The organism is Pseudomonas putida, from assembly GCA_041071465.1.
Classification (GTDB): domain Bacteria; phylum Pseudomonadota; class Gammaproteobacteria; order Pseudomonadales; family Pseudomonadaceae; genus Aquipseudomonas; species Aquipseudomonas putida_P.
The window spans coordinates 2,814,047-2,867,500 of sequence record CP163498.1 but is presented as its reverse complement, the minus strand read 5'-3'; the positions used below and the strand labels follow the sequence as shown (position 1 = coordinate 2,867,500).

The 53,454-nt window shown below is 63.3% G+C and carries 37 protein-coding genes, 1 rRNA gene and 8 pseudogenes (2 of these 46 only partly in view); 28 read left to right on the top strand and 18 right to left on the bottom strand.

Annotated features, from left to right (window positions below):
* The 3 genes and pseudogenes from AB5975_13270 to AB5975_13260 form a co-directional block, all read right to left on the bottom strand.
* Positions 1–710 (bottom strand): 16S ribosomal RNA (locus AB5975_13270) (it extends 827 nt beyond the left edge of the window).
* 560 nt (positions 711–1,270) lie between these two features.
* Positions 1,271–2,763: pseudogene (locus AB5975_13265) on the bottom strand (CoA-acylating methylmalonate-semialdehyde dehydrogenase).
* Between the two features lie 73 nt (positions 2,764–2,836).
* Positions 2,837–4,183 carry an aspartate aminotransferase family protein gene (locus AB5975_13260; GenBank protein XDR22678.1) on the bottom strand — a complete coding sequence of 449 codons (1,347 nt, stop codon included), beginning with the start codon at positions 4,181–4,183 and terminating at the stop codon, positions 2,837–2,839.
* 118 nt (positions 4,184–4,301) lie between these two features.
* On the opposite strand from AB5975_13260, the gene AB5975_13255 reads away from it, so the two are divergent.
* The 5 genes from AB5975_13255 to AB5975_13235 all read left to right on the top strand — a co-directional run bounded on the left by AB5975_13255 (position 4,302) and on the right by AB5975_13235 (position 8,657).
* Positions 4,302–5,219, top strand: a complete 918-nt coding sequence (locus AB5975_13255; GenBank protein XDR22677.1) for a LysR family transcriptional regulator — start codon at positions 4,302–4,304, stop codon at positions 5,217–5,219.
* A 90-nt stretch (positions 5,220–5,309) separates the two neighbouring features.
* Positions 5,310–5,972, top strand: a complete 663-nt coding sequence (locus tag AB5975_13250) for a TetR/AcrR family transcriptional regulator (GenBank protein XDR22676.1) — start codon at positions 5,310–5,312, stop codon at positions 5,970–5,972.
* Positions 5,973–5,981: 9 nt separating this feature from the next.
* Positions 5,982–6,566 carry a YigZ family protein gene (locus AB5975_13245; protein ID XDR22675.1) on the top strand — a complete coding sequence of 195 codons (585 nt, stop codon included), beginning with the start codon at positions 5,982–5,984 and terminating at the stop codon, positions 6,564–6,566.
* 370 nt (positions 6,567–6,936) lie between these two features.
* The gene (locus AB5975_13240; protein XDR22674.1) at positions 6,937–7,623 is read left to right on the top strand and encodes an SDR family oxidoreductase; all 687 of its coding nucleotides are present in this window, start codon (positions 6,937–6,939) and stop codon (positions 7,621–7,623) included.
* An 86-nt stretch (positions 7,624–7,709) separates the two neighbouring features.
* On the top strand, positions 7,710–8,657 hold the full coding sequence (locus AB5975_13235; protein ID XDR22673.1) for an adenosine deaminase: 948 nt from the start codon (positions 7,710–7,712) through the stop codon (positions 8,655–8,657).
* Positions 8,658–8,677: 20 nt separating this feature from the next.
* On the opposite strand, the gene AB5975_13230 is transcribed toward AB5975_13235, so the two are convergent.
* Positions 8,678–9,391: a transcriptional regulator gene (locus tag AB5975_13230; GenBank protein XDR22672.1), complete on the bottom strand. Its 714-nt coding sequence runs from the start codon at positions 9,389–9,391 to the stop codon at positions 8,678–8,680.
* Between the two features lie 487 nt (positions 9,392–9,878).
* On the opposite strand from AB5975_13230, the gene AB5975_13225 reads away from it, so the two are divergent.
* A complete protein-coding gene (locus AB5975_13225) occupies positions 9,879–10,076 on the top strand; it encodes a hypothetical protein (GenBank protein XDR22671.1) in 198 nt (65 codons plus the stop codon).
* Here the strand turns inward: AB5975_13225 and AB5975_13220 are convergent.
* Both AB5975_13220 and AB5975_13215 read right to left on the bottom strand, forming a co-directional pair.
* A complete protein-coding gene (locus AB5975_13220; protein ID XDR22670.1) occupies positions 10,027–11,208 on the bottom strand; it encodes a multidrug effflux MFS transporter in 1,182 nt (393 codons plus the stop codon). The two genes, AB5975_13225 and AB5975_13220, sit on opposite strands and share 50 nt — an antisense overlap.
* A 108-nt stretch (positions 11,209–11,316) precedes the next feature.
* Positions 11,317–11,514 (bottom strand): heavy-metal-associated domain-containing protein, encoded by a 198-nt coding sequence (locus AB5975_13215; protein XDR22669.1) that lies wholly within the window; start codon positions 11,512–11,514, stop codon positions 11,317–11,319.
* A gap of 143 nt (positions 11,515–11,657) precedes the next feature.
* On the opposite strand from AB5975_13215, the gene AB5975_13210 reads away from it, so the two are divergent.
* The 4 genes and pseudogenes from AB5975_13210 to AB5975_13195 all read left to right on the top strand — a co-directional run bounded on the left by AB5975_13210 (position 11,658) and on the right by AB5975_13195 (position 17,017).
* Complete coding sequence (locus tag AB5975_13210; GenBank protein ID XDR22668.1) at positions 11,658–12,044, top strand: hypothetical protein; 387 nt, start codon at positions 11,658–11,660, stop codon at positions 12,042–12,044.
* 52 nt (positions 12,045–12,096) lie between these two features.
* Positions 12,097–14,498: pseudogene (locus tag AB5975_13205) on the top strand (heavy metal translocating P-type ATPase).
* Positions 14,495–14,905 carry a Cu(I)-responsive transcriptional regulator gene (gene cueR, locus AB5975_13200; protein ID XDR22667.1) on the top strand — a complete coding sequence of 137 codons (411 nt, stop codon included), beginning with the start codon at positions 14,495–14,497 and terminating at the stop codon, positions 14,903–14,905. The pseudogene AB5975_13205 and the gene cueR overlap by 4 nt, the downstream one beginning before the upstream one ends.
* Before the next feature lie 168 nt (positions 14,906–15,073).
* Positions 15,074–17,017 carry a methyl-accepting chemotaxis protein gene (locus tag AB5975_13195; protein XDR22666.1) on the top strand — a complete coding sequence of 648 codons (1,944 nt, stop codon included), beginning with the start codon at positions 15,074–15,076 and terminating at the stop codon, positions 17,015–17,017.
* Here the strand turns inward: AB5975_13195 and AB5975_13190 are convergent.
* The 3 genes and pseudogenes from AB5975_13190 to AB5975_13180 all read right to left on the bottom strand — a co-directional run bounded on the left by AB5975_13190 (position 16,998) and on the right by AB5975_13180 (position 19,206).
* Positions 16,998–17,045: pseudogene (locus AB5975_13190) on the bottom strand (hypothetical protein). The gene AB5975_13195 and the pseudogene AB5975_13190 sit on opposite strands and share 20 nt — an antisense overlap.
* 37 nt (positions 17,046–17,082) lie before the next feature.
* Positions 17,083–17,862: a helix-turn-helix transcriptional regulator gene (locus AB5975_13185; protein ID XDR22665.1), complete on the bottom strand. Its 780-nt coding sequence runs from the start codon at positions 17,860–17,862 to the stop codon at positions 17,083–17,085.
* Between the two features lie 66 nt (positions 17,863–17,928).
* Positions 17,929–19,206: an acetyl-CoA C-acetyltransferase gene (locus tag AB5975_13180; GenBank protein ID XDR22664.1), complete on the bottom strand. Its 1,278-nt coding sequence runs from the start codon at positions 19,204–19,206 to the stop codon at positions 17,929–17,931.
* A gap of 117 nt (positions 19,207–19,323) precedes the next feature.
* Here AB5975_13180 and AB5975_13175 point away from each other — a divergent pair.
* From AB5975_13175 to AB5975_13140, 8 genes and pseudogenes are all read left to right on the top strand, one after another.
* Positions 19,324–20,673, top strand: a pseudogene (locus AB5975_13175) (3-oxoacyl-ACP reductase).
* A gap of 2 nt (positions 20,674–20,675) precedes the next feature.
* Positions 20,676–21,527, top strand: a complete 852-nt coding sequence (locus AB5975_13170; GenBank protein XDR22663.1) for a MaoC family dehydratase — start codon at positions 20,676–20,678, stop codon at positions 21,525–21,527.
* Positions 21,528–21,585: 58 nt separating this feature from the next.
* Entirely contained in the window at positions 21,586–21,891 is a 306-nt protein-coding gene (locus AB5975_13165) for a MazG-like family protein (GenBank protein ID XDR22662.1), read from the top strand.
* Positions 21,888–22,637: a methyltransferase domain-containing protein gene (locus tag AB5975_13160; protein XDR22661.1), complete on the top strand. Its 750-nt coding sequence runs from the start codon at positions 21,888–21,890 to the stop codon at positions 22,635–22,637. Before AB5975_13165 ends, AB5975_13160 begins: the two co-directional genes overlap by 4 nt.
* Before the next feature lie 22 nt (positions 22,638–22,659).
* Positions 22,660–23,295: a DUF4136 domain-containing protein gene (locus AB5975_13155; protein ID XDR22660.1), complete on the top strand. Its 636-nt coding sequence runs from the start codon at positions 22,660–22,662 to the stop codon at positions 23,293–23,295.
* A gap of 19 nt (positions 23,296–23,314) precedes the next feature.
* Positions 23,315–23,883 (top strand): annotated as a pseudogene (locus AB5975_13150) (DUF4136 domain-containing protein).
* A 213-nt stretch (positions 23,884–24,096) separates the two neighbouring features.
* A complete protein-coding gene (locus AB5975_13145; GenBank protein XDR22659.1) occupies positions 24,097–24,567 on the top strand; it encodes a prepilin peptidase in 471 nt (156 codons plus the stop codon).
* 119 nt (positions 24,568–24,686) lie between these two features.
* The gene (locus tag AB5975_13140; protein XDR22658.1) at positions 24,687–25,463 is read left to right on the top strand and encodes a response regulator transcription factor; all 777 of its coding nucleotides are present in this window, start codon (positions 24,687–24,689) and stop codon (positions 25,461–25,463) included.
* A gap of 39 nt (positions 25,464–25,502) precedes the next feature.
* Here AB5975_13140 and AB5975_13135 read toward each other — a convergent pair whose 3' ends face one another.
* Complete coding sequence (locus AB5975_13135; GenBank protein ID XDR22657.1) at positions 25,503–27,167, bottom strand: ShlB/FhaC/HecB family hemolysin secretion/activation protein; 1,665 nt, start codon at positions 27,165–27,167, stop codon at positions 25,503–25,505.
* Between the two features lie 92 nt (positions 27,168–27,259).
* Positions 27,260–29,614 carry a peptidoglycan glycosyltransferase PbpC gene (gene pbpC / locus AB5975_13130; GenBank protein ID XDR22656.1) on the bottom strand — a complete coding sequence of 785 codons (2,355 nt, stop codon included), beginning with the start codon at positions 29,612–29,614 and terminating at the stop codon, positions 27,260–27,262.
* A gap of 77 nt (positions 29,615–29,691) precedes the next feature.
* On the opposite strand from pbpC, the gene AB5975_13125 reads away from it, so the two are divergent.
* Entirely contained in the window at positions 29,692–29,985 is a 294-nt protein-coding gene (locus AB5975_13125; GenBank protein XDR22655.1) for a hypothetical protein, read from the top strand.
* Between the two features lie 164 nt (positions 29,986–30,149).
* Here AB5975_13125 and AB5975_13120 read toward each other — a convergent pair.
* Positions 30,150–35,047: pseudogene (locus AB5975_13120) on the bottom strand (alpha-2-macroglobulin).
* Between the two features lie 178 nt (positions 35,048–35,225).
* On the opposite strand from AB5975_13120, the pseudogene AB5975_13115 reads away from it, so the two are divergent.
* Positions 35,226–36,562: pseudogene (locus AB5975_13115) on the top strand (MATE family efflux transporter).
* Between the two features lie 88 nt (positions 36,563–36,650).
* Here AB5975_13115 and AB5975_13110 read toward each other — a convergent pair.
* The 5 genes and pseudogenes from AB5975_13110 to AB5975_13090 form a co-directional block, all read right to left on the bottom strand.
* Positions 36,651–37,106 (bottom strand): transposase, encoded by a 456-nt coding sequence (locus AB5975_13110; GenBank protein ID XDR22654.1) that lies wholly within the window; start codon positions 37,104–37,106, stop codon positions 36,651–36,653.
* A gap of 211 nt (positions 37,107–37,317) precedes the next feature.
* Positions 37,318–39,231, bottom strand: coding sequence for an arginine decarboxylase (speA, locus tag AB5975_13105; GenBank protein XDR22653.1), 1,914 nt, complete (start codon positions 39,229–39,231; stop codon positions 37,318–37,320).
* A gap of 151 nt (positions 39,232–39,382) precedes the next feature.
* The gene (locus tag AB5975_13100; protein XDR22652.1) at positions 39,383–39,754 is read right to left on the bottom strand and encodes a translation initiation factor Sui1; all 372 of its coding nucleotides are present in this window, start codon (positions 39,752–39,754) and stop codon (positions 39,383–39,385) included.
* Positions 39,755–40,081: 327 nt separating this feature from the next.
* A pseudogene (locus AB5975_13095) lies at positions 40,082–40,617 on the bottom strand (NUDIX hydrolase).
* 2 nt (positions 40,618–40,619) lie between these two features.
* Positions 40,620–41,687 carry a DUF2333 family protein gene (locus AB5975_13090; protein ID XDR22651.1) on the bottom strand — a complete coding sequence of 356 codons (1,068 nt, stop codon included), beginning with the start codon at positions 41,685–41,687 and terminating at the stop codon, positions 40,620–40,622.
* Positions 41,688–41,935: 248 nt separating this feature from the next.
* On the opposite strand from AB5975_13090, the gene AB5975_13085 reads away from it, so the two are divergent.
* The 6 genes from AB5975_13085 (at position 41,936) to accC (ending at position 50,063) form a co-directional block, all read left to right on the top strand.
* Complete coding sequence (locus AB5975_13085) at positions 41,936–43,294, top strand: diguanylate cyclase (GenBank protein ID XDR22650.1); 1,359 nt, start codon at positions 41,936–41,938, stop codon at positions 43,292–43,294.
* Positions 43,295–43,418: 124 nt separating this feature from the next.
* Complete coding sequence (locus AB5975_13080) at positions 43,419–45,380, top strand: methyl-accepting chemotaxis protein (GenBank protein XDR22649.1); 1,962 nt, start codon at positions 43,419–43,421, stop codon at positions 45,378–45,380.
* A 341-nt stretch (positions 45,381–45,721) separates the two neighbouring features.
* Entirely contained in the window at positions 45,722–47,494 is a 1,773-nt protein-coding gene (locus AB5975_13075) for a protein-disulfide reductase DsbD (GenBank protein XDR22648.1), read from the top strand.
* Positions 47,495–47,673: 179 nt separating this feature from the next.
* A complete protein-coding gene (aroQ, locus tag AB5975_13070) occupies positions 47,674–48,129 on the top strand; it encodes a type II 3-dehydroquinate dehydratase (protein XDR22647.1) in 456 nt (151 codons plus the stop codon).
* Positions 48,130–48,228: 99 nt separating this feature from the next.
* A complete protein-coding gene (accB, locus tag AB5975_13065; protein XDR22646.1) occupies positions 48,229–48,690 on the top strand; it encodes an acetyl-CoA carboxylase biotin carboxyl carrier protein in 462 nt (153 codons plus the stop codon).
* A gap of 17 nt (positions 48,691–48,707) precedes the next feature.
* Positions 48,708–50,063, top strand: a complete 1,356-nt coding sequence (gene accC, locus AB5975_13060) for an acetyl-CoA carboxylase biotin carboxylase subunit (protein XDR22645.1) — start codon at positions 48,708–48,710, stop codon at positions 50,061–50,063.
* An 89-nt stretch (positions 50,064–50,152) separates the two neighbouring features.
* Here the strand turns inward: accC and AB5975_13055 are convergent, their stop codons facing one another.
* The gene (locus AB5975_13055; protein XDR22644.1) at positions 50,153–52,006 is read right to left on the bottom strand and encodes a sigma-54-dependent Fis family transcriptional regulator; all 1,854 of its coding nucleotides are present in this window, start codon (positions 52,004–52,006) and stop codon (positions 50,153–50,155) included.
* A 283-nt stretch (positions 52,007–52,289) separates the two neighbouring features.
* Here AB5975_13055 and AB5975_13050 point away from each other — a divergent pair, with 283 nt between their 5' ends.
* Complete coding sequence (locus tag AB5975_13050; GenBank protein ID XDR22643.1) at positions 52,290–53,345, top strand: ATP-NAD kinase family protein; 1,056 nt, start codon at positions 52,290–52,292, stop codon at positions 53,343–53,345.
* A gap of 22 nt (positions 53,346–53,367) precedes the next feature.
* Positions 53,368–53,454, top strand: the 5' end (the start) of a protein-coding gene (locus tag AB5975_13045) for a thiamine pyrophosphate-dependent dehydrogenase E1 component subunit alpha (protein ID XDR22642.1). The gene runs 891 nt beyond the window's last position; only the first 87 of its 978 coding nucleotides appear in the window; its start codon is at positions 53,368–53,370; its stop codon lies beyond the right edge, outside the window.

Here is a 53,454-nt window from a genome sequence, read left to right as displayed (position 1 = left end):
TTCCTTCCTATATCTACGCATTTCACCGCTACACAGGAAATTCCACCACCCTCTACCGTACTCTAGCTTGCCAGTTTTGGATGCAGTTCCCAGGTTGAGCCCGGGGCTTTCACATCCAACTTAACAAACCACCTACGCGCGCTTTACGCCCAGTAATTCCGATTAACGCTTGCACCCTCTGTATTACCGCGGCTGCTGGCACAGAGTTAGCCGGTGCTTATTCTGTCGGTAACGTCAAAACAGCAAGGTATTAGCTTACTGCCCTTCCTCCCAACTTAAAGTGCTTTACAATCCGAAGACCTTCTTCACACACGCGGCATGGCTGGATCAGGCTTTCGCCCATTGTCCAATATTCCCCACTGCTGCCTCCCGTAGGAGTCTGGACCGTGTCTCAGTTCCAGTGTGACTGATCATCCTCTCAGACCAGTTACGGATCGTCGCCTTGGTGAGCCATTACCCCACCAACTAGCTAATCCGACCTAGGCTCATCTGATAGCGCAAGGCCCGAAGGTCCCCTGCTTTCTCCCGTAGGACGTATGCGGTATTAGCGTTCCTTTCGAAACGTTGTCCCCCACTACCAGGCAGATTCCTAGGCATTACTCACCCGTCCGCCGCTGAATCAAGGAGCAAGCTCCCGTCATCCGCTCGACTTGCATGTGTTAGGCCTGCCGCCAGCGTTCAATCTGAGCCATGATCAAACTCTTCAGTTCAATACTGCTTGGGTTTTTAAGAAACCCTAAACTTGGCTCAGCAATCTCAAATGACTATGTGATTTCTCGCATGGCCACTTGTGATGCTGATAATCTTTTTGACTATCAGTCCGTACTCACAAGCACCCACACGAATTGCTTGATTCAATTTGTTAAAGAGCGTTTGGTTAAGAGCTTTTCGTCCCAACCGAGGCGCGCATTCTACGCTTTCCTCAGAGCCTGTCAAGCGTTTATTTTGAAGTTTTTTGCGAGAAACTCGTTTAGCTTCAAACACTTGGCTCGCTGCGATCTCTCGTAGCGGGAGGCGAATCATACAGCACCAAGAAGCGCTGTCAACCACCATTTCAACCGCTTGCGATCATTTGATCGTAGCCCCTCCAGCACCACCTTAACTACTTAACTCATTGAATCTCAAGGAGTTTGTCGTTCCGATGTCGCTGGAAGTGGGGCGCATTATAAGGGGATTCGAAACCCCGTCAACCTTTAATTTCAATAAACCTTCATATCGCTGAAAAACAAAGCGGGGAGGCCTACCGGCCTCCCCGCTTTAGTCACCGGCCTTAAAGGCTAGGGAATGCAAACTGCGACGCTTCATGGCTGGCACGCTGCGGCCAACGCTGGGTAATCGCCTTGCGACGCGTATAGAAGCGCACCCCGTCAGGGCCATAGGCATGCAGGTCACCGAACAGCGAACGCTTCCAGCCACCAAAGCTGTGATAAGCCACCGGCACCGGCAGCGGCACGTTCACACCCACCATGCCCACTTCGATCTCGTCGCAGAACAGGCGCGCCGCTTCACCGTCACGGGTGAAGATGCAGGTACCGTTGCCATACTCGTGATCATTGATCAGTTGCATGGCCTGCTCCAGGCTGTTCACACGCACCACGCACAGCACCGGGCCGAAGATCTCTTCTTTATAGATGCGCATCTGCGGGTCACCTTGTCGAACAAAGTACCCCCCACGAAGTAGCCATCTTCATTACCGGCCACACGCAAGCCACGGCCATCCACCACCAGCTTGGCACCAGCAGCAACCCCGTCATCGATGTAACCCACTACCTTGTCACGGGCAGCAGCAGTCACCAGCGGGCCCATGTCCAGGCCGCACGAGGTGCCGGCACCAATCTTCAGCGCCTTGATCTGCGGTTCCAGCTTGGCAATCAGGGCATCGGCTACCTGGTCGCCCACGCACACCGCAACCGAAATAGCCATGCAACGCTCGCCACACGAACCGTAGGCCGCGCCCATCAGTGCGCTTACAGCATTGTCCAGGTCGGCATCCGGCATCAGCACGGCGTGGTTCTTCGCGCCACCCAAGGCTTGCACGCGCTTGCCACGCTTGGTGCCTTCGGCATAGATGTACTCGGCGATCGGGGTTGAACCAACGAAGCTCAGCGCTTTTACTTCTGGCGCTTCGATTAGCGCATCCACCGCTTCCTTGTCACCGTGCACCACGTTGAGGATGCCCTTCGGCAGGCCGGCTTCCAGCAGCAGTTGGGCAATGTACAAGGTCGAGCTTGGGTCACGCTCGGAAGGTTTGAGGATGAACGCGTTACCGCAAGCAATGGCCAGCGGGTACATCCACAGAGGCACCATGGCCGGGAAGTTGAACGGGGTAATGCCAGCAACCACACCCAGCGGCTGGAAGTCGGACCAGGCATCGATATTCGGGCCGACGTTGCGGCTGTACTCGCCCTTCAAAACCTCTGGCGCTGCACAGGCGAACTCGACGTTCTCGATGCCGCGCTTCAGCTCGCCAGCTGCGTCTTCCAGGGTCTTGCCATGCTCTTCGCTGATCATCTGCGAAATCTTGGCTTCGTTCTGCTCCAGCAATTGCTTGAAGCGGAACATCACCTGGGCGCGCTTGGCCGGCGGGGTGTTGCGCCAGGCCGGGAAGGCCGCCTTGGCGGAGTCGATCGCTTCCTGCACGGTCGCGCGGCTGGCCAGCTCGACCTTGCGAACAGCCTGGCCGGTGGACGGGTTGAAGACATCAGCGGTGCGTTCTCCCTTGGAAACCAGCTCGCCATGGATCAGGTGCTGAACAATGCTCATGCAAAACTCCAGATAAAGAAGGTAGAGACAGGCGCGCGATACCTGCACGCGCCTGACATCGAAATCGGAAAGATCAGTCGATCAGGTTCAGGTTTTCGCCGACGGCGTCGAACAGGCGATCCAGTTCTTGCGGCGTGGTGTTGAACGTTGGGCCGAACTGCAGAGTGTCGCCCCCGAAGCGTACATAGAAGCCTGCCTTCCACAACTTCATCGCCACTTCGTATGGGCGAACGATGGCATCACCGTCACGGGCGGCGATCTGGATGGCGCCGGCCAAGCCGTAGTTACGGATATCGATGACGTTCTTGGTGCCCTTTACGCCGTGCAGCAACTTCTCGAAGTGCGGCGCCAGCTCGGCAGCGGACTGCACCAGGTTTTCTTTCTGCAGCAGGTCCAGCGCGGCGATACCGGCGGCACAGGCTACCGGGTGCGCCGAGTAGGTGTAGCCGTGCGGGAATTCCACGGCATATTCCGGCGTCGGCTGGTCCATGAAGGTCTGGTAGATCTCGCTGCTGGCGATTACCGCGCCCATCGGGATGGCGCCGTTGGTCACCTGTTTGGCGATGCACATCAGGTCCGGGGTAACGCCGAAGGCTTCCGAGCCGGTCATCGCGCCCATGCGGCCGAAGCCGGTGATCACTTCGTCGAAGATCAGCAGGATGTTGTGCTGGGTGCAGATTTCACGCAGGCGTTTCAGGTAACCCTTCGGCGGTGGCAGCACACCGGCCGAACCTGCCAGCGGCTCGACAATGACCGCAGCAATGTTGGAGGCATCGTGCAGTTCGATCAGCTTGAGCATTTCGTCAGCCAGGGCAATACCGCCCTCTTCTGGCATGCCTTTGGAGAAGGCGTTCACCGGCAACACGGTGTGAGGCAGGTGATCGACGTCCAGCAGTTGGCCAAACATCTTGCGGTTGCCGTTGACACCCCCCAGGCTGGTACCGGCGATGTTCACCCCGTGGTAGCCACGAGCACGGCCGATGATCTTGGTCTTGGTCGCCTGGCCTTTCAGGCGCCAGTAGGCACGTACCATCTTCAGCGCGGTGTCAGCGCATTCGGAACCGGAGTTGGTATAGAAGACATGATTCAGATTGCCCGGCACCAGCTCGGCGATCTTTTCCGCCAGCTGGAACGACAGCGGGTGGCCAAACTGAAACGCGGGGGAATAGTCCAGCGTACCCAGCTGGCGAGTCACCGCTTCGGTGATTTCCTTGCGGGTGTGCCCGGCGCCGCAGGTCCACAGGCCAGACAGGGCGTCAAAGATCTTGCGCCCCTGGTCATCGACCAGGTAGTTGCCTTCGGCCGCCACGATCAGGCGTGGGTCGCGCTGGAAATTGCGGTTGGCGGTGTAGGGCATCCAGTGGGCATCCAGCTTGAGCTGGCTGGCGATACCGGCAGGGGCGGTTTCGGGCATGTTCATCGGCGGTTCCTCGAAAGACGATTAGGCAACGATGGATGTTGTTGCAGCTAAATTGGCACGGCGATAAAGTCGGAAAAAGCCTACATTTCTAATCTTCAGACAGGTCGTGACTAAACTAATGAGCCGACGCCCCGATCCACTCGCTCAAGTCAGCGATTTCGACATCCGCTTGCTGAAGATCTACCGCAGCGTCGTCGAGTGCGGTGGCTTCTCAGCCGCCGAAAACGTACTGGGCATTGGCCGCTCGGCCATCAGCCAGCAGATGAACGACCTCGAACAACGCCTCGGCCTGCGTCTGTGCCAGCGTGGTCGCGCCGGTTTCTCGCTGACCGAGGAAGGCCGCGAGGTCTACCACTCGGCACTGCAGCTGCTCAGTGCTCTGGAGAGCTTCCGCACCGAGGTCAACGGCCTGCACCAGCATTTGCGTGGCGAACTGAACATTGGCCTGACCGACAACCTGGTGACGCTGCCACATATGCGCATCACCCATGCCCTGGCCGAGCTCAAGGATCGTGGCCCGGATGTACGCATCCAGATCCGCATGATCGCCCCCAGCCAGGTCGAGCACGGCGTGCTCGACGGCAGCCTGCACGTGGGCGTAGTGCCGCAGACCAGCCCGTTGTCGGGCTTGGAGTACCAGCCGTTGTACAGCGAACGCTCGCTGCTGTACTGCGCGGTTGGCCATCCGTTGTTCTATGCCGATGACCAGCAAATCGACGACGAGCGCCTCAATAGCCAGGAAGCCATCACCCCCACCTTCCGCCTGCCTGCCGAAATTCAGGCGCATTACCAGGCGCTGAATTGCACGGCCAGCGCTTCGGACCGCGAGGGCATGGCGTTTCTGATCCTGACCGGGCGCTACATCGGCTACCTGCCCGACCACTACGCCACGTTCTGGGTACAACAGGGCCGTTTGCGTGCGCTCAAGCCCCGGCAGCGCTTCTACGACCTGAGCCTGAGCTGGGTTACCCGCAAAGGCCGGCGCCCCAACCTGGTGCTGGAAAGCTTCCTCGAAAGCCTGGCTGCGACACGTTGATGCCAGTCTGTGCCGCAAACGCTTGTCACTTCGGCACAGGCAGGTAATCTTGTCCGACAGCCGCAGCCATTGCCCCGTACGGAATCGTCCATGACCCTAGAAGTCCCTGCGCATCGCCTCTCCGCCTCGGGCAAGCCCGCAGGCCGCATCCGCCAGAAGAACGAACAGGCCATTATCCAGGCCGCCGAAGACGAATTCGCCCGCCATGGTTTCAAGGGCACCAGCATGAACACCATCGCGCTCAAGGCAGGGTTGCCCAAGGCCAACCTGCACTACTACTTCACCAACAAGCTGGGCCTGTACATTGCCGTGCTCAGCAACATCATCGAGTTGTGGGACAGCACGTTCAACGCCTTGAGCGTCGAGGATGACCCCGGCGAAGCCCTGAGCCAGTACATCCGCACCAAGATGGAGTTCTCTCGGCGCAACCCGCAAGCCTCGCGGATTTTCGCCATGGAAGTGATCAGCGGTGGCACCTGCCTGACCGAATACTTCAGTGCCGACTACCGCGAATGGTTCCGCGGCCGGGCTGCAGTGTTCCAGGCCTGGATCGAAGCCGGCAAGATGGACCCTGTCGACCCGGTGCACCTGATCTTCCTGCTCTGGGGCAGCACCCAGCATTACGCCGACTTCGCCACCCAGATCTGCCAGGTGACCGGCCGCAGCCGCCTGACCAAGCAGGACATGGAAGACGCGAGCAACAACCTTATCCACATCATTCTGAAGGGCTGCGGCATCAAGCCGGCTGCCTGACTACTTTTTATGCCTTCTACCCTGCTCGACCTCTGCGAGTACCGCGAGGAAATCCGCAAAAGCCGCTTCATCACCCTCGCCGGGCCAATCAGCAGTGCCGCCGAAGCGATGAGTTTCATCGAACGCCACAGCGACCTTGCCGCCACCCACAACTGCTGGGCCTGGAAACTCGGCGCGCAGTACCGCAGCAGCGATGACGGCGAGCCCGGCGGGACCGCAGGGCGGCCGATCCTGGCGGCCATCGAAGCGCAGGATTGCGACCAGGTGGTGGTTCTGGTGATCCGCTGGTACGGCGGTATCCAGCTGGGTACAGGCGGACTGGCAAGGGCCTATGGCGGCGGCGCCAACAAGTGCCTGCAACAAGCACCCAAACGCCTGCTGGTACAGCGCAGCGAATTCACCTGCAGCTGCAGTTTCAGCGAACTTGCGCTGGTGAAGCTGCGCCTGGCAGAGGTTGACGGCCTGGTCCTGGATGAACAGTTCACCGCCAATGGCGTGGATCTGTTGATTGCCCTGGGTGACGCCCACCTGGCGCCATTGCAGCAGCAACTGGCCGATCTGAGCCGCGGGCGCATTTTGCTCGAAGCGCGCTGAACATTGCCCACAACACCTGTGGGCCTGCCTGTGGATAACCTTGGGGCACTCATTTGCAGCCAGCTATTTTCAAGGCCTGCAGCGTTTTGATCATAAATTGATCACTATTTGATGACAGCCGCAAATTGCTGAAAGCGCTCGAGTTATCCTCAATGCAAGGCCTGGCGGGCCAGCGCGCGAAAGCCTCAGCTTGCACACAATAACTGTGGACCAGCCTGTGGATAACCCGTGCGCTAACAGGCCAGGCGCCCGGCCAGGCAAGGCCCAGGCATAGTTGATCGTTTTTTATACAGCCATAGGCAGGCAGCGACTGCCGCTGTGCATTATCCTCAATACCTTTCTTTGCCACCGACCAACGGAGCGCGCTCACATGGCTAACGCAAAAAACGCACTTATCATCGGCGCCTCGCGGGGGCTTGGCCTGGGCCTGGTACAACGCCTGCACGAAGACGGCTGGAACATAACCGCCACCGTCCGCAACCCGCAGCAGCCAGGTGCCCTGGCGGACGTGCCCGGCGTGCACATCGAGCAGCTGGAGATGAACGACACTGCCCAGCTCGACGGCCTGAAGCTACGCCTTCAAGGCCAGGCATTCGACCTGGTGTTCATCAACGCAGGTGTCATGGGCCCGTTGCCGCAAGACTTGGAGACGGTACAGACCAAAGACATCGGCGACCTGTTCATGACCAACGCCGTGGCGCCGATCCGCGTGGCACGCCGGCTGGTAGGCCAGGTACGCGAGGGCAGCGGTGTTCTGGCGTTCATGAGCTCTATTCTGGGCAGCGTGACCATACCCGACGGCGGTGAAATCTGCCTGTACAAAGCCAGCAAGGCAGCACTGAACTCGATGATCAACAGCTTTGTTGTCGAGCAGCAGCGCCCCGACCTGTGCGTACTGGCCATGCACCCGGGCTGGGTGAAAACCGACATGGGCGGCGAAAACGCCGAAATCGATGTGCTCACCAGCACCCGTGGCATGCTCGAACAGATCAAGGCGCAAAGTGGCAACGGCGGCCTGCACTTCATCAACTACAAAGGCGAACCCTTGGTCTGGTGATTCACCCGGTCGCGGGCCGGCCGGGCGCATTGCCTGGCCGGTGCCTGTAGAATGGCGGCAACCGTACCTGATTGAGACCCCTTTTTATGTATGACTGGTTGAACGCCCTGCCCAAGGCCGAGCTGCACCTGCACCTGGAGGGCTCGCTGGAGCCCGAGCTGCTGTTCGCCCTGGCCGAGCGCAACAAGATCGCCCTGCCCTGGAACGATGTGGAAACCTTGCGCGGCGCCTACGCCTTCAACAACCTGCAAGAGTTCCTCGACCTGTATTACCAGGGCGCCGATGTGCTGCGTACCGAGCAGGACTTCTACGACCTGACCTGGGCCTACCTGCAACGCTGCAAGGCTCAGAACGTGGTTCACACCGAACCGTTCTTCGACCCGCAGACCCACACTGACCGCGGTATCGCCTTCGAAGTGGTGCTCAACGGTATCAGCCAGGCGCTCAAGGACGGCCGCGAGCAGTTGGGCATCAGCAGTGGCCTGATCCTCAGCTTCCTGCGCCACCTCAGCGAGGATGAGGCGCACAAGACCCTCGACCAGGCCTTGCCGTTCCGCGATGCGTTCATTGCCGTAGGCCTGGACAGCTCGGAGATGGGCCACCCGCCACGCAAGTTCCAGCGTGTGTTCGACCGCGCCCGCAGCGAAGGCTTCGTCGCCGTTGCCCATGCGGGAGAAGAAGGCCCGCCCGAGTACATTTGGGAAGCCCTCGACCTGCTGAAGATCAAGCGTATCGACCATGGCGTGCGCGCCATCGAGGACGAGCGCCTGATGCAGCGCATCATCGAAGAACAGATCCCGCTCACCGTGTGCCCGCTGTCCAACACAAAGCTGTGCGTGTTCGATCACATGAGCCAGCACAACATCCTGGACATGCTCGAGCGTGGCGTGAAAGTCACCGTCAACTCGGACGACCCGGCCTACTTCGGCGGCTATGTCACGGAAAACTTCCACGCCCTGCACACCCACCTGGGCATGACCGAAGACCAAGCCCGTCGCCTGGCGCAGAACAGCCTTGACGCACGTTTGATCTGAGTCGCATGACGACGTTGCGCTCAACCGACCTGCAACGTCGCCACGCGGGCAATGCGATTGATCTGCTGGACGCCCAGCGCCGAAATATGCAAAGCCCGCGTGTCCTCGGCCTCACGTATCCAGCCAGATTGCAAAAACAACCTGAACAAGGCCTGGCCCAGCACGCCCCCAAGGTGCGGGCCCTGGTCATCCCACTCGGTGCAGCGGCAGATCACGCAACCTCGTTGCTGGTGTGGCGCCAGAGCATCGATGTAGACCCCGACCAACGCCAACTGCGCCCGCCCCTCGTCACTGACCATCAACTGTCGACCGCAGCCGTCCAGCCAGCCGGCCACCACCAGGCGATCATACAACTCACTGGCCAACGCCCCGCCCAGGTGGTCGCCACATCGGCGTGCCCGGCGCATCGACATGGGCAGCGATGATACCGGCGCCTTGGCACGCTCTCCCCGTACGCTTTCCAGCTGTACGCTGGCCAAGGCCTCAACCGCCGCCCCGACCTGAGGGGTTGCCAGGCAGAAGTAGCGTTTACGGCCCCTGGCTTCATGCTTGAGCAAACCGGCCGACGACAGCAACGAGAGGTGCGCGCAGGCCGACGACGAAGTCAGGCCGGTCATTATCGCGAGTTCATTGGCCAACCGTGGCGTGCCATCGATCAATGCCCACAACATGGCACTGCGCTTGGGGTCGGCCATCAGGCTGGCGATTTGGCTGATACTGCTGGCTGCGTTCATGTCCCTGTAACTCCCTGCAAGTTCACTGTGTGGATGCGATTGCCAACCCTGGCAGGGAAGCGCGTCTCGCTGGCACTGGCCTGGTTCGCCAGTATAAGCCGCAGAAAATACCGTTCAGACGACCACGCGCCGACCTACCCAAGGCGAAAACCATTGGGTATGCCTACCCTTGGCACTCAGCGAGGCAGCTTTGGAAAACGGCTCGAACCCAGCCAAACAAGGCCCAGGTACACCCATACAGAAGCACTGAAACATTCTGATAAAAATAGGCTTGCAGCAATTTCAGATACGGCCCACAGCAACCTTCAACAATTAGCGCGCAACAAAGCGAAAGTTCTGGGGAATTGCAGGCTTTGCGCCCAAAGCAGGAAACACTGTCTGGAAAATGTACGCACTTACCGTCAGTCAGGACGCTGAAGCAGTGCCATGGCAGGCTGGTGGGCCAGCGCTACACTTGAGCGGCTCCCCTTCCTGGAGGTATGCCGCGATGAAAATTGTCGTAAGTGCGTCGAGCCGAAACCCCGCCTGCCCCTGGCAAGTCCAGCTCGATCAGCATGTGGTCAGTTTCCGTAGCGAGGCCGAGGCGCGCGCCTTCGTCGCTACGCTGGAAACCCGTCTGCAGGCACCTCACCCGCTCATGCGGGAGCCTTGGCCTGCAAACGTCGGGTCAACAGCGCGACACTGACCACAAGCGCCCCGCACAGGCTGATCACCATTGCCATCGGCACTGCACTGCCATCATGCAGCAGCCCGACCAGCGCCGCCGCACCTGCGGCAACGCTGAACTGCACGCAGCCCATCAGTGCCGAGGCACTGCCGGCCCGCGCACCCTGCCCGCTCATGGCGCAGGCGGAAGCATTGGGAATGATGCAACCAAGGCTGGCGATACAGATGAACAGCGGTATCAGCAGCGGCCACAACTGCGCGGGTCGCAATGCCGCCACGCCCAGCAGCACCAGGCCCGCAACCAGGTACAGCCAAACCGCGCGGGCCAGCAGGAAGGCTGGCCCGCGCCTGGCCAGCAAGCGGGCGTTCACCTGTGCCACCAGAATAAAGCCCGCAGCATTGGTACCGAACAACCAGCCGTAATGCTCGGCGGGCACCCCATACAGCTTGATGAATACGAAGGGCGAACCGGCGATATAGGCAAACATGCCGGCAATAGCGATACCGCCGGTCAACGCATGGCCGAGGAAAGCCCGGTCAGCGAGCAAACGCAGGTACTGGCGCAAGGCGCCAGACAGCGGCTGGCGGGGTATATGCTCAGGCAGGCTTTCAGGCAGGCCCAGGCTGACCGCCAGCAGGCAGCCGGCACTGAACAGGCTCAGCGCGAGGAAAATCGACTGCCAGCCGGCCAGGTTCACCAGCACCCCACCCAGCATCGGTGCCAGGATCGGCGCCAGGCCCATGACCAGCATCAGCTGCGAGAACACTTTCGCTGAGGCTACCGGGTCGCACTTGTCGCTGACGATGGCCCGCGACAGCACCATGCCGGCACAACCGCCCAGTGCCTGGACGAAACGCGCCAGTACCAACGTGTCGAGGTTGGGGGCATAGGCACAAGCCAGTGACGCCAGGGTGAACAGGGTCACGCCGAACATCAACGGTAGGCGTCGGCCAAAGCGGTCGGCAACTGGCCCATAGGCCAACTGGCCGATGGACAGGCCGAGGAAGTAGGCAGCCAACGTGGCCTGGACGTGTTTTTCATCGGTAGCGAACGCTTGCGCCATGGCCGGGAAGGCGGGCAGGTAGAAGTCGATCGCCAAAGGCCCAAACGCACTGAGTGCGCCCAGGATGAGCACCATTCGCAGGTTCATCAGGAATCCATAGCAGGCTAAGCAAGTGCGTGATTCTACCTGCTGTGGACCCCATCAGTCTGAAAACATTTGCAACACAGTGCCCCTGTGGAGGGCACTGCCAAGTCTTCAGGCAAGTTCGGCCTGATAACCTTCATCCCGAATGGCAGTGAGGATCTGCTCCTGCGCCAGCTCACTCTGCACCCGTACCTGTTTCGCCGCCAGGTCGATCTCGACCTTGGCCGCCGCATCCTGCTCCTGCACCGCGCGGGTCACGGCTTTCACGCAATGGCCGCAGGTCATGCCTTGTACATTGAACACTTGCATGGGTTACCTCCTTCAGGTTTTCCACGAGTCTCAAGCTTGCCATCAGGGCAAGGTCAAGCCCCGCCTGCAACAGCCGGGGTGGAAATCCGCGCCCGCGTCGGCCAAGCTGCGCCTTTGACGATCAAGCAAGCAGGAGATTTTTCATGTTCAGGGCAGCATTGGGCGTCGTCGGGCTACTGGGCGCGCTGGCTGTGGTGCCACCGGCCAGCGCCGAGGGCAACTCGGCCTACAGCGTACTGATCATTTCCCGGGAGCGGCTGGAGGTAGCTACCAGCTGCGAAATCGGCGTGTACCTCAACGACCAGCTTTCCGGACGCGTATTTCAGGAGCAGTCCACCTCGTTCAACCTGCCGCCGGGCCCTGTGGATGTGCGCCTGCGCCTGCTACCTGGGCAAATGCCGGGTTGCGCCGCAGGCATCGAAGACCAGCGCAGCACGCGTTTGAACCTGCAGGCGGGCCAGATCAACAAATACCGCATCGCCATGGGGCAATATGGGCTGGAGTTGAAGCGAGCCGATCTGGGCTATTGACCTTGCCCGCGTGGCAAGGTTGATGCTGGAGGCCAGTCCAAGGAGGAGAGCCATGCCCGCATCCACCACTTACGACCTGCCGATCACCGGCATGACCTGTGCCAGCTGTGCTGGCCGGGTCGAACGCGCCCTGCGCAAGGTCACAGGCGCTGAACAGGTCAGCGTAAACCTCACCACTGAAAAAGCCCGGGTTCTGGCCCCGGCCGACAGCCTGCCGGCGTTGGTCGACGCCGTGCGCGAAGCCGGTTACGGCGTGCCCACCCGCACCCTCGAACTGCAGATCGGCGGCATGACCTGCGCCAGCTGTGTCGGCCGTGTAGAGCGCGCCCTCGGCAAATTGCCCGGCGTCGAGCAGGTCAGCGTGAACCTGGCCAGCGAACGCGCGCACCTCGAAGTGCTCACAGCCCTCGATGACAACCTGCTGATCGACGCCGTACAAAAGGCCGGCTACAGCGCCAGCCTGCCGCAATCTGCCAGGGACGAGCAAAGCGCTGCCCAGCACCGCCTGCGCAACGAGCGCCTGGCGGTCGGCGCAGCCTTGCTGTTGGCCCTGCCGCTGGTATTGCCAATGCTGGTACAACCGTTCGGCCTGCACTGGATGCTGCCTGCCTGGGCGCAATTCCTGCTGGCCACGCCGGTGCAATTCATTCTTGGGGCACGCTTCTACGTAGCCGCCTGGAAGGCCGTGCGCGCCGGTGCCGGCAACATGGACCTGCTGGTGGCCCTGGGTACCAGTGCCGGCTATGGCCTTAGCCTGTACCAATGGGCGCAGGCCCCCGCCGGCATGGCCCCGCACCTGTACTTCGAAGCCTCCGCCGTGGTGATTGCCCTGGTATTGCTGGGCAAGTACCTGGAAAGCCGCGCCAAGCGCCAAACCGCCAGCGCCATCCGCGCCCTCGAAGCCTTGCGCCCGGAACGCGCCGTGCGCGTGGTCGATGGCCAGGAGGAGGACGTGGCAATCGCCCAGTTGCGCCTGGGCGACCTGGTCCTGGTAAAGCCCGGCGAGCGTTTCCCGGTCGATGGCGTGGTCGAAGATGGCAGCAGCCACGCCGATGAGGCCCTGATCAGCGGCGAGAGCCTGCCAGTGCCCAAGCAACCCGGCGACAGCGTCACCGGTGGCGCTATCAACGGCGAAGGCCGGTTGCTGGTCCGTACCCAGGCACTGGGCACCGAGACCGTGCTGGCACGCATCATCCGCCTGGTGGAAGACGCCCAGGCCGCCAAAGCGCCAATCCAGAAGCTGGTCGACCGGGTCAGCCAGGTATTCGTCCCGGCTGTACTGGTGCTGGCGCTGATCACCCTGATCGGCTGGTGGCTGGCCGGTGCACCACTGGAAACCGCGCTGATCAACGCCGTTGCCGTGCTGGTCATCGCCTGCCCCGCGCCCTCGGCCTGGCCACGCCCGCAGCGATCATGGCCGGCACCGGGGTCGCCGCCCGCCATGGCATCTTGATCAAGGATGCCGAAGCCCTGGAGCGGGCCCATGCGGTCAACCGCGTGGTCTTCGACAAGACCGGCACCCTTACCTCCGGCAGCCCGCGGGTGGTTCACAGTCAGGCACAGGACGGCAGCAGTGCCGAGCTGCACCGCCTGGCCGGCGCCCTGCAGCGCGGCAGTGAACACCCGCTGGCCAAGGCGGTACTGCAGGCGTGCGCCGAACAGGGGCTGGACGTGCCCGAGGTTGCCGACAGCCAATCGCTGACCGGGCGCGGCATTGCCGGGCGTGTCGAGGGCCGTGAGCTGGCGCTGGGCAACCGCCGCCTGCTAGACGAGAGCGCTCTGCAGCCTGGTGAGCTGGCCTCCAAGGCCCAGGCCTGGGAAGCCGAAGGGCGCACCCTGTCATGGCTGATCGAACGCGGCAGGCAACCGCGCGTGCTGGGCCTGTTCGCCTTTGGTGACAGCCTCAAGCCCGGCGCCGCGCAAGCCATCGACACCCTGCATGCACAGCACATCAGCAGCCACCTGCTGACCGGTGACAACCGTGGCAGCGCCAAGGTGGTGGCCGATGCCCTGGGCATCGACGATGTGCATGCCGAAGTGCTGCCGGCCGATAAGGCCGCGACGGTGACGGCACTCAAGCGCGACGGTGTGGTTGCCATGGTCGGCGATGGCATCAACGATGCACCCGCGCTGGCCGCTGCCGACATCGGCATCGCCATGGGTGGCGGCACCGACGTGGCCATGCAGGCCGCCGGCATCACCCTGATGCGTGGCGACCCGCGCCTGGTGCCCGCCGCGCTGGAAATCAGCCGCAAGACCTACGCGAAGATCCGCCAGAACCTGTTCTGGGCTTTCATCTACAACTTGATCGGCATCCCGCTGGCCGCGCTGGGTTACCTCAACCCGGTACTGGCCGGTGCCGCCATGGCCCTGTCCAGCGTCAGCGTGGTCAGTAACGCGCTGTGGCTCAAGGCGTGGAAACCCACCAGTAGCAGCACCCAGGAGGCGCCATGAACATCGGCCAGGCCGCCCGCCGCAGCGGGCTCAGCACCAAGATGATCCGTTACTACGAGTCCATCGGCCTGCTCAAACCAGCCACACGCAGCGATAGCGGCTACCGCTTGTACCAGGCGCAAGACCTGCACAGCCTGGCCTTCATCAAGCGCTCCCGCGACCTGGGCTTTTCCCTTGAGGAGGTCGGCAAGCTGCTGACCCTGTGGCAAGACCGCCAGCGTGCCAGTGCCGACGTGAAGGCACTGGCGATACAGCACATCGATGAACTGAACCGGCGCATCGAGGAGCTGGTGAGCCTGCGCGATACCCTTGGCGAGCTGGTGTCGCACTGCCAAGGGGATGACCGCCCGGACTGCCCGATCCTCAAGGACCTGGCCAATGGCGCTACCGGCAACTGCTGTCACTGAGCGATCAAAAGCGTTTGGTATGCCAAAAGCGTCCAAACGCGACCGAATAGTCACCAAACACGACTTTGTCCAATAAATACAGGGGTTCTGGCTTCATAAAACCCGGATGCTGCCGATGCACTGGCTACCTGCCTCGTGGGTCGACAATAAAAAATTCCGGGAGCGTCGATGAGCATCAAACAGAAACTGACCTGGGCATTCGCGGTCATCGCCGGCTTGCCCATCGTCCTAGTGGCCACTCTGGTGGTCCTCAACCTGCGTGGCGAAGCCCGCGATGGATTCCTCGACGGTAGCAGCCGGGAAATCCGCCAGGTCAGCAACGCGATGAACATCTTCTTCCAGGGCATCAACCAGAACGTCGAGTACCTGGCTTCCCAGCCAATGGTCGCTGCCACGGGCAGCGAGCTGAACAAGTACATGAGCGCCACCCCGTCCTACGAACTGGGCGAACAGGCCAGCAAGCTCCTCGAGTTCATGACCCGCCTGGCCAACTCGCACCCCGCTTATGCCTACCTGTCCTACGGCGTGAATGACGGCGGCTACACGGGCTGGCCGGCCGGGCAGAAGTTCGTCAACTACGACCCACGCACCCGCCCCTGGTACCAACTGGCCATGGCCAACCCAGGCAAGACCGTGCGCACCGGCGCTTACTACTGGGCCGCCGACGACGCGGTGCTGGTCAGCACCGTGCGCGCCGTGGCCAACCAGCTGGGCAACCCCGGCGGCGTGGTCAACATCGATGTTTCCCTCAAGGGCCTGACCGAGATCGTCAAGCAGATCAAGCTGGGCGAAAGTGGCTACCTGATGCTGGTGGAAAGCAACGGCAACGTGATGGTCGACCCGCGCGATGCAGGCCACAACTTCAAGCAACTGGCGAGTTTTGGCGACGGTTACGCCGAGCTGGCCAAGGCCGGCAAAGGCCTGGTCGAGGTCGAGCTCAATGGCGTGCGCTACATGGCCAACGTCTACCCCGACGAGCAACTGGGCTGGACCTTCATCGGCCTGATCGAACAAAGCGAGGTGATGCAGACCACCACCCGCCTGACCTGGCTGATCGGCGTCATCGCCGTGGTGCTGGCCGTGCTGTTCGCCGTGGTCGGTGCGGCCTTCGCCAAACTGATCGTGCGCCCGATCAACAGTGTCACCAATGGCCTGGAAGACATTGCCCAAGGTGAAGGCGACCTGACCCGCAACCTGGAAATCCGCGGCCGCGACGAAACCGCGCAATTGGCCAGCTGGTTCAACCAATTCCTCGGCGCCATTCGCAGCCTGATCCAGCACATCGGCGCTGCCGCCAGCAAGATCCTCAGCACCTCCAGCAGCTCGACCCGCGTCTCCAGCGACATGGCCGAGGCCGCCGGCCGTCAGCGCGAAGCCGTGGACATGGTGTCCACTGCCTTCCACGAGATGGTCGCCACCGCCAACGAAGTAGCGCGGTCTTGCAGCCAGGCGGCGCAGTCGGCCGACAGCGGCCAGCAGCAAGCCCGCGAAGGCCAGCAACAGATCGATGCCGCGGTAAGCAGCGTGGACCGCCTGAGCCACGAGATCGAGCAGTCGGCGCAGTCGATCCAGCAATTGGAGCGTGACAGCAACGCCATCCAGTCGATCCTCGGCACCATCCGCTCCATTGCCGAACAGACCAACCTGCTGGCCCTGAACGCGGCCATCGAAGCAGCTCGTGCCGGTGAGCAGGGACGTGGCTTTGCCGTGGTGGCCGACGAAGTGCGGGCCCTGGCCAAGCGCACTGCCGACTCCACCGCCGAAATCGACGGTTTGCTGGGCAACCTGGCCAGCCGCACTGCCGAAGTGGCCGAACAGATGCATGCCAGCCTGGAAGTTTCGCAGCAGTCGGTGAGCCGTATCGGCCTGGCCCGCGACAGCTTCGGGCAGATCCGTGAGTCGGTGGACGTGATCCGCGACATGAACACGCAGATCGCCACGGCGGCCGAAGAACAGCACCAGGTGGCCGAGGACATCAACCGCCACATCAGCCAGATTCACGGCGATGCGCAACTGGTGGCCGAACTGGCCCAGGCGGCGCGTCAGGACTCCGAGAGCCTGGCCGGGCTGTCCAATGAACTGGACACGCTGGTGCGCAGGTTCCGCACCTGATGCATTGCCTGTGCCGGCCTCTTCGCAGCTAATGCCGCGAAGAGGCCGGCAAAGGCAACCGAGCACTAAAGTTTCAGCTCCCCCGGGGTCGCCCCAAACAACTGCTTGAACGCCGCAATATAGGCCGATGTGGAGTCATACCCACACCCCAGCGCCGCCTCGGTCACATTCTCCCCCGCCTCCAGTAGCGCCAGCGAAGACAGCAACCGCATGCGCTGCCGCCAATTGCGAAAGCTCAACCCGGTCTCCCGCTGGAACAGCCGCATCAGCGTCTTCTCCGAACACCCCAGCTCGCGCGCCCATTGCTGCAAGGTCTGCGGCTGGTCCGGCGCGGCGATCAAGCCATTGCACAGCGCCAGCAAGCCAGGGTGGCGTGGCAAGGGCAGTGAAAAACCAACTTCCGGCAACGTGCGCAACTGGTCGAGCAGCACCGCCACCAAGCGCGCCTCGGCACTGTCACCCTCCGGGTAATCCGCCGGCAACAGGCAAAACTGCTTGATCAGTTCGCGTGCCAGTGGTGTCACCTCAAGCACCCGGCATTGCTCAGGCGCCCATGGGCAGGCATCGCGGCGCACATACAGGCTGCGCATCTCGGCTTGCATCGAAGTGACCACTTCATGCTCGGCATCGGCAGGGATCCACACCCCCCACTGTGGCGGGGCAAAGTAGCTGCCGTCGCGCGTGTACACACCGAGTACGCCGCTGATCGCGTAGGAAAACTGCACCCAGTCGTGCTGGTGGCGGGTGGTCCAGGAACCGGCACCAAGGCTTTCGGCACGGGCGTAGAGGGGCCTGGGCAGGTGGTCCAGCACCGGAATAGCGCGGGGATGACCGATAATCGGCATGGCGGTTTCTTGTAGTTCTGACCAGACAAGCCTAACAGCTGGCATCGTCTCGATGTTCAACCTGTGTCATCGCTCGACGATTACCGTCACCCCCTGCCCACCTGCCGCACAGATCGAAATCAGCCCACGCCCCTTCCCCGCCGTCGCCAGCAGCTTGGCCAGGTTGGCCAATATCCGCCCCCCGGTCGCCGCAAATGGATGCCCGGCCGCCAGCGAACTGCCCTTGACGTTGAGCTTGCTGCGGTCGATCGCCCCAAGCGGCGCCTCCAGCCCCAACCGCTCGCAGCAAAAATCGATATCCTCCCAGGCCTTCAGCGTGCACAGCACCTGGGCAGCAAAGGCTTCGTGGATTTCGTAGTAATCGAAGTCCTGCAGTGCCAGGCCATTGCGCGCCAGCAAGCGTGGCACCGCGTACACCGGCGCCATCAATAACCCTTCGCGGCCCGTGACGAAATCTACCGCTGCGGTTTCCCCATCGACCAAATAGGCGAGCACCGGCAACCCTTGCTGCTGCGCCCACGCCTCGCTGCCTAACAGCACCAGCGAAGCACCATCGGTCAACGGCGTGGAGTTACCCGCCGTCAGGGTGCCTTGCCCACTGCGGTCAAAGGCAGGTTTAAGCCTGGCCAACTGCTCAAGGCCAAGGTCCGGGCGCAGGTTGTTGTCCCGAGTCAGCGAGAGAAACGGCGTTAGCAGGTCGTCCTGCCAACCCTCGGCATAGGCCGCAGCCAGCTTCTGATGACTGAGCAGCGCCAGCTCGTCCTGCTCGGCGCGACCAATGCGCCAGGCTTGGGCCATGCGCTCGCAATGCTCGCCCATCGACAACCCCGTGCGCGGTTCGCCATTGCGCGGTAACTCGGGCTTCAGGTGATGAGGCCGCAGTTTCAAGAAGGGCTTGAGCCGCTCGCCCAGGCTCTTGCCACGGTTGGCCTGCAGCAGGATATGGCGCAGGCCTTCGTTGACGGCAATCGGTGCATCGGAGGTGGTATCCACACCGCCGGCAATACCGCAGTCGATCTGCCCCAGGGCAATCTTGTTGGCCACCAGCAGCGCCGCCTCCAGCCCGGTGCCGCAGGCTTGCTGGATGTCATAGGCTGGTGTCTGCGGGGACAGGCGCGACCCCAGCACACATTCGCGGGTCAGGTTCATGTCGCGTGAGTGCTTCAGCACTGCGCCAGCCACCACCTCACCCAGGCGCTGCCCATGCAGGCGATAGCGCTCGACCAACCCTTCGAGCGCGACGGTGAGCATCGCCTGGTTGCTGGCCGTGGCGTAGGCGCCATTGGCGCGGGCGAAGGGGATTCGGTTGCCGCCCAGGATTGCGACCCGGCGAGATGAACGCATGCGCTAGCTCCTCCTGAAACAATTTGATCCGTACAGCCTAGGTGTTTTTACCGTATTCGAACGACCCTGCCACAAAGTTGGTCCACACTTTCAAGCTTGCCTTTCAGGAGACCACCCATGAGCGATCGCTACCTCGGTTTTGCCAACTCCAATCTCGGCCGTCGCCTCGTGGATGCCCTTGGCCTGCCACGCCCGGCGCCGCTGGAGCGCTGGCAAGCTGGCCGCCTGCGCCCGGTGGAAGGCGCCCTGGTATTGGGTGGCGGACCTCTGGCGAGCCAGGTCGAAGCCATCGCCCCGTGCCTGACCGACGAGGTCTACAGCTTCAATGCCGACAACCTGCAGGCTGAAGCCTGGGTGGCCGGCCTGGGGCCGAAAATCAAGGCTGTGGTGTTCGATGCCAGTCATTTGTCCGACAGCGATGCACTGAAGCAGTTGCGCGAATTTTTCCAGCCGCTGTTGCGCAGCCTGGCACCGTGTGCCCATGTACTGGTGCTTGGCCGTGCACCAGAAGGCCTCGACAACCCGTTGGCCAGCGTTGCTCAACGCGCCCTCGAAGGCTTCAGCCGCTCGCTGGCCAAGGAGCTGCGCAACGGCGCGACCGCCCAATTGTTGTATGTCGCCCCCGATGCCGAGAACCAGCTGGAAGGCGCCCTGCGCTTCTTCTCTCGCCCAAGAGTGCCTTCATCTCGGGCCAGGTATTGCGCATGGGGGCTTGTGCCAGTCAGGTCGAGGACTGGACCCGCCCATTGGGGGGCCGCCGCGCTCTGATCACCGGCGCCGCACGCGGTATCGGCGCTGCCATAGCTGAAACCCTGGCCCGCGATGGCGCCGAGGTGCTACTGCTCGATGTGCCCCAAGCCAGCCAAGACCTCGACGCCCTCGCGGCACGCCTAGGCGGCAAGGCACTGCCACTGGATATCTGCGCCAGCGACGCGGCAGCGCAACTGCTTGCGGCCCTGCCCGACGGCATCGACATCGTAGTGCACAACGCAGGTATCACCCGCGACAAGACGCTGGCCAACATGACGCCGGAATACTGGGACGCAGTGCTGGCCGTCAACCTCAAGGCCCCGCAGTTGCTGACCCAGGCGCTGTATGACAACGGCGCGCTGGGGAAACGCACGCATCACCCTGCTGGCATCGGTCAGCGGTATTGCCGGGAACCGTGGGCAGGCCAACTATGCCGCCAGCAAGACAGGGCTGATTGGCCTGGCCCAGGCCTGGGCGTCACGGCTCGCCGAGCGCGGTGGCAGCATCAACGCAGTGGCCCCCGGCTTTATCGAAACCCATATGACTGCAGCCATGCCCATGGGCCTGCGCGAGGCCGGGCGACGCTTGAGTTCACTGGGCCAGGGCGGGCGCCCGCAAGATGTCGCCGAAGCCATTGCCTGGCTCAGCCAGCCGGGCTCAGGGGCTGTCAACGGCCAGGTGCTGCGCGTTTGCGGCCAGGCATTGATGGGGGCTTGAGCATGAGCCGACAGTGGCACGACCTGCACAGCCCAACGGCCCGCGCCCGCCTTTATCTGCGTGCAGCCAGCAAGCGCACAATCAGCGGCGAGCAGTTGCCGGAGGATGGCCTGCGCTGTTTCATCCGGGTTCAGCCGGGCAATCTGAACGCCTATCGAAGGCTGTGCCACTTTCCCGATGATGGCCGCCTGCCGGCGGCTTATCCCCATGTCATGGCGTTTACCCTGCAATTGCAGTTGATGACCGCAAATGACTTCCCCTTCCCGCTACTCGGCCTGGTGCACCTGCACAACCGCATTGAGGTACTGCGCCCGCTTGGCGCTATCGAAGGGCTGCGCTTTGCGGTGTATGCGCACAACCTGCAGCCCCATGCCAAAGGTGGCACCTTCGACCTGGTCACCGAGGCTGAAGACGGCATCGGTCTGCTGTGGCGTGAAACCAGCCGTATGCTGGTGCGTGGGTTGAAGCTGGAAGGCGAAGTGGATGAGCCCGCTGACGCCGAACCTGGTTCTTTGCCCGAGGCCACCCGCTGGTACGCCGACAGTGATATCGGCCGGCGTTATGCCAAGGTTTGCGGGGATTACAACCCTATTCACCTCAGTGCACTCAGTGCGCGGTTGTTCGGCTTTCCCACGTCCATTGCCCATGGCATGTGGACCAAGGCCATGGCCTTGGCCGCATTACGCGGGCACCTGCCGCACAGTGGCTATGCCTTCGAGGTGGATTTTTGCAAGCCGGTAAGGTTGCCTTCGGAGGTGGTGCTCAGTGCCAGTGAGGCGGGCCCTTCGGGGACGTTGCGGCTGGATGGCCATGGAGGTGTGCTGCATATGGTCGGGCGCTGGGCTCTGCTGTAGGCGCCGCTTGCTTTGCATCGGGCCTGGGCAGAAGCTATGCAGCATTAGGAGACCCCCGATGAACCTGCAAGAACTCACCCAACGCCTGCATCAGATCCGCGACAACAACGACTGGCGCGGCTTCCACAGCCCAAAGAACCTGGCCATGGCCGCCAGCGTCGAAATGGCCGAACTGGTGGAAATTTTCCAGTGGCTGAGCGAGGACGAATCGCGCCAGTTGCCTGCCGACAAACTGGCCCACGCCGGCCAGGAAGTCGGCGATGTGGTGCTCTACCTGTTGCTGCTCTGCAGCGAACTGGGCCTGGACATGGATCAAGTGGTGCGGGCCAAGCTGGCCGATAGCGAGAGGCGCTTCGCCCTATGAACGACCGTCACTTCGATGAGCTGGCCACGCGCTTTGCCGAGAAGATCTACGGCGGCGCCAAAGGTGCGATCCGCCTGGCCGTGCTGCAGGCTGACCTTGCCGAGGCGCTGCCCGACCGCCCGCTACGTATCCTCGACATTGGCGCCGGGTTGGGCCACATGGCCTTGTGGCTGGCCGAGCGCGGCCATCAGCTGACCTTGGCCGAGCCCGCAGCCCCCATGCTCGACGGCGCCCGTGCGCGCTTTGCCGAAGCGGGCCAACCGGCCACCTTCATTCATGCGCCCTGGCAAGAACTGCTTGGCCAACTGACCGAGCCCTACGACCTGGTGCTCTGCCACGCCGTGCTCGAATGGCTGGCCGAACCCGAGAGCATCCTGCCTGTGCTGCACCAGCTCACCGCCCCCGACGGCTGGTTATCGCTGGCCTTCTACAACCGCGATGCACTGGTCTATCGCAACCTGCTCAAGGGCCATTTCCGCAAGTTGCGCAGCAACCGTCTGGAAGGTGAAAAGCAGAGCCTGACCCCACAGAAACCGCTTGATCCACGCGAACTCAAGGCGCAACTTGAACCTATGTGGCAGGTTGAAAGCGAAAGCGGCGTGCGGGTGTTCCACGACTACATGCCCAAGGAGTTCCAGGGTAAGGCCGAGCTGCTCGACCTGCTGGAAATGGAGCTGGCCTACCGCCGCCACCCCGGTTTCGCTGGCCTTGGCCGTTACCTGCACTGGGTCTGCCGCCCTCGCTAACCCGCCCCGCCGGGAGGAATACATGCCGTACCGTCTGTTGTGCCTGGCCCTGCTGCCCATTGCCCTGGCTGGCTGCCAGGGCAGCAACCCGTATGTGGCCAGCAGCCGCCCGTTACCACCGGCCCCTGCACAGGCCGCTACCACTTTCGACGCCAGTGCCTACCCGGCGCCCGCCCGTGATTACGGGCACTACCGCAGCTGGAGCTGGCGCAACGGCCAGTTACCCAGCGGCTCGGCCAATGCTGACCCGGCGCAGTTGGCCGATGCCGTCAGCGGCGCACTCGATCAGCATGGCCTGCGCCCCGCCCGAGGGGCCTCCGGCGACTTGTTGGTCAGCGCCGACATGCGCCTGGAAAAACGCTTGCGCCAGGTGCGTGACTACGACACCTACGACCCCTACTACGGGCCGTACCCCTACGGTGGTGTCGGCTATGGTGGCTACCGCCATGGTTACGGGGGCTATGCCAGTGTGCCCATCGTGCGCACCTATGAGGTCGAAGTCATGGTGGTGCGTATCGACCTGTACGACGCCCGCAGCGGCCAGCCGGTATGGAGCGCCAGCGCCGAAAGCGGCAGCGACAAGGACTCGCCGCGCGAACGCGAAAGTGCCTTGCGCGATTCTGTGCACAAGGCGCTCAGCGGCTATCCTCCCAGTTAATCGCTAACGGAGAACCATCATGTTGCGCCGTCTCGTTCTACTGTCATTCGCGTTATTGCTCGCCGCCTGCTCCAGCAATAACGTCCAGCAGGATTTCGATGCCAGCCGCGATTTCGCCGCCTACCGCAGCTGGGCTTGGCAGGAGCCGGGGCTGCAGTACCGCCCGGACGACCCACGGATCAAGAGCGACCTCACCGAACAGCGCATTCGCCAAGCGGTCGCTGATCAGCTCGACCAGCGCGGCCTGCGCCCGGTGCAAGGCGGCGCTCGGCCTGATCTGAGCGTACGTACTTACCTGATCGTCGAGCAGCGCCAGCAGCAGATCACCACCAACTATGGCGGTGGCTGGGGTGGCTACTGGGGCGGCTACTGGGGGGGCCGATGTACAACGAAACCCGCAGCGTCGACTACAAGGTCGCCACGATTCAGGTCGACATGTTCGATGGGCGTGACGGCAAGCTGGTGTGGCGCGGCAGTGCCGAGCAGATCATGAACAACTACCCGCCAAGTCCTGAAGAACGCAATACCGCCATTCACGACACCGTGGCCAAGGTGTTGGCCAACTATCCGCCAGGCAGCAAGAAATAGCGGCTTGATGCAGGTCTTTGCAGGAGCGGCCTTGCGCCCAGGCCGCGCCTGCAAAAGACCGCGCAGGCCTGCGTCAGCTACGACAAAATCCATTCCAGCCACGCCTTTTTACCCATCCCGCCCCACTCCCCCGCACGTTCCCGTCTATCTTCACTTAAGGAAACCTGACTGACCGGGTAGAAGTGTTCAACATTTGGGAAGGGCGACCTGCCAATGCAAAGCATTGTTCTCCTGCTGTGGCTTGCCTTGTGCTCCGAACAGGATGTGCGTCAACGCCAGATCTCCAACCTGCTGACCCTGGGCGTGGCTACCTGCGCCCTAATCTGGCTGTTCGCCACCGGCCACAGCTGGATCGGCGCCGACGCCAGCGATGCCGGCTGGGCGCTTGCCATCGTCATGCTGCTGACCCTGCCAGGCTATATGCTCGGCCGCTTCGGCGCCGACGACGTCAAGCTGATGGGCGCCCTGGCCCTGGCCACCAGCCCGCAATATGTGCTCGGCACCTTTATCGGCGCCGGCGTCAGTGTGCTGGTATGGCTGCTTACCCGCCGGCGCCTGTGGACCTTGCTCAACCCCAAGGTAAAGAAGCGTTTGCAGGCCCTGACCGAGGAAATGGGCGACAAACAGGCGTTCGTCCCCTATGTGCTGGCAGGGTTTCTTCTGACGGCCGTATGGATCCAATAAGGCTTCCAGTGGTCCGAAGACTTGTACACGCCTTGTACATATTCGCTTAGAGCGACTACTTTTAAGCTGCCAGAGCGTCTGGCACGGGAGCAGGGCGGTATACGAACAGGGAGTTGATCGTGTCCAGACCAGTGAGTGAAGTGAAGGTGTTGGTGGTTGATGACCAACCGGTCATTGTCGAACAACTGTGTGAATTCCTCGAAACCAAGGGCTATGTCTGCATACCAGCCCACTCAACTGACGAAGCTATCGAGCGATATGTGGCAGACCCGGCCATCGGTCTGCTCATCTGTGACCTGCACATGCCGGAGCGAGATGGCATTGAGCTGGTACGCGCCTTGAAGGGGCTCGACGGCAGCCCGCGCATGTTCGAAGCCATCATGTTGACTGGGCGTGCCGAGAAACAGGACGTGATCCGCGCGCTACGCGAAGGCTTTGCCGACTACTACCAGAAGCCGATGGACCTTGACGAGCTGCTGGCGGGCGTACGCCGGCAGGAAGAAGCCTTGCTGGAGCGCCAGCGAAACTTCCGTGATCTGGGTGGGTTGAACCAGCGCCTGCAAGAGCTGGCCGACTCAGTGGACGAACTGTATCAGGACCTGGAAAAAGCCCGTGGCCAAGGCACCCACCGGCGTGCCAGTGACGTGGAGGAAAGCGAAAGCGAACTGCCAGCGGCGTTCGAGAAGCTGTCGCCACGCCAATTGGAAGTGGCGCGCCTGGTCAGCAAAGGCAAGACCAATTACCAGATCGCCTGTGAGCTGGGCATTACCGAGAATACCGTGAAGCTTTACGTGTCACAGGTGTTGCGCCTGACCCACATGCACAACCGCACCCAGCTGGCACTGGCGCTTACCCCTAGCTCATCGCCGGTGCATCAGCGGTTTACCACCCATTGAGGGGGCAGCGTGTAAATTACCGGGGCTGCTTCGCGGCCCCTACAGTTGAACGTCAACGCTCAAGGTCAGCCGAGGCCCACGGTCCAGGCTATCGAGCGCCACATCCGCCAACGGCTTGGCCACTTCCAGCGCCACATTGAACACGCGCCCATCTCCTAACCGCACACCAAACGCCAGCGACGCCAGGTGGGCATCCTCCACCGGCCCTCGGTTATGCCAGGCCTGCGCCGTGTCCACTGCCGCATATGGCTGAACCAGCGCCAGCCCGCTCCCCTGCATGCTGTAGCTCAGCTCGTAAGCCACACCCCAGCCCTTGTCCCCGTCCGCCTGGTCACGCGGGTATCCACGGCCAAAACTCTGCCCGCCAAAACCCGCGCGCTCGCTGTCGGGCAACTTGTCATCACTCCAGTACAAGGCCCCGGACACCACGCCCTGCCAGTTATCCAGCAGTGCGTCGCTCTGCAAGCCGGAAAGCCGCAGCCGCAGAAAGTCCAGGTCGTAGTCGGCATCGCTTCGAGCCCCAAGGTAATCCAGGCCCTGATAGACCCCAGCACTGACGATACGCATACGCCTCTGCTCCATCTCGCGCCAATCGCCCTCGAACGACAGCGCACGCACGTAGGTGTCGTAGTCCCGAGACGATGGCTGCTCATCCGTGTGGTCTTCATCGCGCTCACGAACTGCGTACAAGTGCCCCTGAACCACCAGCCACTCATCCGGCCTGACGATCACCGGCTGACGAAGCCCTATCGCATAGCGCTCGCTGTCGTGCTCGCGGGTGATATCGCGACCATGGTCAAGGCGTATGCGCGTGCCGGGCTCGCTGCGGTAGCGCGAAGCCGACAGCAGCAGTTGACTGCCGGCGGCGTCCAGGTACTGGCTGTAGTCCAGACGCTGGTAATGGACCTGGTCGTCCCCTGGAGGCAGCAGCCAACTGGCCGTGAGTTGTTCACCATGGCGGGTCTGGGCATTGCTGGTTGCCGTGAACAACGCCTGTGCAGTGTCGCGGCTGGAGTCGGTCACCGTCACAGCGGCGCCGAATGGCTTGCGCCGCGCATGCAGGGTCAGCCGGGCGGCGCCATCAGCGGCCTGCGCCATTGTCAGCTCGGCCTCTACCGACACACCAGGCATGCGCGCGGCCAGGCCCAGAAAACGCTCCAGCGTTTCCCGCGTCAGCGGCCGCTCAGCCTCAAGGCGCGCCAGCAACTGTTGCAAATACTCGCTGGCCGGGCCGATATCGCCGTCCACGCGGTAATCACGGAGGTAACCTTCGACCAGCACCACGCTGACCCTACCCTCTGCCACATCCTGCGGTGGCAGATAGGCATACGACAACAAGTAGCCCTGCTGCCGATAACGCTGGGTCAGCCGCTCGGTATATTGCTGCAATTCACCCAACGTGGTCTGGCGCCCTATCAGCGCTTGGTAGTGCTCACGCAGGTCGCTCAGGGGGAACACCGTGCCGCCCTCGAAGCGTACTTTTTGCAGTATCAGCGGGGTATTGGCCGAAGCCCAGTCAGGCTTGTGGATAGCCGCCTCGGCCAGCCGTATGTTGGGGCTGACGAGGCGGTAGGCCGCAATAGGCAGGTTGGCGCTGGGCAAGCGTCGCTCGTATTCATGGCTGTCGAGAAAACCCGGCAACGGCTCGCCCTGGGCCGCAAGCGCCCAGGGCAGCAACAGCAGGGGCACGGCCAGAGGACGCATAGGGCGCTCCATGTTCCCTTGGGTTGTGGGGCACCCGCCGCTCACCCCCCTCACCTGCAAGCGTAGGTGCTGGCCCGGCTGCCGTCGAACACCTACTCGCTGACCTGGAACGCCACCCGCGCCGTCTCGCCACTTTCGTCCAGCGCGCTGAGTTCGGCCTGCCCGACCTGGGGCAAGCGCAGCAGCAAGCTGTCCTGCCCTTGGGTTTCACCCAGCGGCTGGCCGTTGAGGAACCACCAGCGCCGTCCACCACCACCCAACGCCGATACATGCAATTGCAGCGGCTCACTGCTGGTGGCTGGGCGACGCAGATTATCGCCGGGGCGCACGCCCACGATCGACAGCGGTGGCGCGCTGGCCGGTAGTTGCGGCGGGCAGGCCGGGTCGAGGGCGGGCAGACGCGCCGCGCGCCGTTCGAGGCGGGGCAGCCAGGGCTCCAACGGCGCCGGCCACAAGGCGATTTCACGGGGCTTGGCGCCCGGGCAACTGCCATCGACACGCAGGCCCTGGTCGTTGACCCACACGTTTTCGCGCAAACCCAGGCCCAGCGGTTGGTCAGCGGCCTGCAAGGTTGGCGGCGTAGTGCCATCCAGGGTCCAGGCGAAGCGCTGGCGTCGGCAGTTGGGGTCCTGCTTGCTCATCGGCTGGCCCAGCGGCCAGCAGATCGCCGCCACACCGACGTTTGCCGGTACACGCGCCACTGGCACGCTGATGCCACGCTGACTGTCACGGTTGCTCAGCAGGTCATGCACCTGCAGCATCAGCGGCGCCGCCGAAGCCAGGCCAAATTGCCCGGGAACCGGCGTGCCATCGGGGCGACCGATCCACACGCCGATCAGGTAGCGCGGCCCTACGCCGATCGACCAGGCATCGCGAAAGCCATAGCTGGTGCCGGTTTTCCAGGCCAGTTGCGGGCGCTGCACCAGTTCGGCATGCGGGTCGCGGTCGGGGCGAGCCTGGCCACTGAGGATGCGTCGGATGATCCACGCCGCGCCTGGCGACAACAGGCGTCGCTCTACCAGCGGGTCCTGCGGCTGCAAACGCACCTTCGCACTGTTACCGTCCCGTGCCAGCGCCGCGTAGCCACCCACCAAATCTTCCAGCCGGCTGCCGGCGCCCCCCAGTATCAACGACAGGTTGGGCTCGGCCAGCGGCGGCAATATCAGCGGCACGCCCGCCATGCGCAGCTGCGCGGCAAAGCGTTTCGGGCCATAGGCCTCCAGCAATTGCACGGCCGGCAGGTTGAGCGACAGGGCCAGCGCCGAGCTGGCCGAGACCGGGCCGCTGAAGCCCATGGAGAAGTTGCCGGGGCGATAATCGCCATAACGCCGTGGCACATCCTGCAGCAGCGATTCGGAATGGATCAGGCCATCGTCCAGCGCCATGCCGTAGAGAAACGGCTTGAGGGTGGAACCGGGCGAACGCAGCGAGCGCACCATATCGACATGGCCAAAACGGCGCTCGTCCGCCAAATCTATCGAGCCCAGGTAAGCGCGCACCGCCATGGTCTGCGCATCGACCACCAGGACGGCGGCCGAGGTGCGCTCCGGTAGCCGGGCGCGCCAACCCAGCAGCAGGTCTTCGAGGCGCCGCTGAAGTGCGGCATCGAGCGTGGTGCGAATCAGTGGCGGGCTGTCGGCGCTGTTCAGGCGCCGGGCCAGCAAGGGTGCCAGGGCCGGCTCCTGGCGTGGCGCCAACACCAACGGTTCCTCGGCCGCCTCGCGGATTTGCCGCTCAGGCCACACTTGGTATTCGGCCAGGCGCTGCAACACCTTGTCGCGCGCGCGCTGAGCACGCTCGTGGTGGCGGTCTGGGCGCAGCCGGCTGGGTGCCTGGGGCAGCACCGCCAGCAGCGCCGCTTCAGCGGGTGTCAGGTGCAAGGGCGACTTGCCCAGGTACGCCCAGCTGGCCGCGGCCACGCCCTGCAAGGTGCCGCCGAACGGCGCGCGGTCCAGGTAGATCTGCAGGATTTCGCGCTTGGACAAGTGCCATTCCAGCTGCGCCGTACGCCACAACTGACGCAGTTTGCCAGCCAGGGTGCGGTCGTGCGGGTCGAGCAGGCGCGCCACCTGCATCGACAACGTACTGCCGCCCGACACCACGCGCCCACCGCGCAGGTTCAACCAGGCAGCGCGGGCCAAGGCCAGTGGATTGACCCCAGGGTGGCTGTAGAACCAGCGGTCCTCGTAAGTCAGCAAGGCCTGCAGGTACAGCGGCGACACCTGTTCGGGGCTGACCGGGTAGCGCCACACGCCATCAGCATCGGCAAAGCGCCACAACGGCGTCCCGTCCTCGGCCAGCACCACCCGGGCCAGGTCGTCGCCCGGCATGGGCAGCGGCCAGATACGATCAGCAAGCCACAACAGGCCGCACAGCACCAGCACGCCGATCAGCGTGGCACGCAACATCCTGCCCGCATGGCGATGTGGCCGCGCTAAGCTTGGCATCGGGAACCGACCTGGCCAGGTAATGGCCAAAGGCTTTGGGACGGCAACCTCGCCGATTCGTTCATCAGGAAGCAACTATGCATGTAGAAGGTTTTTTCGAGTGGTTGGGCCAGGCACTGGGGTCGTTGATCCGCTTCATCGTCGACGCATTGAGCGGGCTGTTCAACCTGCTGGCCAATGCCGGTGGCAATTTCATCGACGGCCTGGCGCGCACCTTGGGCATGGACACCTCGCTACTCAGCATCCTGGCCCTGATCATCGGCCTTATGCTGCTGTACTCGGCAATCCGTGCGTTCATGCGCGCCTCGATCATCCTCGGGATCATCTGGCTGGTGCTGGGGTTGTGGGTGATGAGTTGGGTGATTCACTAGAAACTGCGCCATTCCTGTAGGAGCGGCCTTGCGTCGCGATCGGGCGCGCAGCGGCCGCAAAACCTGGCGACGCGGTACCACAGTTGCTCCGCGCGCTCAGGTTTTGGGGCCGCTTTGCGGCCCGATCGCGACACAAGGCCGCTCCTACAACAGACCGCGTAGCCTCAGCGGGCTTTTACGGTCATCTCCCCTTGCCCATCGCCCACAGCCTGCAGGTTCGGCCGGTACATCGACTCAACCTGCGGCGGCGGTACGCGGTAGGTGCCCGGGGTCACCGCCCGCGCCAGATACAACAGGTGCGTGGTGCCGTAGCTGTCGAGCTTGAGCGCGGCAACATAACGATCATCACGGTACTCCTGGTGCACCACACTGGCGTTCTGCATAGACTCGCGCCACTCCTTCACCGCGCTGCTGGCGTTGTCCAGGCTGGCGGCGCTTTGCGCCAGGTTCTGGTTTTCCAGCTCCAGGCCTGCTGGCAGCAAATCCACCACCAGCGCATCCGGTACACGGTCTTCAGCCTTGAGCGCCAGGTGCACCAGCACCAAGTCACCACTGCGCAGGTTGTGCAGGTCCAGCGGCTGGCCATTCATGCCCAAGTACTCTCGGCGAATCTGCAGGCCATTGCCGCCAGCAGCAGGCGCCTGGCGTGGGTAGCCCGACAAGGTCAACTGCTGGTACAGCGTCTCGCTGCCTTCGTTCTGCACACTCAGCGGCGATGCCAGTAGCGGGCCTTCCAGCTTCATGCCGGCCTCGGCATTGTTGAACTCGCGCACCTCGCCAGCACTGTCCAGGCGTGCCTGCCACTTGCCTTCCGGCTTGCCCAGCAGGCTACGGCCGGCAAGGAACAGTGCATTGCGCTCCTGGGTAGACAGCCAGCGGTTGGCCGCCAGCTCATCCGACAAGGCGAACAGGCGCTGATCGACCTGGCTGCTGGCCAGGTTGCTTTCCTGCAGCAGTGCCAGGATCAGCGCCTGGTCACGCAGGGCGCTGCCGTAATCGGCCATCCAGCCTTTGCCACGGCTGATGCCCAGGCCCGCCTGCAAGGCTTGCTCGGCACGCGGTTTGTCACCCATCTTGTCCAGTGCCACCGCCAATTGCACCAGCGGTAGGCCAGAACGGGCATCGGCGCGGCGCTCGAACAGGCCTCGCAGGGCACCCAATGGCGCCTGCTGGCTGCGCGACAGCACCAGCGCCGCGTAGGCCTGCACGGCAAAGCGAGTGTGGTCGGCATTTTCGCTGTAGTCGACTTCGATCAGGTTGCGTTCCTGCAGGTAGCGCAGCAGGCGCTCGCTGGCCTTCTTCAGCGCTTCGGCCGGCACGCCGTAACCTTGGTCACGGGCACGCAGCAGGAAGTCGGTGACGTAGGCGGTGAGCCAGTACTCTTCTTCGCTGTCCGAACTCCACAGGCCAAAGCTGCCGTTGTAGCGCTGCATGCCCAGCAGGTGCTCGATGCCCATTTCGATCTTGCGCTTGCGCACCTGCGCCGGCTCGCCCTTGATGCCCAGGCGTTTGAGGCTATCGGCATCAGCGTACAACGACGGGTACAGGCCGCTGGTGGTCTGTTCCAGGCAACCGTAGGGGTAGGCTTCCAACGCGCGAATCTGCTCGGCCAGGTTCAGCGGCGGCCGGCTCGACAAGGCCAGGCTGGCTTCCAGGCCGGCAGGTTCGAAAGCTGCCAGGTCCGCTTCAGGCAAGGTCCATGGCTGGTCTTTCAACGCCACGCGGTAGTGCTTGAGCATCGCCGGATAAGCTGGGCGCACGCCCAATGTCCACTCACGCTCGAACGCGGTGGCGGGCTCGTTTGGCAACTGCAGGCCAGTGACCCGCACATGCACTTTACCCTGCCCCAGGCCCCCTTGGGCCTGTACCGGGATCATCAGTGTCGAGCGCTGGCCTTCGGTCAGGTTAACGCTCTGCACGGCGTTGGCCGCCAGGCTCAGTTGCCCATCGGTGGTGATTTCAACGTTCAACTGTTGAGCACGGCCCGACAGGTTGGCCAGGTCCAGTGCCAGGCTGGTGCGGTCGCCACCGGCCAGGAAGCGCGGTGCCGACAGCTCGGCAATCAACGGTGCAGCGACCACGGTTTTGCCTTCTGCCATGCCGAAGTGTTCTTCGGTCCAGGCCTGGGCCATCAGCCGCAGTTCGCCGTTGAAGTCGGGGATATCGACCGTGGCCTGGCCCTCACCCTTGTCGTCCAGGGTCACCGGCAGGCTCTGCTGGGCGACGATGGTGACCGTGGTGTTAGGGCGCTTGCCACCCTTGGCCATTGCCGCGTCACCGCCAAACGCCAGGCTCGCCAGGCGGCCCTGGCCGGCTTCGATCAACTGGCCGTAGATGTCCAGTTGGTCGGCACCATAGGCCTTGCGCCCGAACAGGCTGGCAAACGGATCCGGGGTTTTGAAATCAGTGATGTTGAGGATGCCCACGTCCACCGCAGACAACAGCACATGCACCTGCTTGGGCACGCTGCCATCGGCATTGGTGGCTTTCACCTTTACGGTCAGCGGCTGTTTCGGCGCATTTTTTCGGGTGCCTGCAGGCTCACCGCCAGCTTGCGTTCGGCGCGGTCCAACGGCAGGTGCAGCACACCCACGGCGCGTTTTGGTGTGGCGTTGGCCTTGCGCTCTCCAGGGCGAATCACCAGCGCGCTGATGTAAAGGTCGTGGCGCGCCCAGGCGTTGTCCAGTTGCACATCAAAGGTCTTGCCCTCGGCGGGCACGTCGATCTCCTGCCACCACAGCGGGCCATCGCTGGACTCGATCATCAGGTAGCCGCTGCCAGCAGCAGGTGGCGTGACGGTGACCTTGGCAGTAGCGCCATCGGCGTAGGACGGTTTATCCAGCGCCAGCTTGACCTGGTCCGGGCGCACCGCGCCGCCTTCGGCGTTATCTTGGGCGCGATAACCGGCCCAGAAGCGCTCGCTGGACACCAGGCCGGTCTGCGGGTCTTCGACCTCCACGCGGTACGGGCCCCATTCAACCTGGAAGCTCAGTTTGGCCGTGGAGCCGGCCTTGACGCTAACGGTCTCCTCACGCTGGGTGAGGAACTTCTCGTTGTAGGCGTAGCTCCAGCCATCGCTCTGCGAGTAGTTCCAGTAGTAGTCTCGACGCTCGCGAATCAGACGTACCTTGAGGTCGTTGGCCGCCAGCTTGTTGCCGTCGCGGTCGGCCACCAGGAATTCGAACTCCACCGGCCCGTCGCTATCGGTTTCCTCACCCTCGAACAGGCCACGCAGGCCCGGCAGGCGCTCGGCAGGCCAGATCGGTTGCTCCAGACGACGGGTGATCGGCCGGCCACCGGACTCCTGCAGGCTGGCCTGCACGGTCAGTTGCAGCGGTGAGCGGGCTTCGGCCCAACGGCTTTCGATATCGACCACGGCCTTGCCAGCCTGATCGAGCGTGACTTCGTCCAGCTCCAGGTCCTGGTTCAGCTCGGTTTCGGTGACCGAGCCGAACTGGTAGCCCGGCAGCGCAGGCACCGCTTCGCGAAGGGGACGCACATAGGCCTGGCCACTCAGGCGATTACCGGCAGCCGGGGCGCCATAGAGGTAACGGCCATTGACCTGGATGCGCGCATCCTCCTCCGGCGACAGCGGCGTGCTGCTGCCCTTCAGCTCCAGCGCCAGGCGTTCAGGCAGGAAGTCCTCGACGAGAAATTCATACACCTGCTTGCGCCCGCCGCCCAGGTCGAGCAGCAGTTGCCAACGGCCAGTCGGGGCCTCGGTGGCGAGCTGCAACTGGTATTGGTACAAGCCATTGCTGTCGGCCTCCCAGACGAACTTGCGGCTCACCTGCTCATCCGGGCGACGCACTTCCACACTCACCGGCTGGGCCTTGACCGGCTTGCCGTCCTGGTCGCGCAGAAGGCCGTTGAGCAGCACCGTTTCGCCTGGGCGATACAGGTCACGCGGGCCGAAGATGAAGAACTGCAACGGGTTGGCTTGCGGGCCGGTAATGTCGAACTCGGCCAGGTCCAGGGCGGCGGTGTTCAGGCGCAGCAGGGTGGTGTGCACACCTTGGGTAGCAATCAGGGTATCGGCCTTGGACGTGATCGGCAGCTGGGCGTGGCCCTTGCCATCGGTGCTGGCCTGGGCCAGCAACTTGCCCTTCTCGTCATGGATTTCGAGATTGACGCCGCTCATCGCCTTGCCGCCTTCCAGCGCCTGCGCGAACACGTCCAGGCGGTCGCGGTAGCGGTGCGCCGACACGCCGATGTCGCTGAGGGTGAACAGGGTCGCCGGCTGCGAGTAGTCGTAAGTGCCCGAAGCACGCATCACTGCCAGGTACACGCCCGGGTCCTGCAGCGGCTTGATGCCGGCGATGGGCAGCAGCACGGTTTCGCGGGTGTTGCGGGCAGGGTTGAGGTCGAAGCGGCCGCTGTAGACCAGCTCGGCCATGTCCAGGGTTTCCTTGGACTGGTAGTAGTACAGGCTGCTGTTGCGCCCCCAGCTGGCCAGGAAAGACGAGAGCATTTCCGGCTTCACCCGGAAAAACTCGACATCGACCTTGTCGACGTTCAGGGCAATCACCGGCAGCCCCTCGGCCAGGCGCGTGGGCAGCAGCGAGCCGCGGCTGGCAAAGCCGATGGTCGGCTGCATGTCGCGGGTTTCCAGCTGGGTGATCGATTCACTGTCCAGTTGCTTGCCGTTGACCGCCAGCAGGCCCTTGTCGACGGTCAGCACCAGCTTGCGCTGCGGTTCCAGGTGACGCAGGCGCAGTTCCATCTGGTTGTCGGAGAGCTCCCAGGCGCCGTCTAGCTTGCCTTTGACGGTGTCGACCAGGTGCACCTTGGTGGCGAAGTCCTGCTTGGCATCCAGCGGCGCGGAGAAGCTGATCGACAGCGTCGCAGCGCCATCGAGCTGCACTTCGGATACATCCAGCACCGTGAGTTCGCGGCCCTCGTAGCGCTTGGCGAGCACGGCCGGGTCTTCGCGTTTGGGGGCGAGGGCTTCGGCGGGCGCGGTGGCCGCCGGTTTGTCCGGCGCCGGTTTGTCCGGCGCGGATGAGTCACAGGCACTGAGCAACGCCAGCGCGCAGGCCAGCAACAATCCTTTGTTGAACATGGAGTAGGAACTCTTGGGCAGCGTGTACGTGAGGGCAGCAACTATAGCGCAACGTCAGGTGCGGCACCCGGCGTTGCGCGCCCAGTAAGACCACGGTCGCGCGAAATGGTTGCCTGGTGGTTACACTGTGGCCTTCGTTAAAGGGGCGTACAGCGGCCCCAAGCCCCTTGGTAAGCAAATGTCCCAACTCTCCGCCGACTGGCGCCACCGCCCTACCCACCACAAGGTCTGGGCGCTGGCCGCACCGATGATCTTGTCCAACATCTCCGTACCGCTGGTGGCGCTGGTCGACAGCACCGTCATCGGCCACCTCCCCCACGCCCACCAGCTAGGCGCCGTGGCCGTGGGCGCCACTTTGTTCACCTTCATGGTTGGCCTGATGGGCTTCCTGCGCATGGGCTCCACTGGCTTCGCCGCACAGGCCGCTGGCCGTGGCGACGGCGCCGCGTTGCGCCAGGTGCTGGTACAAGGGCTGCTTTTGGCGGTCGGTTTCGCCCTGATGATCGGCCTGCTGGCTCTGCCGTTCAGCCAGCTGGCACTGCATGCGATGCAACCCAGTGCAGCCCTGCAGCAATCCACCGAAGACTTCTTCCATACCCGCCTGCTTGGCCTGCCCGCGGCGCTTGCCAGCTATGCGCTGGTTGGCTGGTTTCTGGGCACCCAGAACGCCCGGGCGCCACTGGCCATCCTGCTGACCACCAACCTGCTGAACATCGTCCTGAACCTGTGGTTCGTGCTGGGCCTGGATTGGGGCGTACTGGGGTCGGCACGGGCTTCGGTCATTGCCGAATGGAGCGCCGCGCTGTTCGGCCTGGCCCTGACCCGCCCGGCACTGCGTGCCTACCCGGGGCAGATCGCCTGGGCAGCGCTCAAACGCTGGCAGGCCTGGCGCCCGCTGCTGGCGGTCAACCGCGATATCTTCCTGCGCAGCCTGGCGCTGCAACTGGTGTTCCTGCTGATTACTGTGCAGGGGGCGCGCCTGGGTGAGGCCACGGTGGCGGCCAACGCCCTGCTGCTCAATGGCCTGCTGCTGACGGCCTATGCCCTCGACGGGCTGGCGCATGCGGTCGAGGCCCTGTGCGGCCATGCCATTGGTGCCCGCGACCGCGACACCTTGCGCCGTTCGTTGGTGGTGGCCTGTGGCTGGTCGCTGATCACCAGTTTGGGGTTTGCCGGGTTGTTCCTGCTGGGCGGGCACTTGTTCATCGACCTGCAGACCGACATCGAAAGCGTGCGCAATGCGGCCTATCCGTATTTGCCCTACCTGGCGGTACTGCCGTTGATTGCAGTGTGGAGTTACTTGCTGGATGGGTTGTTCATCGGTGCGACGCGGGCGCGGGAGATGCGCAATGCGATGGTGGTGTCGGTACTGATTGCACTGCCGGTGGCGGTGGCCATGAACGGGTTCGGCACCATGGGCTGTGGTTGGCGTTTCTCGGGTTCATGGGGTTGCGGGCGGTGACGCTGGGGTGGGTGGGGTGGCGGTTGCAGCAGAAAGGTGAGTGGGTTCGGTAATGCCGGGATCGCGGAACGGCTCGGTATCGTGATCCCTGTAGGAGCGGCCTTGTGTCGCGAAATGAGGGCGAAGCCCTCACCTGCCGGCTCACAGCCACACACAATTCCAATGTGGGTACTCGCCCGCTCGTCGAACCAGACCCGCCCGAATCGGGTTGGCGATGATGTAGCGGGCAGCAGCCCTTACATCCTCATCCTTGCGCAATGCCCGGTCATAAAAGCCAGGCTGCCAGATGTGCTTTCGCTCGGCACCTATACGGTAAAGCGCACAACTGCTGCGTGACTTGAAAGCACACATGAGTTTGTCCAGGCTGGTAGGCCCAAGCTCGATCAACCAATGCAGATGGTCTGGCATCAGAACCCAAGCCAACGTACGGCAACTACCTTCATGATCACTCAGGCGCAATTGATTAATGGCCGCTCGTGCAAACCAGAGGTTCTGGAACAGCGGGCGCCGTTGGCGGGTAACGGTAGTTAGCAGATAAAGCCTGCCTGACTCTGAAAAGCGCCCTTGGCGCAAGCGATGATTGCCGTGACGGTCCATGTCGAATTCCTTTGAACATTGCATTCGCAGGATAGGTGTCGCAATGAGGGATGGCGTAGGCGGATCATTACCGGGTATGACGCCGTGAGGGCTGCGCCCTCAGTTCGCGACGCAAGGCCGCTCCTACAGGGAAATCGCGTATGGCAATTACTGCGCGATCCGCTGTAGGAACGGCCTTGTGTCGCGATGGGCCGCAAAGCGGCCCCGGCGGTTACGACGACAAGTACGAAGACCGGGTCAACCCAAGGCGCAAGGCATCCAGGAACTGGGTACGCTCACGTGCGGTGATCTTGGCGCTGGCCACCTTGTCGCGGTAATGCGTCATCAACTCCTCCGGCGACAGGTGCACGTAGCGCAGCATGTCCTCGATGGTGTCGTGGGTCTCGATACCGGCGTGGTACACGCTGCCGTCGGCATTCTGGTAGATGTTCACCGAGTCGGTGTCACCGAACAGGTTGTGCATATCGCCCAGGATTTCCTGGTAGGCACCGACCAGGAACACGCCCAGCAGGTAGTCCTCGCCCTCCTTCAGCGCATGCACCGGCATGCTGGTCTCGATGCTCTGCTCATCAACGTACTGGTTGATCTTGCCGTCGGAGTCGCAGGTCAGGTCCTGCAATACCGCACGTCGCATCGGCTCTTCGTCCAGGCGGTGCAGCGGGATGATCGGCAGTACCTGGCCGATGGCCCAGGTGTCCGGCAGGCTCTGGAACACCGAGAAGTTGCAGATGTACTTGTCGGCCAGCTTGTCGTTCAGCTCGTCCAGCACCTGACGGTGCGAGCGCTGGCGGGCCTTGAGCGAGTTGTGCAGGCGGCGGCAGACGGCAAAATAGCACTGTTCAGCCAGTGCCTTCTCGCCCAGGCTGATCTTGCCATCGGCATACTGCGCGGCCACGTCACCCATATAGTGGGTGGCGCGCCAGTAAGTCTCGGTGACCATCTCGATATCGGTCGGGCCAAGCAGGTCGACCAGCCACTGCACGGTCTCGGGCAGGGCTTCCTTGTTCTCGATGGTGGGCACGTCGTCGTTGTGTTTCTCGACGTCGGTCACCTGGATCACCAGCATGGCGTGGTGCGCTGTCAACGAGCGGCCACTCTCGGAGAAGATGTGCGGGTGCGGCAGGCCCTGCGCGTCGCAGAACTCCTTGAGCATGCCCACCACCACGCCGGCGTAGTCGTCCATGTCGTAGTTGATCGAGCTGGCATTGCGCGAGTGGGTGCCGTCGTAGTCCACGCCCAGGCCACCGCCAACGTCGATGTGGTCGACCGGCAGGCCCAGCGCACGCAGTTCGCCGTAGTAACGGATGGCTTCCTTGAAACCGTGCTGATAGTCAGCCAGGTTGGCGATCTGCGACCCCATGTGGAAGTGCAGCAGGCGAATGCCCTGGTCCAGGCCTGCATCGCGGAAGCGCTGTACTACAGAGAGCAGCTGGGCGGCAGACAAACCGAACTTGGACTTTTCGCCACCGGTATCGGCCCACTTGCTCGAAGCCAGCGACGACAGGCGCACGCGCAGGCCGACCTGCGGTTTCACCTTCAGCTCGGCGGCCTCTTCGATCACCAGCGCCACTTCCGACTCTTTCTCGATGACGATGAACACGTTGTGGCCGAGCTTCTGGCCCATCAACGCCAGGCGAATGAACTCACGGTCCTTGTAGCCGTTGCAGACGATGGTGCCGCCCTTCGGCGCCAGCGCCAGTACGGCCAGCAGCTCGGGTTTGGAGCCGGCTTCCAGGCCAATGGAAACGTTTTGCGTGGCGATGATGTTTTCCACCACCGCTTCCTGCTGGTTGACCTTGATCGGGTACAGCGCGGTGTACTGGCTCTGGTACTCCAGGCGCGCGATGTTGGCATCGAACGCACCAGTCAGCTGGCGTACGCGGTCCTGCAGAATGTCGGGGAAGCGCACCAGCAAGGGCAGCGACAGGCCGCTCTGGCGCAGTTCGTCAACCTGTTCGTACAGGTCGATCGGCGCGCTGTTGGGGCCGTTGGGGCGCACTTCGACGCGCCCGGCTTCATTGATGGCGAAATAACCAGCGCCCCAATGGCGGATGCCATAAACACTGCGGCTGTCGGCCACGGTCCATTGGCTACCATCGTCTTTGCGTGTGCGTCGTACGGACATTCAAGTCCCCTATAGATAAGTCGAAGACACTGCCCCGCAGGCAGCGGAGCGAGTGTAAAAGCTGAAAATGACGATTCATCCGTGTTCAGGCATAGACCCTGGCCACGGGAACGAGTTTAGAAAGCGCTGGGCAAAAAATCGCGCGATGGCCTCAGCCGCCGGACTTTTTCGCCTTGAAACCCTGTTTGGTCAGCTCGCCGATCAACAGCTCGACATGGTCGCCCTGGATCTCGATAACCCCGTCCTTCAGAGCGCCGCCGGTACCGCAGCGGCGCTTGAGCGTGGTCGCCAGCTCTTTGAGCTGGTCGGGCGGCAGCGGCACGCCGGTGACGGTGGTCACGGTTTTGCCGCCACGGCCTTTGCTCTCACGGCGCACACGGGCAATGCCGTCGCCTTCGGGGATAATTTGCTGCTTGCAGATGCAGGCATCCACTGGCTGGCCACAGTCAGGGCAGTGCCGACCAGCGTCGGTGGAATACACGAGACCGCCAAGGGCGGAAAAGGAAGAAGCTTTCTTGGCCACTTTTGTTCCTCTGTGCTGAGGACAAAAACTGGTCGTGCCTTGGGGTTGAGGCCGACCGCGAAGCCCCACTCTGGCAGGGGCGGCGCTACTGCCGCAAGACTTGCGACAGCCCGAAAAGGGCGCGCAGTGTAACGATAAATGCAGCCGTTGCTAAGTACAGGATTGCGGCATTTTGCGAATGTTTTGCGACCCTTCGCGTATTGGGGCTGCTTTGCAGCCCGATCGCGACACAAGGCCGCTCCTACAGGAGACCGCGCAAGGCCGGGGGACGCGACCTCTTGTAGGAGCGGCCTTGTGTCGCGATCGGGCCGCAAAGCGGCCCCTGCTTTATTTCAAGCTAAGCTTGTAGCGCTGCAACGCCGCCAACGAGTCCGGGCAGATGGCTTGCTGAGGCTTTCCTGCTCAGCCTGCTCCAGGCCAATGAACCGCGCCTCGATCACCTCTTCCGGCTGCAGTCGCAATGGCGCATCGGACACCGCCGAATACACCGCACACCACAGACGGTTGTCCGGCTGGTCAAAGTAGAACCGCTCGTGGAAACGCAGCTGCGCACCTTCAATCCCCAGCTCTTCGGCCAGCTCGCGTGCGGCCGACTCGGCATACGCCTCCCCGGCCGCGACCATGCCGCCTGCCGCCACATCCCAATAGCCTGGGTACAGCGCCTTGCTCAGGGTGCGACGATGCACACACAGCTCACCGGCACTGTTGAACAGCAAGATGAACGTACAACGCCCGATCAACCCGCGCTCACGCAACTCGGCACGGGGCAACGCGCCCAGCACCTGGTCGGCTTCGTCCACCCAGGTGACCAGTTCGCGGTCGGAAGCCGCACGGTGGGCGGCCTCGGTTGGGCTGATAGCCATCATCAACCCTGCGACAGCAACTGACGCAGGTCGATAACCGCGGCGTTGGCCCGGGAAATGTAGTTGGCCATGACCAGCGAGTGGTTGGCCCACATGCCGAAGCCACTGCCGTTCAGCACCATTGGGCTCCACAGCGGCTCTTGCGAGGCTTCCAGCTCGCGGATGATCTGGCGCACGCTGACCGTGGCGTTCTTCTTGGCCAGCACATCGGCAAAGTCCACCTCGATAGCACGCAGCAGGTGCGACAGCGCCCACGCCTGGCCACGGGCTTCATAGAACACGTTGTCAATCTGCAGCCACGGGGTTTCCACCAACTCCTCGTCCACTTGCGGCGCCTGGCCGGCGACGACCGACTCGGTCTTCAGCGTGCTGTTGAGCTTGACCCGGCCAACGCTGGCCGACAGCCGCTGCGACAGCGAGCCCAGGCGAGTGGCCACGTCACCCAGCCAGTTGTTCAGGTTGTCGGCACGGGTGTAGAAGATCGCGCCCTTGTCGCCAGCAGCCAGGCGAGTCTGGTAGCGGGACAGCGACTTGATGCCCTCTTCGAACTCCGACTCGCTCGATGGCAAGATCCAGCTCTTGTTGTCGAAGTTGAATCGCGGCTCGGCCTTGGCCAGGTCGGCGTCTTCGGTGGACTGCGACTGCGACCGGGCGAAGTCCTTGCGCAGCGCGCGCGACAGGTCGCGTACCTGGACCAGCACGCCATATTCCCAACTCGGCATGTTGTCCATCCACAGCCCTGGCGGGAAGCGGTCGTTGGAAATGTAGCCGCCCGGCTTGTTCAGCAAGGTGCCGGCAACGGTCTTGAGGGTTTCGAGGGTGGTGTAGCCCACCACCATTTGCTGGCCATTGCGCTCGGCAGCGGCCTGGGCATTCTGCTGCACCGGGAACAGCGCGGGCTCCTGGCTCCAGTACCAGCCAAGGCCGATACACACCAGCAGGTACAACCCGATCAGGGTCCCCAGGGCGCGGCTCCACAGGCCGCCAAGGTAGCTACGGGCGGCAGCGCCGCGGCCATCGACACGCTCACGGGGCTCGGCTTTGGCCTCGCGGTTTTTCCAGTCCAGCATGGCTTTGTCCTTAATCAGTCACGACGGTTCAGGGGCTTGGACCACAGGCCTGCGCCAGGGTGCCACGGCAAGCCCGCGTGGCAGCACTATAAAGCAGACACCACCGTACGCATAAGCGACCATTCAGTCAGTAACTGAATATTCGTTCTGGCCGCTTTGTTGATGCAGGGCAGTCACGCGCTTGAAAAGAGCTGCTAGCATAGAGCCATCATTGCCCCTGCACATCCCAACCTATAAGTAGCCAGGACATGAGCAAAGCAGTCGAGCCGAGCCCGCAATGCCCCGTGCAACAGCTGACGCGTAACGGCCTGCGCAAGGACGACCCGCTCGACCCACTGCTGCTGCCGCCCCCACGCAAACCGGTGTACATCCTGCTGCAGGATCATGAGCGTGCCCAGCGCTTGGCCCAGCAACTGGAGTTCTTCGGCCTGGTGGTGCAAGCACTGCCCAATGCTACGGCGTTTCTCGCCTCGATCTGCGAGTACCCGCCTTCGGCCATCATTATGGATGTCGACTTCACCGGTACGGGCCAAGGCCTGCAGCTGGCCGCCCAGGTGCAGCAAGGGTTGGCGCGACATATTCCGCTGCTGTTCTTCAGCCACCACGAAGCCGACACCCCAACCCGCCTTGCCGCCGTACGCGCCGGTGGCCAGGACTTTCTCACCGGCAGCCTGGAGGCTTCCAGCCTGCTGGAAAAGGTCGAACTGCTGACCAATGCCACCCCGCACGACCCGCTGCGCGTGCTGATCATCGACGACTCGCGAACCCAGGCCCTGTACACCGAGCGGGTGCTGGCCGGCGCCGGCATGGTCACCCGCAGCCTGACCGACCCGATCCGTACCATGGCCGAGCTTGCCGACTTCCAGCCCGACCTGATCATCCTCGACCTGTACATGCCAGCCTGCACCGGCCCGGAACTGGCCAAGGTGATTCGCCACAGTGACCGTTATGTGAGCGTGCCGATCATCTACCTGTCAGCCGAGGACGACCTGGACAAGCAGCTGGATGCCATGAGCGAAGGCGGTGATGACTTTTTGACCAAACCCTTTCGCTCACGTCACCTGATCACCACCGTGCGCAACCGCGCCGCCCGCGCCCGGCACTTGAAGGCGCGCATGGTGCGCGACAGCCTGACCGGGCTGTACAACCACACCCACATCCTGCAACTGCTGGAAGACTGCAGCTTCCGCGCCCGCCGCGAACTGCAGCCGTTGAGCTTTGCCATGCTCGATATCGACCACTTCAAAAAGATCAACGACCGCCACGGCCACCCCATGGGCGATCGGGTGATCAAGAGCCTGGCGTTGTTCCTCAAGCAGCGCTTGCGCAAGACCGATTTCATTGGCCGCTATGGTGGCGAAGAGTTCGCCATCGTCATGCCCAATACCGCGCTGGACGCGGCACACAGGGTACTGGACGAAATTCGCCGGCGCTTTGCCGAGATTCTCTACCCGGCGCAGCCACGGGATTTGCAGTGCACCTTCAGTGCCGGAGTCGTACAGCTGGACGAGGGGCTGGATGCACTGACCATGGCCAGTGCGGCGGACGAAGCGCTGTACCGGGCCAAGCACGCGGGGCGCAATTGCGTAGTGCGTGTAGAGCCCTAAGTCACTTAAAACCGTACCGGCACTGTGCCACTTTTTTCTGGCGTCAAGCCCTTGCCGTCATCACCGCGTCACAAAATCGCAATAACTTCAGCCGCCACTCCCCCTCACCAGGAAGCTCGCGGCTATGCGCCTGAAGTGGCTGACCAATTTCAACACCCTGTTGCTGGTGACCGTGTGCCTCGCCTTGGGCGCAACCCTGTGGTGGTCGCAGCGGGCCCTGGAGCGCCCCTACCAGATGATGGAGCGCTACCTGGGCCTGTCCCAACAGTTCCAGAACCAGGCGGCACGCAACATCCAGGCGTACCTGGGCAGCGGCGATGCCCTGCGCCATGCCGCCGCCATGGAAGCCAACCAGCAGCTGCAGGCCGCCCTGGCCGACTGGCCCGTTGAGCTGGCCGAGCAATTGCGCCCTAGCCTGGACAGCCTGCAGGCCTTCACTGCCAATGAACTGCTGGCCGCTGGCAAGCTGGCCGGCGACCCACAAGCCTTGCTGCTGCAAGCCGAGCGGGAGCTGGGGGCGAACCTTGAACAAATGGCCGGCTACGCCCGCGACAGCGGCAATGCCGAGGCCAACCGTTACCTGCTGCCACTGCTCGACGCCACCGTGCACCTGGGCCGGCTGTCACTGGCCCGCGACAAGCTGGTCAGCAGCGGCCGCCCGGAGCTGGCCGACGAAGTCGAGCGCGAGCTGCAACTGATCCGCGTCCAGGCCCAGGTGGTCGACGGTCTGCCCCTGCTCGGCGTAACCCGTACGGCCGAATCCGGCGCCGACGACTTCGCCGCGATGATGGGCCTGGCGTCCCAGGCCAGCGCCCAGCAGGAAGACATTGCCGTAGGCCTGAAGCGCGAACTGCAAAGCCTGCTCAGCCGCTACCCGGCCGAGCTGCAACGCACCCGCGAACAAATCGAGCGCCGCGTCGCCCTGGCGGCCAGCACCCGCCAGCGCCTGGAGGCGGTGCAGCAGGCCATCGCCGCGCTGGAGCCCGAGGTACGCGGCCAGCATGCAAAAATCGCTGCCGAAGTGCGCATCATCCAAGGCCTGATGATCGGCCTGATCCTGCTGATTGCCCTGCTGATCGACACACTGCAGAGGCGCTTGGCCCGCACCCTTACAGGCCTGGCGCCCGCCCTGTCGCGTTGGGCAGAGGGTGACTTTGCCCAGGCTATCACCCTGGGCAAGACCAACCGCGAACTGCACGATATCCAGGAATCGCTCAACCGCCTGCGCCAGTACCTGGTCGAGCTGGTCGGCACCATCCGCCACAACGCCGAACAAGTGGCCGGCAGCAGCCACGCCCTGGCCGGCATGAGCGCCGCGCTGCACGATGGCGCCGAGCGCCAAGCCGGCGATACCGGGCAGATCCGCGATGCCCTCGGTGAACTGGAGGCGACCATTCAGCAAGTGGCGGGGGATGCGAGCGCCGCCGCCGATGCCAGCCGCGATGCCGGGCGCGCCGTGGAGCAAGGCCAGGCCGTAATTGGCCAGAGCCTGTCGGGCTTACGTGACCTGGTCGATGAAGTGCAAGGCAACGCCCGCATGATCGAGCAGTTGGCGGAAGAGTCGGCAACCATCGGCGGCGTACTGACGGTAATCCGCTCGATTGCCGAGCAGACCAACCTGCTGGCACTGAACGCCGCGATCGAAGCGGCCCGCGCCGGTGAGATGGGCCGTGGCTTTGCCGTGGTGGCCGATGAGGTGCGCTCGTTGGCACAGCGCACCACAGGCGCTACCGGCGAGATTCAGGCCCTGATCGACCGCTTGCAGCAGGCGGCCAGAGGCTCGGTGGCCGGGATGCGCGCGCAGCTTGAGCATGCCGAGGCCACGGCCAATCAGGCCCAGGCGGCAGACGGAGCACTGGATGAGATTGTCTGTGCCATTCGTACCATCTCGGACACGGCCGTGCGGATTGCCGATGTCACGGCGCAGCAGAGCGGCGCGGTGAGCGAAATTCGTGACCACAGCGAGCGGATTCATGAGCTGGGTGAGGACAACTTGCAGCGTATTGGTGAGGGGCGTGAGCAAGGCGAGCATTTGCTGAGCCTGGGCGGCGAGCTGAACCGGGCGGTGCGGGCGTTCAGAGTCTGACCTGGATCTTTCAGCGCCTGTGAGATCGAGCGCCGCCCGCGCGGCGCATCGCGAGCTGCGCTCGCTCCTACGTTTGTTATTGGCCAGTAACGCCTGTGGCAGGCGCACGCGACCGCCTTGTTTGTACGACGCAATATCGCGCCATGCGCCAAGGCGTTCGCGCGCAAATCGCACAGAAATAATTGGCCCGAAACAAACGTAGGAGCGAGCGCAGCTCGCGATGCGCCGCGCGGGCGGCGCTCGATCTCATAGGCGCCGCATATGTCATGGCAGGCACTACTGGCCCCAACCCACACCAACTCCGCTATCATGCCCAGCACGTTCCACCTCGCGAGTCCGCCATGCGCCGCCTGTTTTTCCTGCTGTTCCTGCTGCTGGCCAGCCCTGCCTTCGCCACGGGCCTGCTCGACAACCGCCCCAGCGCCACACTCGGCGCCGCTTCGCTGGCCAACAACGCCGACTTCCTGCCGGTGCACGAAGCCTTCAAGCTCAACCTGGTCCAGGCCGATGCGCAAACCATCAAGCTGCGTTTCGTCGCCACCGATGGCTATTACCTCTACCGCCACCGTTTCCAGTTCCGCACGGAACCGGCCGATATCGCCCTTGGCACGCCGAACATCCCCAAGGGCGAAGCCAAGCACGATGAGTTTTTCGGCGACGTCGAGGTGTACCACGGTGTGCTCGACATCGAGCTGCCACGCAACGACCCGCGCGCCTTCACCTTGCTGGTGGGCTACCAGGGCTGCGCCGACAAAGGCCTGTGCTACCCACCGGAAACCGCACGCCTGACCATCGATGGCGAAGGCCTTGGCAACACGCCGACCACCACCACCCCTGCCTGGAACTGGAAGTCGCTGCTGCTGTTCTTCCTCGCCGGGGTCGGCCTGACCTTCACGCCCTGCGTCCTGCCGATGCTGCCGATCCTGTCTGGCGTGGTGCTGCGCGGCCAGGTTGGCGGGCTACGCGGGCTGTCGCTGTCGCTGGCCTACGTGCTGCCTATGGCTGCCAGCTTTGCGGCACTCGGCGCCCTGATGGGCCTGTTCGGTGCGGGCCTGAACCTGCAGGCACGCCTGCAGTCGGCCTGGGTGCTGGTGCCTTTCGCGCTGTTCTTCGTGGTATTCGCCCTGGCCATGTTCGGCCTGTTCGAACTGAAGCTGCCCCAGGCCCTGAGCAACCGCCTGAACAACGTCGCCAACCATACCCGCGGCGGCTCTCTGCTAGGCGCGGCAATACTTGGCGTGCTCTCCAGCCTGCTGGTTTCGCCATGCGTCTCGGCGCCCCTGGCCGGTGCCCTGCTGTATATCAGCGCCAGCGGCGATGCCCTGGGCGGCGCGCTCAAGTTGTTCGCCCTGGGTTTGGGCATGGGCGCACCGTTGCTACTGGTGGCCACCGGTGGCGCAGCCTGGCTGCCGAAAAGCGGCCCTTGGATGAACACGGTGAAAAACGCCATCGGCGTGCTGCTGCTGGGGCTGGCCATCGGCTTGCTCAGCCGTGTACTGCCAGGCCCTGTGACCTTGCTGCTGGTCGGTTTCCTCGCCGCTGGCGTGGCCCTGTTCCTCGGTGCCCTGGAGCTCGTCGTCAAAACCGCGCCCCAGCGCCTGGCGCAACTGCTCGGCCTGGCCTTGCTGGTGTACGCGCTGGCCTGTTGGTACGGCGCCCTCAGTGGCCAGGGCGACCCACTGCGACCGCTGCCAGTTGCAACACTGGGCGCCAGCGGCGCCAGCCCGACGGCAAAGGCCGATGCCTGGCAGACCATCACCACGCCTGACGCATTGGACGCGGCCTTGGCGCAAGCCAAGGCGGCCGGGCAGCCAGTGCTGCTGGACTGGTACGCCGACTGGTGCATCAGTTGCAAGGTGATCGAGCATGAGGTGCTCAATGCGCCCCAGGTGCAGACACAGTTGACCGGCTTCAAACTGCTGCGTTTCGACATCACCGAAAGCAATGCCGAGCAACGCAAACTGCTCGACCGCTACCAGCTGTTCGGCCCGCCTGCCCTGCTGTTCTTTGCAGCGAACGGCAGCGAAATTACCGCTGATCGGGTGATAGGCGAAATAAACGCCGCTGAATTTGCACAAATTCTGGCACGCGTACGCGGCAAAGCCGGTCTATAACTTCCCGCGAGGCGGGGAAAATCCTGAAATCAGTGACCAGATTTAATTATTTGGTCACATACTTCGCGCGAATCTCGGACATCGTGCTGGCTATTGCCGGGAACTGGACACTTGCGGTCGCTTTACGGCACACTCGCCGCGCTGTGTCGAATTGCCCTACAAATCCAAGGAATCCGCAGATGGCAACGCTACTGGTGCTCCACGGCCCCAACCTCAACCTGCTCGGTACTCGCGAGCCAGGCCATTACGGCGCCGTGACCCTGGCCCAGATCAACCAGGACCTGGAGCAACGTGCCCGCGCCGCAGGCCACCATCTGCAGTACCTGCAGAGCAATGCCGAATACGAATTGATCGACCGCATTCACGCCGCACGCAACGAGGGTGTGGACTTCATCCTGATCAATCCGGCTGCTTTCACCCACACAAGCGTCGCATTACGTGACGCATTGCTTGCGGTGAGCATCCCATTCATCGAAGTGCACCTGTCCAACGTGCACAAACGCGAACCGTTCCGTCACCACTCCTACTTTTCCGATGTTGCCGTAGGGGTGATCTGCGGCCTGGGCGCCAGCGGTTATCGCCTGGCCCTGGAGTCCGCGCTGGAACAACTGGCTGCCAACGCACAGCCCAAATGATGAAAACCCTGGCCTAAGTGGGCCGGGGTTCGAGAGAAACGTTCCGATACGTTTTTTTGTATTTCGCCCCCTGACCGAACCTTTGGGAGTTGATGATTAATGGATATCCGTAAAGTCAAGAAACTGATCGAGCTGCTGGAAGAGTCTGGCATCGACGAACTGGAGATCAAGGAAGGCGAAGAGTCGGTCCGTATCAGCCGTCACAGCAAAACCCCAGCTGCCCAGCAGTTCTACGCACCAGCACCGATGGCTGCCGCCCCGGTTGCTGCGCCAGTTGCCGCCGCCGCCCCTGTCGCCGAAGCCGCTGCTGCTGCCCCAGCCCTGAAAGGCACCGTGATCCGTTCGCCAATGGTCGGCACCTTCTACCGCAAGCCTTCGCCGACCTCGCCTAACTTCGCTGAAGTTGGCCAGACGGTGAAAAAGGGCGACACCCTGTGCATCGTTGAAGCCATGAAGATGATGAACCACATCGAAGCCGATGTTGGCGGTGTCATCGACGCCATCCTGGTAGAAGACGGCCAGCCGGTTGAGTTCGACCAGCCGCTGTTCACCGTCGTTTGAATCGCGGAGAGCCAACGATGTCTGGGAAGCTCGAAAAAGTCCTGATCGCCAACCGTGGGGAAATTGCCCTGCGGATCCTGCGTGCCTGCAAAGAGCTGGGCATCAAAACCGTCGCTGTGCACTCCACCGCCGACCGTGAGCTGATGCACCTGGGCCTGGCAGACGAGTCGGTCTGCATCGGTCCTGCATCGTCCAAGGATTCCTACCTGCATATCCCGGCAATCATCGCTGCCGCCGAAGTCACCGGCGCCACCGCGATTCACCCGGGCTACGGCTTCCTGGCAGAAAACGCCGACTTCGCCGAACAGGTAGAAAAATCCGGCTTCGCCTTCATCGGCCCGAAAGCCGACACCATTCGCCTGATGGGTGACAAGGTTTCGGCCAAGGACGCGATGATCAAGTCGGGCGTGCCGACCGTACCAGGCTCCGATGGCCCGCTGCCGGAAGACGAAGAAGTCGCCCTGGCGATTGCCCGTGACGTCGGCTACCCGGTGATCATCAAAGCCGCCGGTGGTGGTGGTGGTCGCGGCATGCGCGTGGTGCACAAGGAAGAGGACCTGATTTCCTCGGCCAAGCTCACCCGTACCGAAGCCGGTGCTGCCTTCGGCAACCCGATGGTCTACCTGGAGAAGTTCCTGACCAACCCACGTCACGTGGAAGTGCAGGTGCTGTCCGACGGCCAGGGCAACGCCATCCACCTGGGCGACCGCGACTGCTCGTTGCAGCGCCGTCACCAGAAGGTACTGGAAGAAGCACCAGCCCCGGGCATCGACGAAAAGGCCCGTCAGGAAGTGTTCAAGCGCTGCGTCGATGCGTGCATCGAGATCGGCTACCGTGGTGCCGGTACTTTCGAGTTCCTGTACGAAAACGGCCGCTTCTACTTCATCGAGATGAACACCCGCGTGCAGGTTGAGCACCCGGTGTCGGAGATGGTTACCGGTATCGACATCGTCAAGGAGATGCTGAGCATCGCCGCTGGCAACAAGCTGTCGTTCCGCCAGGAAGACGTGGTGATCCGTGGCCACTCGCTGGAGTGCCGGATCAACGCAGAAGACCCGAAGAAGTTCATCCCAAGCCCAGGCAAGGTGAAGCACTTCCACGCACCAGGCGGCAATGGCGTACGTGTCGATTCGCACCTGTACAGCGGTTATTCGGTTCCGCCGAACTACGACTCGCTGATCGGCAAGCTGATCACCTACGGCAAGGACCGCGACGAAGCCATGGCGCGCATGCGCAATGCCCTGGACGAGATCGTCGTCGACGGCATCAAGACCAACATCCCGCTGCACCGCGACCTGGTGCGTGATGAAGGTTTCTGCAAAGGCGGCGTCAACATTCACTACCTCGAACACAAGCTGGCCAACGAGCATTGATCGAGTAGTGTGATGTACCAGAACCCCGGACCTGTTCCGGGGTTTTTATGCCTGCAACAATCTGGGGCCGCTATGCGGCCCCAATGGCCCTACCCCTTCATCCGCGGCATCTCGATACGATGCTCATGCACCCGTCGATACAGGGTCGCCCGCGAGATCCCCAAAGCCCGCGCCGCATCCGCTGGCTTCCAGCGATGACGGATCAATGCATCCAGCAGCAACTGCCGGGCCGGGCACGATACGCCGCTTTCAGCCGAAACAACCGCGTCACCGCGAACCTCATGCGGCAGGTCCTGCAAGTGCAACTGCCCGCCCTCGCTCACCGCACAGGCATAGCGCAACACCTGCCGCAGCTGGCGCAAATTGCCCGGCCAGCGATAAACCAGCAACGCCTGCAGCGCAGCATCGGCCAGTACCACCTCCACTCCACAGGCCAGGGCTTCTTCGGCCAGCAGCTGGTGAATCAACCCCAAGCGGTCCTCGCGCTCACGCAGCGGCGGCAGCTCGAACCGGGCATTGGCCAGGCGGAAATACAGATCCTCACGAAAACGCCCGTCCGCCACCATGGTTGCCAGGTCGCGGTGAGTGGCACAGATCACCTGAATGTCCACCCGCTCGCGCCGTGCAGCACCCAGCGGCGCCACTTCGCCCTCGGCCAGCACCCGCAACAAGCGGGTTTGCAGGTGCAACGGCATATCGCCGATTTCGTCCAGGAACAGCGTACCGCCATCGGCCTGCTGCAACAGCCCCTGCATGCCTTTGCTGGAAGCCCCGGTAAAGGCTCCTGCGACATAGCCGAACAACTCGCTCTCGATCAGGCTTTCCGGGATGGCCGCGCAGTTCAGTGTGACGAACGGGCCGTCGCGGCGCAGGCTTTGCTGGTGCAACTGGCGGGCAAAGACCTCTTTGCCAGCACCGGTTTCGCCTAGCACCAGCACCGCCAGGTTGCAGTCCTTGACCCGCGTGGCCAACCGCAGGTGCTGCTCGATCCGCGCGTCCTGGGCCTGATGCAACGGCTGCGCGCGCTCGCGTCGTTGCGGCGCGCTGACCCGGCCATACAAACCACCCAAGCCGGGCAGGCGCTGGGCTGAAGTCGCGCTCACCCGGCGCAACTGGTCTAGGTCGAACAGTTCGCCAATATGCTCGGGCAAACGCCCCAAGCGCTCCACCAAGCGTTGCCGCGCCAGGCTGTTGATGGCCTGCAAGCGGCCATCGGCATCCCAGGCCAGCAGGTAATCGGGCTGGCTTTCCACATAACCTGGCGTGCCATGGGCACGCATCACCCAATGGCCCTGGGCACTGTGCATGAAGAAGGCGTTTTCGATCTCGCGGGCCGTCTGCTCGACCAGTTGCCGGATCAGGTGCTGGCTGCGCCGATCGTCTGGCGACTGCAAGGCTGATACATCCACCACACCCAAAAGCTCGCCCAACGGGTCGAATACCGGTGCGGCAGTGCAGGTAAGGCCGATGAAGGCAGCGCGAAAGTGATCGCGCTTGTGCACCGTGACCGGGGCCTTGCTGGTCAGCACCGCCGCCACGCCGCAGGTGCCCTCCTCGCCCTCTGACCAGCAGGTGCCCAAGTACAGCCCGGCTTTGCGGCAGTCGTTGCGGATGGCCGACTCGACCCGATAATCGATGGTGCGCCCCTGGGCGTCGGTCAGCAGCACGCAGTAGTCGGCGCCGCGCACCCGCTCATGCAGGCGTGCCACGGCATCGCTGGCGATACGCAGGAACAGCTCGGCGCGTTCGCGGCATTCGTTGAGCAGGCTTTGGGAAAGGATACGCGGCCCCTGCTGGGACCCAGGGTCGAGGCGGTACAGCTCCATGGAGCGGCGCCATGAGTCGAGGATCAGCGCAGGAACCGGCGCCTGTGGCAGGCGATCGGCATTCTTCAGCACCCTGCTGACGCAGTCGACGTGGGCTCGGGAGTTCGCGGCAAGCATTCAGGCCCTCCGGTTCTCGTTGCTGTTTTTATCGTTGTCCGGCCATTAAGCGCCTCTGTGCATGCCCCGACAAGCACTGTGTGATTACTGCCGAGCTTGAGACGCAGCGTCTCAGCGTCTCGGCATGGCCAGCCCCGCGCTGGCACCCGGCGTCTCGTCGGCGCCGCCGTGCAGGCCTGCCATAACTCGACCAAAGCCCTCTAGCGCGGCCACTTCAGCCAAGGCGAAGAAAGCTGGCACCGCGCTTGCTCAAGCCCTTGCAAACAAAAATACGAGGTGCGCCATGCCGCTACCCGCCCCGATTGTCGGGATCATTGCCAACCCTGCCTCTGGCCGCGACCTACGCCGCCTGACCGCCAATGCCGGGCTCTATTCGAGCACCGACAAAGCCTCGGCGATTCAACGCCTGCTCGCAGCCTTCGGCGCCACCGGCATCGGCCAGGTGCTGCTGCCCAGCGACATGACCGGCATCGCCGCCGCTGTACTCAAGGCCAGCCAGGGCCCAGGGGCCCACGATCAGCACTGGCCGGCCATCGAGATCCTCGACCTGCCACTGACCCAGACCGTGGCCGATACCCACCTGGCTACCCGGCGCATGGTCGAGCGTGGCGTGTCGATGATCGCTGTGCTGGGTGGCGACGGCACCCACAAGGCGGTCGCCGCCCAAGCCGGTGACGTACCGCTGCTGACCCTGTCCACCGGTACCAACAACGCCTTCCCCGAACTGCGCGAAGCCACCAGCGCGGGCCTGGCCGGCGGCCTGCTCGCCAGTGGCCGGGTGCCGGCCAGCATCGGCTTGCGCCGCAACAAGCGCCTGCTGGTGAACGTGCCAGAGCAACAGCTGGCGGAATGGGCCTTGGTCGAAGTGGCCGTGTCACCGCAACGCTTCATCGGTGCCCGCGCGCTCAGCCGCAGCGAGGACCTCTGCGAGGTCTTCGCCTGCTTCGCCGAGCCCCATGCCATCGGCCTGTCGGCCTTGTGCGGCCTGTGGTGCCCAGTATCGCGCCAGGACCCGCACGGCGCCTGGGTACGCCTGAACCCCGCTGCCGAGCAAGCGCTGCTCGTCCCCCTGGCCCCCGGCCTGCTGCAAGCCTGCGGCATTACCGCCAGCGGCCCACTGACGCCCGGCGTCGCCCATCGCCTGAGCCTGGCCAGCGGCACCCTGGCCCTGGATGGCGAACGTGAAATCGAATTTGCCGAACACGACACGCCCACCATCACCCTCGACCACCAAGGCCCGCTCAGCGTGGACGTCGAGGCCGTACTGGCGCATGCCGCTCGCCATCACCTGCTGGCCGTCCCGCGCGGCCACCGGCTGCACCCTGCAAACCCGTGTTGAGACAACCCTGGAGAACAACAAGATGTCCAATCAACTCAGTACCGAACAACTGCTGCATGCCTATGAAGTGATGCGCACCATCCGCGCCTTCGAAGAACGCCTGCACGTG

What these genes read in the sequence shown, in the direction of transcription:
- AB5975_13255 (XDR22677.1), top strand. Translation starts at nt 4,302, where the DNA reads ATGAGCCGACGCCCCGATCCACTCGCTCAAGTCAGCGATTTCGACATC.
- AB5975_13170 (XDR22663.1), top strand. Translation starts at nt 20,676, where the DNA reads ATGAGCCGACAGTGGCACGACCTGCACAGCCCAACGGCCCGCGCCCGC.
- AB5975_13080 (XDR22649.1), top strand. Translation starts at nt 43,419, where the DNA reads ATGCGCCTGAAGTGGCTGACCAATTTCAACACCCTGTTGCTGGTGACC.
- AB5975_13125 (XDR22655.1), top strand. Translation starts at nt 29,692, where the DNA reads ATGCATGTAGAAGGTTTTTTCGAGTGGTTGGGCCAGGCACTGGGGTCG.
- AB5975_13245 (XDR22675.1), top strand. Translation starts at nt 5,982, where the DNA reads ATGCCTTCTACCCTGCTCGACCTCTGCGAGTACCGCGAGGAAATCCGC.
- aroQ (XDR22647.1), top strand. Translation starts at nt 47,674, where the DNA reads ATGGCAACGCTACTGGTGCTCCACGGCCCCAACCTCAACCTGCTCGGT.
- AB5975_13195 (XDR22666.1), top strand. Translation starts at nt 15,074, where the DNA reads ATGAGCATCAAACAGAAACTGACCTGGGCATTCGCGGTCATCGCCGGC.
- AB5975_13085 (XDR22650.1), top strand. Translation starts at nt 41,936, where the DNA reads ATGAGCAAAGCAGTCGAGCCGAGCCCGCAATGCCCCGTGCAACAGCTG.
- AB5975_13160 (XDR22661.1), top strand. Translation starts at nt 21,888, where the DNA reads ATGAACGACCGTCACTTCGATGAGCTGGCCACGCGCTTTGCCGAGAAG.
- speA (XDR22653.1), bottom strand. Translation starts at nt 39,231, where the DNA reads ATGTCCGTACGACGCACACGCAAAGACGATGGTAGCCAATGGACCGTG.
- AB5975_13215 (XDR22669.1), bottom strand. Translation starts at nt 11,514, where the DNA reads ATGCAAGTGTTCAATGTACAAGGCATGACCTGCGGCCATTGCGTGAAA.
- AB5975_13135 (XDR22657.1), bottom strand. Translation starts at nt 27,167, where the DNA reads ATGCGTCCTCTGGCCGTGCCCCTGCTGTTGCTGCCCTGGGCGCTTGCG.
- AB5975_13165 (XDR22662.1), top strand. Translation starts at nt 21,586, where the DNA reads ATGAACCTGCAAGAACTCACCCAACGCCTGCATCAGATCCGCGACAAC.
- AB5975_13185 (XDR22665.1), bottom strand. Translation starts at nt 17,862, where the DNA reads ATGCCGATTATCGGTCATCCCCGCGCTATTCCGGTGCTGGACCACCTG.
- AB5975_13145 (XDR22659.1), top strand. Translation starts at nt 24,097, where the DNA reads ATGCAAAGCATTGTTCTCCTGCTGTGGCTTGCCTTGTGCTCCGAACAG.
- AB5975_13110 (XDR22654.1), bottom strand. Translation starts at nt 37,106, where the DNA reads ATGGACCGTCACGGCAATCATCGCTTGCGCCAAGGGCGCTTTTCAGAG.
- accB (XDR22646.1), top strand. Translation starts at nt 48,229, where the DNA reads ATGGATATCCGTAAAGTCAAGAAACTGATCGAGCTGCTGGAAGAGTCT.
- AB5975_13155 (XDR22660.1), top strand. Translation starts at nt 22,660, where the DNA reads ATGCCGTACCGTCTGTTGTGCCTGGCCCTGCTGCCCATTGCCCTGGCT.
- AB5975_13250 (XDR22676.1), top strand. Translation starts at nt 5,310, where the DNA reads ATGACCCTAGAAGTCCCTGCGCATCGCCTCTCCGCCTCGGGCAAGCCC.
- AB5975_13235 (XDR22673.1), top strand. Translation starts at nt 7,710, where the DNA reads ATGTATGACTGGTTGAACGCCCTGCCCAAGGCCGAGCTGCACCTGCAC.
- AB5975_13180 (XDR22664.1), bottom strand. Translation starts at nt 19,206, where the DNA reads ATGCGTTCATCTCGCCGGGTCGCAATCCTGGGCGGCAACCGAATCCCC.
- AB5975_13050 (XDR22643.1), top strand. Translation starts at nt 52,290, where the DNA reads ATGCCGCTACCCGCCCCGATTGTCGGGATCATTGCCAACCCTGCCTCT.
- AB5975_13225 (XDR22671.1), top strand. Translation starts at nt 9,879, where the DNA reads ATGAAAATTGTCGTAAGTGCGTCGAGCCGAAACCCCGCCTGCCCCTGG.
- pbpC (XDR22656.1), bottom strand. Translation starts at nt 29,614, where the DNA reads ATGCCAAGCTTAGCGCGGCCACATCGCCATGCGGGCAGGATGTTGCGT.
- AB5975_13220 (XDR22670.1), bottom strand. Translation starts at nt 11,208, where the DNA reads ATGAACCTGCGAATGGTGCTCATCCTGGGCGCACTCAGTGCGTTTGGG.
- AB5975_13055 (XDR22644.1), bottom strand. Translation starts at nt 52,006, where the DNA reads ATGCTTGCCGCGAACTCCCGAGCCCACGTCGACTGCGTCAGCAGGGTG.
- accC (XDR22645.1), top strand. Translation starts at nt 48,708, where the DNA reads ATGTCTGGGAAGCTCGAAAAAGTCCTGATCGCCAACCGTGGGGAAATT.
- AB5975_13210 (XDR22668.1), top strand. Translation starts at nt 11,658, where the DNA reads ATGTTCAGGGCAGCATTGGGCGTCGTCGGGCTACTGGGCGCGCTGGCT.
- AB5975_13075 (XDR22648.1), top strand. Translation starts at nt 45,722, where the DNA reads ATGCGCCGCCTGTTTTTCCTGCTGTTCCTGCTGCTGGCCAGCCCTGCC.
- AB5975_13260 (XDR22678.1), bottom strand. Translation starts at nt 4,183, where the DNA reads ATGAACATGCCCGAAACCGCCCCTGCCGGTATCGCCAGCCAGCTCAAG.
- cueR (XDR22667.1), top strand. Translation starts at nt 14,495, where the DNA reads ATGAACATCGGCCAGGCCGCCCGCCGCAGCGGGCTCAGCACCAAGATG.
- AB5975_13090 (XDR22651.1), bottom strand. Translation starts at nt 41,687, where the DNA reads ATGCTGGACTGGAAAAACCGCGAGGCCAAAGCCGAGCCCCGTGAGCGT.
- AB5975_13240 (XDR22674.1), top strand. Translation starts at nt 6,937, where the DNA reads ATGGCTAACGCAAAAAACGCACTTATCATCGGCGCCTCGCGGGGGCTT.
- AB5975_13230 (XDR22672.1), bottom strand. Translation starts at nt 9,391, where the DNA reads ATGAACGCAGCCAGCAGTATCAGCCAAATCGCCAGCCTGATGGCCGAC.